General features: G+C 69.2%; 55 protein-coding genes, 5 tRNA genes and 3 pseudogenes (1 of these 63 running past the window's edge). 34 read left to right on the top strand and 29 right to left on the bottom strand.

Going from position 1 to position 55169, the window contains the following annotated elements:
• The 4 genes from AB0M47_RS18760 to AB0M47_RS18745 form a co-directional block, all read right to left on the bottom strand.
• Positions 1–1651, bottom strand: the 5' portion of a protein-coding gene (locus AB0M47_RS18760) for a hypothetical protein (protein ID WP_363414947.1). 395 nt of this gene lie to the left of the window's left edge; 1651 of the gene's 2046 nt are visible here — the first part of the coding sequence; its start codon is at positions 1649–1651; its stop codon lies beyond the left edge, outside the window.
• The gene (locus AB0M47_RS18755; protein WP_363414944.1) at positions 1651–3378 is read right to left on the bottom strand and encodes a hypothetical protein; all 1728 of its coding nucleotides are present in this window, start codon (positions 3376–3378) and stop codon (positions 1651–1653) included. The genes AB0M47_RS18760 and AB0M47_RS18755 overlap by 1 nt, the downstream gene beginning before the upstream one ends.
• Before the next feature lie 145 nt (positions 3379–3523).
• On the bottom strand, positions 3524–3943 hold the full coding sequence (locus AB0M47_RS18750) for a hypothetical protein (protein WP_363414941.1): 420 nt from the start codon (positions 3941–3943) through the stop codon (positions 3524–3526).
• Positions 3944–4153: 210 nt separating this feature from the next.
• Positions 4154–5566: a S41 family peptidase gene (locus tag AB0M47_RS18745; RefSeq protein ID WP_363414938.1), complete on the bottom strand. Its 1413-nt coding sequence runs from the start codon at positions 5564–5566 to the stop codon at positions 4154–4156.
• A gap of 87 nt (positions 5567–5653) precedes the next feature.
• On the opposite strand from AB0M47_RS18745, the gene AB0M47_RS18740 reads away from it, so the two are divergent.
• Both AB0M47_RS18740 and AB0M47_RS18735 read left to right on the top strand, forming a co-directional pair.
• On the top strand, positions 5654–6307 hold the full coding sequence (locus tag AB0M47_RS18740) for a response regulator transcription factor (RefSeq protein ID WP_363414935.1): 654 nt from the start codon (positions 5654–5656) through the stop codon (positions 6305–6307).
• Positions 6304–7461 carry an ATP-binding protein gene (locus AB0M47_RS18735; protein WP_363414932.1) on the top strand — a complete coding sequence of 386 codons (1158 nt, stop codon included), beginning with the start codon at positions 6304–6306 and terminating at the stop codon, positions 7459–7461. The genes AB0M47_RS18740 and AB0M47_RS18735 overlap by 4 nt, the downstream gene beginning before the upstream one ends.
• Positions 7462–7463: 2 nt before the next feature.
• On the opposite strand, the gene AB0M47_RS18730 is transcribed toward AB0M47_RS18735, so the two are convergent.
• Positions 7464–8378: an ion transporter gene (locus AB0M47_RS18730; RefSeq protein WP_363414929.1), complete on the bottom strand. Its 915-nt coding sequence runs from the start codon at positions 8376–8378 to the stop codon at positions 7464–7466.
• 268 nt (positions 8379–8646) lie between these two features.
• Between AB0M47_RS18730 and AB0M47_RS18725 the strand changes: the two genes are divergently transcribed.
• The gene (locus tag AB0M47_RS18725; protein WP_363414927.1) at positions 8647–10782 is read left to right on the top strand and encodes a hypothetical protein; all 2136 of its coding nucleotides are present in this window, start codon (positions 8647–8649) and stop codon (positions 10780–10782) included.
• Positions 10783–10806: 24 nt separating this feature from the next.
• Here the strand turns inward: AB0M47_RS18725 and AB0M47_RS18720 are convergent, their stop codons facing one another.
• Complete coding sequence (locus AB0M47_RS18720; protein ID WP_363414924.1) at positions 10807–11190, bottom strand: STAS domain-containing protein; 384 nt, start codon at positions 11188–11190, stop codon at positions 10807–10809.
• A 112-nt stretch (positions 11191–11302) separates the two neighbouring features.
• Positions 11303–11743, bottom strand: a complete 441-nt coding sequence (locus AB0M47_RS18715; protein WP_363414921.1) for a DUF6098 family protein — start codon at positions 11741–11743, stop codon at positions 11303–11305.
• A gap of 167 nt (positions 11744–11910) precedes the next feature.
• Between AB0M47_RS18715 and AB0M47_RS18710 the strand changes: the two genes are divergently transcribed.
• A complete protein-coding gene (locus tag AB0M47_RS18710) occupies positions 11911–12387 on the top strand; it encodes a hemerythrin domain-containing protein (RefSeq protein WP_363414918.1) in 477 nt (158 codons plus the stop codon).
• On the opposite strand, the gene AB0M47_RS18705 is transcribed toward AB0M47_RS18710, so the two are convergent.
• The 4 genes from AB0M47_RS18705 to AB0M47_RS18690 all read right to left on the bottom strand — a co-directional run bounded on the left by AB0M47_RS18705 (position 12305) and on the right by AB0M47_RS18690 (position 16655).
• Entirely contained in the window at positions 12305–13546 is a 1242-nt protein-coding gene (locus AB0M47_RS18705) for a cytochrome P450 (RefSeq protein WP_363414915.1), read from the bottom strand. The two genes, AB0M47_RS18710 and AB0M47_RS18705, sit on opposite strands and share 83 nt — an antisense overlap.
• Positions 13547–13548: 2 nt before the next feature.
• Positions 13549–13983: a hypothetical protein gene (locus tag AB0M47_RS18700; RefSeq protein ID WP_363414912.1), complete on the bottom strand. Its 435-nt coding sequence runs from the start codon at positions 13981–13983 to the stop codon at positions 13549–13551.
• Complete coding sequence (locus AB0M47_RS18695; RefSeq protein ID WP_363414909.1) at positions 13980–16343, bottom strand: nitrate reductase; 2364 nt, start codon at positions 16341–16343, stop codon at positions 13980–13982. The genes AB0M47_RS18700 and AB0M47_RS18695 overlap by 4 nt, the downstream gene beginning before the upstream one ends.
• Before the next feature lie 168 nt (positions 16344–16511).
• On the bottom strand, positions 16512–16655 hold the full coding sequence (locus AB0M47_RS18690) for a GPGG-motif small membrane protein (protein WP_253753721.1): 144 nt from the start codon (positions 16653–16655) through the stop codon (positions 16512–16514).
• A gap of 126 nt (positions 16656–16781) precedes the next feature.
• On the opposite strand from AB0M47_RS18690, the gene AB0M47_RS18685 reads away from it, so the two are divergent.
• On the top strand, positions 16782–16994 hold the full coding sequence (locus tag AB0M47_RS18685; RefSeq protein ID WP_363414906.1) for a hypothetical protein: 213 nt from the start codon (positions 16782–16784) through the stop codon (positions 16992–16994).
• 67 nt (positions 16995–17061) lie between these two features.
• Positions 17062–17505, top strand: a complete 444-nt coding sequence (locus AB0M47_RS18680) for a DUF6328 family protein (RefSeq protein WP_363414903.1) — start codon at positions 17062–17064, stop codon at positions 17503–17505.
• Between the two features lie 18 nt (positions 17506–17523).
• Here AB0M47_RS18680 and AB0M47_RS18675 read toward each other — a convergent pair whose 3' ends face one another.
• Complete coding sequence (locus AB0M47_RS18675) at positions 17524–18357, bottom strand: glucose 1-dehydrogenase (RefSeq protein WP_363414900.1); 834 nt, start codon at positions 18355–18357, stop codon at positions 17524–17526.
• Between the two features lie 112 nt (positions 18358–18469).
• On the opposite strand from AB0M47_RS18675, the gene AB0M47_RS18670 reads away from it, so the two are divergent.
• The 12 genes and pseudogenes from AB0M47_RS18670 to AB0M47_RS18615 all read left to right on the top strand — a co-directional run bounded on the left by AB0M47_RS18670 (position 18470) and on the right by AB0M47_RS18615 (position 25792).
• Positions 18470–19996: an FAD-dependent oxidoreductase gene (locus tag AB0M47_RS18670; protein WP_363414897.1), complete on the top strand. Its 1527-nt coding sequence runs from the start codon at positions 18470–18472 to the stop codon at positions 19994–19996.
• An 80-nt stretch (positions 19997–20076) separates the two neighbouring features.
• On the top strand, positions 20077–20472 hold the full coding sequence (locus AB0M47_RS18665; protein ID WP_363414896.1) for a hypothetical protein: 396 nt from the start codon (positions 20077–20079) through the stop codon (positions 20470–20472).
• Positions 20473–20786: 314 nt separating this feature from the next.
• Positions 20787–21335, top strand: a complete 549-nt coding sequence (locus AB0M47_RS18660; protein ID WP_363414893.1) for a hypothetical protein — start codon at positions 20787–20789, stop codon at positions 21333–21335.
• 6 nt (positions 21336–21341) lie between these two features.
• Positions 21342–22373, top strand: coding sequence for an SRPBCC family protein (locus AB0M47_RS18655; RefSeq protein WP_363414890.1), 1032 nt, complete (start codon positions 21342–21344; stop codon positions 22371–22373).
• Positions 22374–22375: 2 nt separating this feature from the next.
• Positions 22376–22570: pseudogene (gene gvpJ / locus AB0M47_RS18650) on the top strand (gas vesicle protein GvpJ); the annotation flags it as partial.
• A gap of 177 nt (positions 22571–22747) precedes the next feature.
• Positions 22748–23521 carry a GvpL/GvpF family gas vesicle protein gene (locus AB0M47_RS18645; RefSeq protein WP_363414887.1) on the top strand — a complete coding sequence of 258 codons (774 nt, stop codon included), beginning with the start codon at positions 22748–22750 and terminating at the stop codon, positions 23519–23521.
• Position 23522: 1 nt separating this feature from the next.
• The gene (locus tag AB0M47_RS18640; RefSeq protein WP_363414884.1) at positions 23523–23792 is read left to right on the top strand and encodes a gas vesicle protein GvpG; all 270 of its coding nucleotides are present in this window, start codon (positions 23523–23525) and stop codon (positions 23790–23792) included.
• Positions 23789–24112 (top strand): gas vesicle protein GvpO, encoded by a 324-nt coding sequence (gene gvpO, locus AB0M47_RS18635; RefSeq protein WP_363414881.1) that lies wholly within the window; start codon positions 23789–23791, stop codon positions 24110–24112. Before AB0M47_RS18640 ends, gvpO begins: the two co-directional genes overlap by 4 nt.
• A 44-nt stretch (positions 24113–24156) precedes the next feature.
• Positions 24157–24300, top strand: a pseudogene (gene gvpJ, locus AB0M47_RS18630) (gas vesicle protein GvpJ); the annotation flags it as partial.
• A 196-nt stretch (positions 24301–24496) separates the two neighbouring features.
• The gene (locus tag AB0M47_RS18625; protein WP_363414878.1) at positions 24497–25303 is read left to right on the top strand and encodes a GvpL/GvpF family gas vesicle protein; all 807 of its coding nucleotides are present in this window, start codon (positions 24497–24499) and stop codon (positions 25301–25303) included.
• Positions 25290–25490, top strand: coding sequence for a gas vesicle protein (locus tag AB0M47_RS18620; RefSeq protein WP_363414875.1), 201 nt, complete (start codon positions 25290–25292; stop codon positions 25488–25490). Before AB0M47_RS18625 ends, AB0M47_RS18620 begins: the two co-directional genes overlap by 14 nt.
• Positions 25487–25792 carry a gas vesicle protein K gene (locus AB0M47_RS18615; RefSeq protein ID WP_363414873.1) on the top strand — a complete coding sequence of 102 codons (306 nt, stop codon included), beginning with the start codon at positions 25487–25489 and terminating at the stop codon, positions 25790–25792. Before AB0M47_RS18620 ends, AB0M47_RS18615 begins: the two co-directional genes overlap by 4 nt.
• 56 nt (positions 25793–25848) lie before the next feature.
• Here the strand turns inward: AB0M47_RS18615 and AB0M47_RS18610 are convergent, their stop codons facing one another.
• Positions 25849–26358 carry a GrpB family protein gene (locus AB0M47_RS18610; RefSeq protein ID WP_363414870.1) on the bottom strand — a complete coding sequence of 170 codons (510 nt, stop codon included), beginning with the start codon at positions 26356–26358 and terminating at the stop codon, positions 25849–25851.
• A 131-nt stretch (positions 26359–26489) separates the two neighbouring features.
• Here AB0M47_RS18610 and AB0M47_RS18605 point away from each other — a divergent pair, with 131 nt between their 5' ends.
• The 7 genes and pseudogenes from AB0M47_RS18605 (at position 26490) to AB0M47_RS18575 (ending at position 28646) form a co-directional block, all read left to right on the top strand.
• A complete protein-coding gene (locus AB0M47_RS18605; RefSeq protein ID WP_363414867.1) occupies positions 26490–26624 on the top strand; it encodes a hypothetical protein in 135 nt (44 codons plus the stop codon).
• A gap of 87 nt (positions 26625–26711) precedes the next feature.
• A tRNA-Trp gene (locus tag AB0M47_RS18600) sits at positions 26712–26785 on the top strand.
• A 194-nt stretch (positions 26786–26979) separates the two neighbouring features.
• Positions 26980–27054 (top strand) — tRNA-Gly (locus AB0M47_RS18595).
• A gap of 36 nt (positions 27055–27090) precedes the next feature.
• Entirely contained in the window at positions 27091–27534 is a 444-nt protein-coding gene (locus AB0M47_RS18590; RefSeq protein WP_363414864.1) for an HNH endonuclease, read from the top strand.
• Positions 27535–27802: 268 nt separating this feature from the next.
• Positions 27803–28387, top strand: a pseudogene (locus AB0M47_RS18585) (group I intron-associated PD-(D/E)XK endonuclease); the annotation flags it as partial.
• A 23-nt stretch (positions 28388–28410) separates the two neighbouring features.
• Positions 28411–28484, top strand: a tRNA-Asp gene (locus tag AB0M47_RS18580).
• Positions 28485–28573: 89 nt separating this feature from the next.
• Positions 28574–28646 (top strand) — tRNA-Ile (locus tag AB0M47_RS18575).
• Between the two features lie 52 nt (positions 28647–28698).
• Here the strand turns inward: AB0M47_RS18575 and AB0M47_RS18570 are convergent.
• Positions 28699–29055, bottom strand: a complete 357-nt coding sequence (locus tag AB0M47_RS18570) for a DoxX family protein (RefSeq protein ID WP_363414861.1) — start codon at positions 29053–29055, stop codon at positions 28699–28701.
• Between the two features lie 240 nt (positions 29056–29295).
• Positions 29296–30903: a hypothetical protein gene (locus AB0M47_RS18565; protein WP_363414858.1), complete on the bottom strand. Its 1608-nt coding sequence runs from the start codon at positions 30901–30903 to the stop codon at positions 29296–29298.
• A 29-nt stretch (positions 30904–30932) separates the two neighbouring features.
• On the opposite strand from AB0M47_RS18565, the gene AB0M47_RS18560 reads away from it, so the two are divergent.
• A tRNA-Cys gene (locus AB0M47_RS18560) sits at positions 30933–31004 on the top strand.
• A gap of 61 nt (positions 31005–31065) precedes the next feature.
• Here AB0M47_RS18560 and AB0M47_RS18555 read toward each other — a convergent pair.
• On the bottom strand, positions 31066–31866 hold the full coding sequence (locus AB0M47_RS18555; protein ID WP_363414855.1) for a VOC family protein: 801 nt from the start codon (positions 31864–31866) through the stop codon (positions 31066–31068).
• 151 nt (positions 31867–32017) lie between these two features.
• On the opposite strand from AB0M47_RS18555, the gene AB0M47_RS18550 reads away from it, so the two are divergent.
• A complete protein-coding gene (locus AB0M47_RS18550; RefSeq protein ID WP_363414852.1) occupies positions 32018–32518 on the top strand; it encodes a hypothetical protein in 501 nt (166 codons plus the stop codon).
• Positions 32519–32525: 7 nt separating this feature from the next.
• Here the strand turns inward: AB0M47_RS18550 and AB0M47_RS18545 are convergent, their stop codons facing one another.
• Both AB0M47_RS18545 and AB0M47_RS18540 read right to left on the bottom strand, forming a co-directional pair.
• Entirely contained in the window at positions 32526–33122 is a 597-nt protein-coding gene (locus AB0M47_RS18545; protein ID WP_363414849.1) for an isochorismatase family protein, read from the bottom strand.
• A complete protein-coding gene (locus tag AB0M47_RS18540) occupies positions 33119–34453 on the bottom strand; it encodes an MFS transporter (RefSeq protein WP_363414846.1) in 1335 nt (444 codons plus the stop codon). The genes AB0M47_RS18545 and AB0M47_RS18540 overlap by 4 nt, the downstream gene beginning before the upstream one ends.
• A gap of 79 nt (positions 34454–34532) precedes the next feature.
• On the opposite strand from AB0M47_RS18540, the gene AB0M47_RS18535 reads away from it, so the two are divergent.
• Complete coding sequence (locus AB0M47_RS18535; RefSeq protein WP_363414843.1) at positions 34533–35477, top strand: LysR family transcriptional regulator; 945 nt, start codon at positions 34533–34535, stop codon at positions 35475–35477.
• A gap of 21 nt (positions 35478–35498) precedes the next feature.
• Here AB0M47_RS18535 and AB0M47_RS18530 read toward each other — a convergent pair whose 3' ends face one another.
• Together AB0M47_RS18530 and AB0M47_RS18525 are read right to left on the bottom strand one after the other, a co-directional pair.
• Entirely contained in the window at positions 35499–35966 is a 468-nt protein-coding gene (locus AB0M47_RS18530) for an SAM-dependent methyltransferase (RefSeq protein WP_363414840.1), read from the bottom strand.
• Positions 35967–36018: 52 nt separating this feature from the next.
• Positions 36019–36396 carry a DUF4267 domain-containing protein gene (locus AB0M47_RS18525; protein ID WP_363414837.1) on the bottom strand — a complete coding sequence of 126 codons (378 nt, stop codon included), beginning with the start codon at positions 36394–36396 and terminating at the stop codon, positions 36019–36021.
• Positions 36397–36519: 123 nt separating this feature from the next.
• Between AB0M47_RS18525 and AB0M47_RS18520 the strand changes: the two genes are divergently transcribed.
• On the top strand, positions 36520–36918 hold the full coding sequence (locus AB0M47_RS18520; protein WP_363414834.1) for a helix-turn-helix domain-containing protein: 399 nt from the start codon (positions 36520–36522) through the stop codon (positions 36916–36918).
• Positions 36919–36958: 40 nt separating this feature from the next.
• On the opposite strand, the gene AB0M47_RS18515 is transcribed toward AB0M47_RS18520, so the two are convergent.
• Entirely contained in the window at positions 36959–37543 is a 585-nt protein-coding gene (locus AB0M47_RS18515) for a helix-turn-helix domain-containing protein (RefSeq protein ID WP_363414831.1), read from the bottom strand.
• Between the two features lie 176 nt (positions 37544–37719).
• On the opposite strand from AB0M47_RS18515, the gene AB0M47_RS18510 reads away from it, so the two are divergent.
• Positions 37720–38706, top strand: a complete 987-nt coding sequence (locus AB0M47_RS18510) for an LLM class flavin-dependent oxidoreductase (RefSeq protein ID WP_363414828.1) — start codon at positions 37720–37722, stop codon at positions 38704–38706.
• A 52-nt stretch (positions 38707–38758) separates the two neighbouring features.
• On the opposite strand, the gene AB0M47_RS18505 is transcribed toward AB0M47_RS18510, so the two are convergent.
• Entirely contained in the window at positions 38759–40003 is a 1245-nt protein-coding gene (locus AB0M47_RS18505; RefSeq protein WP_363414825.1) for an MFS transporter, read from the bottom strand.
• A 248-nt stretch (positions 40004–40251) separates the two neighbouring features.
• Between AB0M47_RS18505 and AB0M47_RS18500 the strand changes: the two genes are divergently transcribed.
• Complete coding sequence (locus AB0M47_RS18500) at positions 40252–40890, top strand: HAD family phosphatase (protein WP_363414822.1); 639 nt, start codon at positions 40252–40254, stop codon at positions 40888–40890.
• On the opposite strand, the gene hrpB is transcribed toward AB0M47_RS18500, so the two are convergent.
• Positions 40883–43360, bottom strand: a complete 2478-nt coding sequence (gene hrpB / locus AB0M47_RS18495) for an ATP-dependent helicase HrpB (RefSeq protein ID WP_363414819.1) — start codon at positions 43358–43360, stop codon at positions 40883–40885. The genes AB0M47_RS18500 and hrpB overlap by 8 nt on opposite strands.
• A 126-nt stretch (positions 43361–43486) precedes the next feature.
• Between hrpB and AB0M47_RS18490 the strand changes: the two genes are divergently transcribed.
• Positions 43487–46231, top strand: a complete 2745-nt coding sequence (locus AB0M47_RS18490) for a TIM barrel protein (RefSeq protein WP_363414816.1) — start codon at positions 43487–43489, stop codon at positions 46229–46231.
• Between the two features lie 117 nt (positions 46232–46348).
• On the opposite strand, the gene AB0M47_RS18485 is transcribed toward AB0M47_RS18490, so the two are convergent.
• From AB0M47_RS18485 to AB0M47_RS18475, 3 genes are all read right to left on the bottom strand, one after another.
• On the bottom strand, positions 46349–47335 hold the full coding sequence (locus AB0M47_RS18485; protein WP_363414813.1) for a ThuA domain-containing protein: 987 nt from the start codon (positions 47333–47335) through the stop codon (positions 46349–46351).
• A gap of 16 nt (positions 47336–47351) precedes the next feature.
• A complete protein-coding gene (locus tag AB0M47_RS18480; protein WP_363414810.1) occupies positions 47352–49490 on the bottom strand; it encodes a PQQ-binding-like beta-propeller repeat protein in 2139 nt (712 codons plus the stop codon).
• A gap of 222 nt (positions 49491–49712) precedes the next feature.
• Positions 49713–50366 carry a TetR/AcrR family transcriptional regulator gene (locus AB0M47_RS18475; RefSeq protein ID WP_363414807.1) on the bottom strand — a complete coding sequence of 218 codons (654 nt, stop codon included), beginning with the start codon at positions 50364–50366 and terminating at the stop codon, positions 49713–49715.
• 131 nt (positions 50367–50497) lie between these two features.
• On the opposite strand from AB0M47_RS18475, the gene AB0M47_RS18470 reads away from it, so the two are divergent.
• Positions 50498–51424: a shikimate dehydrogenase gene (locus AB0M47_RS18470; RefSeq protein ID WP_363414804.1), complete on the top strand. Its 927-nt coding sequence runs from the start codon at positions 50498–50500 to the stop codon at positions 51422–51424.
• Between the two features lie 24 nt (positions 51425–51448).
• Here AB0M47_RS18470 and AB0M47_RS18465 read toward each other — a convergent pair whose 3' ends face one another.
• The 3 genes from AB0M47_RS18465 to AB0M47_RS18455 are packed head-to-tail and all read right to left on the bottom strand — an operon-like array spanning position 51449 to position 54339.
• The gene (locus AB0M47_RS18465) at positions 51449–52240 is read right to left on the bottom strand and encodes a citryl-CoA lyase (RefSeq protein ID WP_363414801.1); all 792 of its coding nucleotides are present in this window, start codon (positions 52238–52240) and stop codon (positions 51449–51451) included.
• Positions 52237–53481 carry a CoA transferase gene (locus AB0M47_RS18460; protein ID WP_363414798.1) on the bottom strand — a complete coding sequence of 415 codons (1245 nt, stop codon included), beginning with the start codon at positions 53479–53481 and terminating at the stop codon, positions 52237–52239. The genes AB0M47_RS18465 and AB0M47_RS18460 overlap by 4 nt, the downstream gene beginning before the upstream one ends.
• 42 nt (positions 53482–53523) lie before the next feature.
• On the bottom strand, positions 53524–54339 hold the full coding sequence (locus AB0M47_RS18455; protein ID WP_363414795.1) for an IclR family transcriptional regulator: 816 nt from the start codon (positions 54337–54339) through the stop codon (positions 53524–53526).
• Positions 54340–54564: 225 nt separating this feature from the next.
• Here AB0M47_RS18455 and AB0M47_RS18450 point away from each other — a divergent pair.
• A partial coding sequence (locus tag AB0M47_RS18450; RefSeq protein WP_363414792.1) for an aldehyde dehydrogenase family protein occupies positions 54565–55169 on the top strand: 605 nt, incomplete at its 3' end.

Genomic DNA, 55169 nt, shown 5'->3' with positions numbered 1-55169 from the left:
CGACCTCGAACCGCAGCAGGGCCGCCGGGTTGTCGGTGATGAGCTTCTTCGCGGCGAGCAGCGCCCCGGACGCGCCCGTGTAGTTGCTGCCGCCCATGGCGAAGTCGAAGATGACTTTGGTGATGCCGCTGTCGTTGCGCAGGACGCGCGGAGCGATCGCGCCCAGCAGGTCGAACAGCTCTTCCGGCGGGCCCTCCATCGTCCCGGGGGCGAATTCGAGGACGTCGGTCCAGTTGATCTCGCCGAACATGGGGCCGGGATACTTCGGGCTGGCGTTGGTGTGCGGCCGGTGCTCGCTGAGGAACAACAGGCCCTCCACCTGCTGCTTGGTCATCTGATCGACCGCGGTGATCATTCGCCGGATGAGCTCGTGGACGGCGTCGCCCTCGACGGTCGCCTCGACGTACTCGCGGATGTCGCGCAGGATCGTGTCCGACCCGTCGAGCGTCAGCACACGCAGGAATACGTCGTCGAGCGCGGTGTCGTAATGCAGAAGCGTGGGCTTGAACCACTGCAGCAGTTCCATGCCCTCCTGTGCCACCCGGTCGATGAGCAGTTCCGCTTCCTTCGTCGCGGGCAGGAACGGCTTGAGCCGTTCGAAGATGTCGGCCACCCGCGTCGCCTGTCGTGCTCCCTTCACCGCGAGTTCTATCGGTTCCTCGCCGATGGCGAACAGCAGGATGTCGAAGATGATCGGACCCAGGATCCGGCCCAGCTGGAACAGGAGATCGACGCCGACCGTGGCGGAGTGCAGCGTCACGAACGGCTGCGCGGCGGCGGTGGCGAGCATCGCGCCTGCTTCGTGCGCCAGTTTCTCCTGCCCGGCCTGCCACATCGAGTAGACGACGAAGCAGATGAGGGCGACGAGGATCGGTCCCGACGACAGCAACAAAACCAGTGCCACCACGCCGAGCAGGTCGCCGACCAGCCGCTCCACGAGTCCGGCGACCATGCCGGCCTGGATGACCGTGTTCGCCACGACGAGGTGTTGCTGGACGCTGGCGGTGAGGTTGTCGAAGATCTCGGTGTAGAACGACAGCTCGCACAGCCCGCTGCCGGACAAGCCTTCCTCGACCCCGGCCGCGAACTCGGTCATGTCCCGGTACGCCGCCTGCAGCACGTCGGGGTACTCCGACAGCGGGGGCAGCGACGCGGCGAAGGTGGCCATGACCGGCTTGGCGAGGTCGTAGACGGCCGGGGCGAGCAGGCCGAGCGGACCGAAGCCCAGTTGCAGCGCCCCGCTCTCGGCCCAGTCCCGGCCTCGCATCAGATCGTCGCTAGCCCGTGTCCACAAGACGGTCGACTTGTCCCAGACGAGCTGGAAGACGTCGGCGAGCGCGGCCGGATCGGGCGAGAGCCGGGTGGTGATCGCCTCGACCAGCGGCCCGATGTCGGGCTCGCCGTCCAGATAGGTCAGCAACGTCCGGTCGATCAGCTCGCTGAGGTCGTCAACCGTCGCCCGGGCGGCGGGATCCGTCGCGCCCGGCGGCAGACTGTCGGCTGGGCGTACGGCGACCGCTGCGACCACGGCGTCGCCGGTGACCTGGTCGGCGGCGGGATCGGCGCCGGCCGGCCCCGCGGTGGGCAGCCCACCGAGCAGTCCGGCCGGTGTGCGTACCGTCTGATCGAAAGCGCGAGCCGACGTGACCATCAGGCCGCCGGCGGGGCGGGAGTGTCCGTGGCCGGCGCGGGGTCCGGGACGAAGAGGCGGACGTAGGTGTCGGCGAGGTTGGTCGCGCCGCTGCTGACGATGCGCTGAGCGAGTTCCTCGCGCCGGTTGGCCAGTTCGGCCGCGGTGTTGGCCGCCCGGCGCTCCTTGAGCGCCTCCTCCTGCAAGGCCGTGTTGTACGGGTCGAGGGCGGGCGCGACGCCCATGAGCGCCTCCACGACGATGCCTTCGGTGCGCATGACGTTCTTCTGCACCGACAGGATGACGCCGGGCACGGTGAAGGCCGCGCCGGTGGCCGGGTCCTCGTACTCGGTGACGAGATCGCGGTTGAACTGCCACACTTTGGTGACCGAGCCGTCGCGTTCCGGGTACGACCGCTGCCGGATCGCGTCGCGTACGGGCTGGCCGCGCCAGTCGGCGACGGTGTTCAGCGCGTGCAGGATCTCGGCCCGGACCTCCTGGCGCTTGTCGGCGTCGTCGACCATCACCTCGTCCAGCAGCGCACCCAGCTCGGGCAGCGGACGCTCCTGTTTGGACTCGGCGAAGTTGTTGAAGAACGCGACTCGCACGTCGACCAGATGCAGGATGGTGATGAACTCCTGGTTCATCTGCCGGAACACGAAGTTGAGCGGTGCCGAGAGGTTGATGTTGGAGATCTCCCGGGTGATCGAGGTCTCCGAGCCGACCTCCGTGGACACCTCGGAGCTCGTGTTGATCTGCACGTCCCGCTTGGACGAGGCGCTCGCCGAGGTCTTCTCGGTCGCCGATGCCACGTTCTTGGCGGCCTCCTCACGGCTGGAGTTCGTCGACCCGGCGACCCCGCCGCCCACCTTGACCATGCCGAAACCCCAGGAGGCGGAGGCTTCCGCCTTGTACTCGAAGCTCTTGGCGTAGGTGGACTGGTCGGACTGCTCGCTCTCCACGGCCGACTCGAAGTCGGTCGCGCTCTGCTCCGAGAACGAGTCCAGGATGCTCGACGCCTCGGACTGCGTCGTGGTCGACTGGGTGTAGGACTTGACGCTGATGGTCGTCTTCTCACCTGGCAGCAGCGTCATCGTCTGCACGACCCGGCCCGCGCCGTAGGAGCCGAGATAGGTGGACAGGCGGTACTCCTCGACGAGGTAGAGCCTCGGTTCGGCGGTCTGGGCGGTCGGAATCCAGGTGGAGACGTCCGTTCCCCACAACGACGTGTAGACCACCGGGGTCAGGCCGGCCTGGATGTGGGACGCGATCGTGCCGGGACCCACCGGGTCGTCCTCCTGGTCACCGCCCTGCTGGCCACTGTTCTGGCCGCCGTGCTGGCCGCCGTGGTGACCGCTGTCCTCGTCGTCCGGGCCGGGCAGGTCCGTGGATTCGCCGGTGTCCGGGTTCCATTGCCGGGCCGCCGTGCCGCCTCGCGTCCGTGCCGGTCGGCTGGCGAATCCGGCCAGGCCGCGGGTCGCGTACGCGACGAGCGGGAACTCGCGCGGATCGGCGGCGCCGTCGAGCGATGCGGCGACGACGGACGTGATCTCGGTCAGGGGACGGTTGGCCAGCTTCGCCCGGTCCGGGACCACCTTGCCCGCTGCGGTGAAATAGTGATCGTCGAACGGCAGCTCGATGTAGTTGCGGCCCGCGTACGACGTCGGTTCCGGCACGTTGTAGCTGAGGATGGTCGCCTGGCCCGAGGCTTCGAGGGCGACCAATGGCGCGGCACTCGGTTCAGTCATAGGTGGCACCGTAGAAGCGAGTGCCACAGGGGACTGTCAGGTCGCCGACCCCCAGGTGGGCCATAGCTGGAGCACCAGGGTGGACCGGTGTCGGAACCTTGACGGCTGCCAAGCGACGACGCCGGCCGCAACCTCCGTAGCGCCGTTATTCGATTCGCGCTAGACGCAGCGCATTGCCAAGCTGATCGAGCTTCGGGCCTGACAATCTGCCGGCCCGCTCGAGCAAGCTTTGCCGCGTCAGGGTCACCAGCCATGTGCAGAAGATGCGACCGTCACGAGGTAGTGCCATGCGCACGACGCCATCGTGCGGAAGTCCTTCGTGGGGGCCGATCGCCACTTCGACGCCGACACCGCCGATGCCGGAGTCAGCCGAGTCGAGGACCTGCTGGACTACCCGCGGGTCGGCGGCCTGCTCTCCGGACAGCACTACGTACCCGTGCTTCTCGTCGGCGGTGGCCGGGGCCACGATATGCATCGCCCGGAGTTCAGGCTCGTCGCCGCCCGACAGCAGGACGATCGGGCACCTCTCGCCGATGAACGCCCACCAGACCTCGCCGCGTTCCACGCGCTTCCCCTCACCATGGGCGGCTGACGAGCGCTGATACGCCCAGCGGAACCGCCTGACCCCGCCGACGATATCCCAGCCGCCACCGCCCGAGGGGAGAACCCGTGCGAACGCTGAACCGCGTCGAGTGACTCAGCACCTGCAGGGTCTGCTGGCGGCGTCGGACGCTGGGACGGCCACGCCCAGCAAGCCGGGCGTGGCCGGATCCCGCTATCGCAGCAGGGCCAGCGCCTTAGTGAGGGCGGCGTCTCGTCCCGCCGACAGGTCGGCTGCCGTCGCCGGCGCCAGGTGGTCGGGTGCGACGCCGACCGTGTCGACCGTTTCCCGGTTCGCGCCGATCTCGCGGTGGCTGGGCAGGGTCAGCTCGCTGTTGTCGTCGAGCGCGTACGGCAGGGTCGGGCCGGACACCATGCCCGCGGTACGCGTGCCGACGAGCGTACCGAGGTGGAGGTCTTTGACGGTGCTGGCGAACGAGTCGCACGCCGAGGCGCAGTTGCGGTCGGTGAGCACGACCAACGGCAGGTTCACCAGCGCCACCGTGTCATCGGCGTGGTTGGCGGTGCACTTGTCGCGCACGTCGCACCAGTAACTCGTGGGCTTGCCGTGCACGAACGCCCCCAGCAGCCGCAGGAGCTCCGCGCCGACGCCGCCGCCGTTGCCACGCATATCGAGGATGAGACCGCGTACCGAGGCAGTCTTGCGTAGCTCGGCGATGGCGTTGAGCACCTGGTCGGCGACACCCGGAGTGAAGGCGGGGATGGTGACCTCGGCGATGTCGCCGGGCAGCAGGGTGGCGTCGGCCTTCGGGCTCTGTTGCGGGAAGTCGACCGGGGTCACCGTGGTGGTGAAGGTCGTGTCGGTGGCCGGCCGGTGCAGCGTGAAGGTGATCTGCTGGGCCGGCGACGCTGTGTTCAGCCACTGGACGACGCCTTCGGACACACTTCCGTTGAGGATCAGCGGCACCCCGTTGACGGCGACCACTTCATCGCCGGGCTTGATCCCGGCGCTGGCCGCGCCACTGCCCGCGGCGACCGTGGTGACGAAGACCGGTGCGGTGACGACCGGATCGGCGCCGTCGACCCGGAGTCCGGAGAACTTCATGCCGAGCAGGCTGCGCTGCTGCCCGCGGGTCCATCGGGCGTGGTTGTCGTCGAGCGCCGACACCATGCCGAGCAGGGTGGCTTCCGCGACGGCCTGCCGGACAGCGGCATCGTCGGGCAGCGCGGCGGCGATGGCGGTGTAGGTGCGGCTGAACGCGGTCCAGTCGGCGTCCTTGCGGCCGGTCAAGGCCGGCAGGGTGGCACGCGGTTGATCGATGCCTCGGCGTTGCAGCTCCTGGGTGAGCGCGGCGAAGGCGGGCACCAGCAACGTGCGGTCGTCCAGTTCCGGCCCGCTGTAGTAGTTGTCGAAGATGCAGTAGTAGGCCTGGCCGATGGTGGTGATCGTGGTCGGCTGCAGTGGGGCAGGGGTGGTCGGCTGCCCGACCTGCCCGGTGGGCGCGGTGCAGGCGGGTGGGCGGCTGGACGACTCGGCGGATCCGGCCGGGACGATCACGACCGTCAGAATGCCGCCGACGAGCGCCGTCGTCGCTACTCCGACTGCGATGCGTAGCTTGTTCCTCATGCGGCCCACCCTCGCGGCCGGACCGTTGCAGGGGTGTGAACGCAGCCGTTAACGCCGACGAAGCACGGCCCCTGGTACAGAGGCTGGATGCGAATCCTGGTAGCCGAGGACGAACGGATGCTCGCCGATCTGGTGGCCGAAGGGCTGCGTAAGCAGGCGATGGCGGTCGACGTGGCCTACGACGGGCTGGCGGCCTCGCAGCGGCTCGCGGTACACGACTACGACGTGCTCGTCCTCGACCGCGACCTGCCGCAGGTGCACGGCGACGTGATCTGCCGGGATCTGGCGAGCAGCGGTGCGCGTACGCGGATTCTGCTGTTGACCGCTGCGGCCTCGGTGCCGGACCGGGTCGCCGGGCTGAGCCTGGGCGCCGACGACTACCTGCCCAAGCCCTTCGACTTCAGCGAACTCGTCGCCCGAGTCAAGGCACTGGGACGCCGCAGCCAGCCGCCCGTCCCGCCGGTGCTGCAGCGGGCCGGGATCGTCCTGGACACCCCGCACCGGCAGGTCTTCCGCGACGGCCGCCACGTGCCGCTGTCGGTCAAGGAGTACGCGGTCCTCGAAGTGCTCATGCGAGCCGACGGGGCACTGGTCAGCGCGGAGACACTGCTGGAGTCGGCCTGGGACGAGCACGCCGACCCCTTCACGACGGTGGTCCGGGTCATCATCAGCCGCCTGCGCGCCAAGCTCGGCGAACCGGCCTGCATCCACACCGTCGCCGGCGTCGGATACCACCTGTGAAGCGGCGTACCGTGCGGGTGCGGCTCACCGCGGTCTACAGCGGGCTGTTCCTGGTCACCTCGGTCACCGTACTGGCGATCACCAACCTGCTGCTGAAGCTCAAGCTGGAGAAGCGATTCACCAACCTGCGGTTCGACCTGATCGGGGACGCAGCCGCCCCCTCGACGTCAGCGGCCCCGACGCCCGTGCCCACCAGCGGATCACTGCCGTCGGACAGCAGCGGCATCGGCTATCTGCCCGACACCGTGCTCGGCTACCAGTGGAGCATCGCGGGCGTCACGATCGCCGTCCTGACCGTCGTGTCGATCGTGGTCGGCTGGTGGCTGGCAGGACGGCTGCTGCGCCCGGTGCACCAGATCACCGCGACCGCGCGGCGCCTGTCGCTGTCCAACCTCACCGACCGCATCGCGCTGGCCGGACCGCGCGACGAGCTCTCCGAGCTCGCCGACACCTTCGACAGCATGCTGGACCGGCTCCAACGCTCCGCGGACAGTCAACGCCGGTTCATCGCCAACGCCGCGCACGAGCTGCGTACGCCGCTGGCGATCCAACGGACAGCGATCGAGATCGGTCTGGACGATCCTTCGCCCGAACGGCTTGCTCGCGTACGCGAGGAGCTGCTGGAGGTCAACCGTCGCAGCGAGCGGCTGATCGACAGTCTGCTGATCCTCGCCCAGGGCGACAATGGCCTGGAGACCAGGGAACAGGTCCGCCTCGACACCTTGGTACGCCAGGTGATCGGCGAAACCCCGGCCGGAGGCGTCCAGATCCGGCGGCAGCTGGAACCGGCCACGGTCGACGGCGACCCCGTCCTGCTGCATCGGCTGGCCGCCAACCTGCTGCAGAACGCGATCCGCTACAACCGGCCCGGCGGAGAGGTGGACATCAGCGTCGAACCCGCCGCAGGCCTGACCGTTCGCAACACCGGCCCGGACGTTCCCGGCGATCGGGTCGGCGAACTCTTCGAACCCTTCCGCAGGCTGCACCCGGAGCGAACCGGATCAGCCGACAGCACTGGCCTGGGCCTGTCGATCGTGGCCGCCATCGCACGCGCCCACGACGCCACGATCACGGCCGTGCCCAACCCTGGTGGCGGTCTGGCGGTGGCCGTGCGTTTCCCCGTCGGCGGCGCGGGAATGCGTCCGCCGCACTGAGACTATGGCCCCGGCCGCCCGTCCTTGCGGTGGATCTTCAACTCCCGTTCGAGGTCCGCTACGAGTGAGCGCAGGTCGTCGAGTCGTTGGCTCACCATGATCCGATCGATCTCGTCCGGTACGCCGTCACGGTTCTCGTCGACGGCCATCCGCTCGGTCATCTCCAGCCGGCGGGCTTCCTCCATGGAGTTCACGAGCACCGCGATCAGGATGTTCAGCAGCAGGTGAGCCGTCACGATCACATAGCTGATGTAATAGACGAGCGTCCACGGTGACAGCTCCATGCCCTGCTGGATCAGGTCCGGCAGGTTCTCCAGGGACAGCAGCACGAACAGGGTGAGCACGGCGCGGCCGATCGTGCCGTACTGCTCGGGGTACGCGTCGCCGAAGATCAGCCAGCCGGCCATGCCGTAGACATAGAGCGACACCAGAGCCAGCGCGAAGAAGCCGCCGATCCCGGGCAGGCTCCGCAGCAGGGCGACGACGATGACGCGTAGCCCGGGGGAGAAGCGGACGAGCCGAAGCACTCGGGCGATGCGGATCACCCGCAGGGCAGCCGACTCGCCGTGCAGGCCGGGAACGAACGCGGCGGCGATCACCACCAGGTCGAAGACGTTCCACCCATGGCGGAGGAAGTCCTGAGGCCGACGGCCGTACGCCAGCACCCGGATGGCGATCTCGATGACGAACACCGCGCGGAAGCACCACTCCAGCGTCCGCAGCAGCTCGCCGAGCGATCCGGCGTGCGGGTAGGTCTCCACGCCGAGGAGCAGGGCGTTGACGCCGATGACGGCGACGATCGTCAAGTCGAACCAGCGCGACTTCACGATGTGGGCGCACCATCGCGTCAGGCGCGACGGCGCGGGTGCGGTCGTGTCGGGTTCGGCTCGCTGAGACGGCGCCAGCTGCGTGTTCATCCGTTCGCCCCCACGAAGCAGGCCGGCGGCGACGGTGCATAGAGGTCGAGCGGCAGGGGTGGGTGGATCACCCGGCCAGCCTACGGGCGCTCTGTTGACTGTCCGATTTCCGTCGTCGCCGCAGTACAAGTGGGGGAGGCGCCGTCCCATCCCGCGTTCCTAGCCTCGGCGATACGCCTTGTGCCATCCACAGTCGATAAAACAGCCGAGGACACGGTTGATGACGCGGTCGATGGCACACGGTGGAGACGGCTCGGCTGGAGGACGTGTGCGTACCAAACAGGTTCTGATCGTCGTGACGGCGCTGGCCGTGGTCATCGCCGGCGGCGCGGGCGGGTGGTGGTGGACCCATCGAGACCGCGGCCAGGCGCAGACGGACCCAGCGCCGCAGGTGACCGGCAAGCCGACGAAGATCGGGCCGGACGGCGGCACCGTCGACAACGGCGAGGTCACGATCGTGATCCCGGCCGGAGCCGTGCCCAGCGGCGAGACCATCACCGTGCTATCGGCCGAGGCGATCGGTGCGCACGACGGGGAGATCTTCGGCCGGCCCATCGGCGTGGAGCACAGCCAGCCCCTCGCCAAGCCGGCGACCCTACGGTGGAAGGCGGGGACGCTGACCGCCCGCCAGCGGGCCGCGGCCGTTTTGACTCGATGGGATCCCGACAGCCGGATGTGGAAGGTCGCCGGACCGCAGTTGACGGTCGACGGCGACGTCCTGACTGCCACCGTCAGCGAGTTCTCCTTCTGGGACTGGGCCGCCAGCGCCAGCCAGTGGACCGGGCAGATCGCCGGGAAGCGGGTCGACGCCCCACACTGCAACGGCAAACCGCTGCCGGGCTGGGTCCGTGGCGTGGTCGACCCGGACGAGGACCTGTCCGCCGCCGCGCTCCGCGTGTGCTTCGAACCGGACCGCGACGACATCGTCACCGCCCGCGTGGCGAACAACCGCTCGTTCACTCAGCGGCTCACGCTCACCCCGAAGGACGCCGCGTGGGCGTGGACCTGGGCAGGACGCGAGGAGTTCGGCCCCAAAGCCGTCATCTACCGCACCGCTCATGACGTCTTCGACACCGACACCAGTTATCTGCTGCCGCCCACGCACGAGGTCGCCGTCGGCATCGGGCGACCGGCCGGCGCGGGCAGCCAGCTGCAGACCGCCACCGGCGTCGTCGACTTCCGGACGGTGCTCACCGACGCGGTCGCGTACGTGTTCGACCAGATCCCCGTCGGCGGCAGCGACAATCCACTGATCAACGCCCTGCTGCAGGCGCTGTTCGAATGCGGCGGCAAGCAGGCGCTCGACCGGCCGGAACGGAAGGTGGACGCGATCGTGCGGGCCGTCGTGCATGCCGTCACCGACTGCGCCGCCGAGATCGTGCGGCCCGACAGCGAGTTCGGGGCACGCCTGGAATCGCTGGAACAGCAGATCATCCGCGGCAACCCCGGCGCCACCGCGCAGACGATCGCGCGCGGCGACCGGATGATCCACCAGCTCGCTCAGGCCTGCAAGATCCTCGCGTACGCCGATCTGCTGTTCTATCTGTCCGATCAGCTCGCCGAGACCCTCGTCGGGCCGCTCATGTTCAGCGTACGCGGCGACGGGAAGCCGCAGAAGCTCGGCGAATGGAAGCCCTCCTGCACCGACCGGGACACCGACTCCAACCGCCTCTACCGAAACCTCGCCCTGCAGGACACCTTCGCCGACAAGAACAAAGAGCTCTGGCAGTTCTCCCAATGGCGTTCATCCGCCCGCACGGCCATCCAGCCGATGAAGACCTGCCCGGCCGAGTACCTGCTGAAGTTCGCCGACTACCTGCCCGGCGACTGGGGCGACCCGAAGGCCGCCCGCGTCGTGGCCGACGAGATCCGCCGGCTCGCCGGGTACGCCGCCGTCCCCTCCGGTGATCAACTGCGCCGACTTGGGGCATGCTCGGCCGCCTGCACGGTGACCGGTCAAGTCTGGTTCGACCATCCGGCGTGGGGGCACAGTCTGCTGTTCACCACGCTGCCGAAAGAGGTCGGCGTCGGCGAGGCGTACATCACCGTGATCGACGGAGCCGGCAAGGTCCGCTGGCAACACCGGGCCGGCTACTGGTATCGGCTGGCCCCCAACAGCCCGGCCCGCGACAACACCGGCCACATCTTCCTCAACTACGACCCCGGCCGGCTCAACGGCGTCATCATCCTCAACCCGAGCCCGGCCGGATTCGACACCTACCAGACCCTGCCGGCACCGGGCGACTACGCGCAGCGGTTCTACAGCGCGAGCGTGGTCGACACCAATCACGACGGGCGGTTCGAGATCGACTCGGCGCTCAACGACTGCGAACCGGACTGCGCCGGCGGGACCATTCACCACACGAGCTATCAGTGGAACGGAAGCGACTACATCGGACACTGAGCCGCTCGGCCCCGCCGCAGGCGGTCACTCGGGGCGGCGCCGAGCCCGGTCAGGCGCCGTCCGGGTCGAGGTCGGCACCTCGTCGCTCGCATCGCGGTCGGTCACATCGTGCATTACTCCGGTCACCGCCAGCACCCGTTCGACGATGTCATGAGCGTTGGCGACGGTCAGGGTCGTTCCGTGGCGGGCGGCGGCCGACCGGCATCTCATCAGGGCGTGGACCGCTTGGGCGTCGATGAAGGTGACGTCATCCAGGTCGACCACGACATGGTTCACCTCGGGGTGCCGGATGGCGTCGGTGATGCCGGTGGCGAACTGCGCGCAGGTGCTGATGTCCACCTCGCCGGCCATCGCGACGTGGCGCACATGTGAGCCGCGGTCATACGGATGAACGGTCAACTGGGTCATGTGTGCCCAACATCGATGTGGATGGATCTCGAGGATTCCAGCTTCGGAATTGATCTTCGTGTATTGAGCCTACCCGCAGATCCTGCGTGGCAAACCGCGTTTGGGCAAATTGTCATGTGGTGCGGTCCATCGGACCCCACTGGTCGGCGGGCTGGGCGCCCACCACCCGTAGCGCCTGCCGTAGGACCTCGTCGGCGATCCACGCGACGGGACGCTCGCAGTTCACCAGCGGCTCATTGTCGGGGCCACGCCCGACCACGGTGCCCTCCAGCACCCACGCGCGAATGCCGGGGCCGCGCTGCCTGCGCAGATGCGAATAGTCGTAAAGTCTCCGAGCTACCCACAGCACGCGCGACCGGTCGACCCACCAGGGCTCGACCGCGAGCGGATTGGCCGACAGACCAGGCAGCGGCACCCCCGTCAGCTCGTCACGACTGGCGTCGCCCAGGTCGCCCAGATCATGCTCCGGCCCCCGCGACCAGCGTACGAACAGCGACGCCTGGGTGTGCTCCACGAGCGCGGCCAACTGGTCGAGGTCGTGAACAGTCGGCATCCTCTCCACCTGCCCCGGGTTCCCAGCAAATCGCCCGTGCACACCGCGTAGGCCGGCGTCGTCGCCGGAAGGCCGGGCAAGGCTTGGGGGTTTGGGCACGCATCGCGCGGGCATCACTGTCGCAGCCCGCGTGCGCGGGATGGACGAATCGAGGCAAGGGGCCCACTGTGGATGGGATCGTACTGCTGAAAGAGGATCACAAGGCGGTCAAGCGGCTGTTTCGGGAGTACGAGCGGATCCATGAGGCCGCTTCGCCGGCGCAGAAGCGGGCGCTGGTGGACAAGATCATCCATGAGCTGACGACCCATGCGTTCATCGAGGAGACGATCTTCTATCCGGCGGCGCGCGCCGAGGTTCCCGGCAACGACGAGCACGTCCTGGAGTCGGTCGAGGAACACCACGTCGTCGCGTGGCTGCTGTCGGAGCTGGCGAAGCTCCATCCGGCCGACGAGACGTTCGACGCGAAGGTCACGGTGCTGATCGAGAACGTGGAGCATCACGTCGAGGAAGAGGAGCAGGAATGGTTCCCCGAGGTGCGCAAGACGCTCGGGCGTAATCGGCTCAACGAGCTGGGTGAGCAGATGTCGGCGGCGAAGGCGAAGGCGCCGGCCGATCCGCTAGCGCTGATGTCGGCCAAGGCCTGACCGGCGTGATCAGGACGCCGCTGGCCGGGCGGGCCGGTATCCGCCGCAGGTTGATCGTCAGATCCTGCGGTGGCATCTGGTAGGTGGACCGGGCGAGGATGGTCGCGGTCTGCTCGATGATCGCCCGGGTCACTGGTTCGCCCGGACAGCGGTGCCCGGTTTCGCGGTCGCCCGCGCCTTGTGGGATCAGATCGAACAGTCCCGGTGGCCGCTGCCGGTAGCGGTCGGGATCGAAGACATCGGGGTTCGGGAACACGCGCGGGTCGTGGTCGATCCCGTACACGTCGAGCAGGACCGTGGCGTCGGCCGGGAAGTCCAGGTCGCGCCAGCGGAAGCCGGTGCGTACTCGGGCGGCGAGGAACGGGGTGAACGGGTACATGCGGCGTACCTCGTCGGCGAAGTCGCCGGCCTCGCCGGGGTCACCGTCGGCGAGCCGGCGCCGCCACTGGGGCATGGTGTGCAAGGCATGGGCGGCGTACGCGATCATCCAGCTCACGGCGACCGTCGGGCGTACCACGTTGAGCAGCTCGACGGCAGCGGTGGCCCGATCCAACGTCGGGTCAGCGGCGATGATCGCGGTCGCCGAGCCGGACGGCGGCCGGAGGTTGCCTCGCCGGACGTCGTCGATCACGTGGCCGGCCCACAGTTCGGTACGCCGCCGGGCCAAGCGGGCCCGCACGTGGCGGGGGCCGAGGGTCGCGAAGCCGTCGACCATGGCGACCAGGTTGCGAGCCAGTTCGTCCACCCCTGCGGCGGGGATCGGCGCTCCGGCCCAGCCGCAGGCGGCAGCGGTCAGCACGCGGGCCGCCTCGTCGAAGAGCACCAACTGACGCCGATGCCGTAACGCGGCATGCCAGGCGGCCCCGGTCAGCTCGAGCAGGCGGGCGACCGACTCCGGAGTGTTGACCGACAGGAACATGCCCTTGCGTGCCTGATGCGGCCGGCCGTCGAGACCGTGGATGCCGTTCTCGCCGAACAGCGTCTTCTTGACCGGCCCGGGAAGGACTCCCTGCCGGTCGAATCGGGCCGGGTTGTAGAAGACCTCCGCGGCGTCCGGGCCGCCGATCGCGTAGAAGCCGGGAATCGGCAGGCGGACGGCGTCGGATCCGGCCCGTTCGCGCAGCCGGGTCAGGGTGAGATAGGACAGCCCCAGGCTCATGGTCATCCCATCGCGAGCACTTGGGGGCTGGCGTCCTTGATCCGGGTGCGCAGCCATTGCCAGCGGTGTTGAGCCTCGGCCTGAATCGGGCGGAGGACGTCGACGAGTTCGGTGTCGCGTATGGCCAGCGCTCCTTGGAGCAGGATCACCCAGGTGATCTCGACTTCGTGGGCGATCGGGTACAGCCGGCGCAGATCACTCAGCAGGTCCGCGTCGGCTGAGTCGCCGACGGTCACGGGCACCTCCCGAGGCGTGGCACCGTAGCGTTGCGCGTACGGTGCCAGCTCGCCTAGATGCAGGTCGCAGCGCTTCGACAGGGTGCGGCCCATCGCGTACACGTCGGGGTCGGCGACGTGCCGCGTCGAGAGAGCCAGCAACTGCCGGGCCAGGCCCGTCTCGGCCGCGTACACGTCTTCGATGGTCTGGGCCAGTTTCATGCGGTCACCTCCACCGGTGCTGAGGCGGTCGTCGACGGCGCCGGCGCCGGGACGCCGCCGGAATCCGCGAGCTTCTCCAGGCGTACCGCCGCCGTCTTGAACAGGGGCTGCTTCGAGACCGGATCCCAGGTGGGCTGGGTGACCGCGTTGGCCGCGTGGCCGGAGCCGGCCCGCGAGCCGTAGTGGAACGGAGCGAAGACCACCCCCTCGCGCACGCCGCTGACGCGCGCCCGCGCCTGCATGCGGCCGCGTCGCGACTCGACCGCGACGAGATCGCCTTCGGCCACCCCGAGCCGCGCGGCGTCCGCGGGCGAGATCTCCACCCAGGCCTCGGGCGCCGCGTGCTGGAGTTCCGGCGCGCGTGCGGTCTTCGTCCGGGTGTGGAAGTGGTACGCAGTGCGGCCGGTCGTGAACAGCAGCGGATAGTCGTCGTCCACCGGCTCGGCCGGCTCGACGTAGTCGGCGGCTTTGAAGATCGCCCGCCCTTCGGTGTGCAGCGCGGCGTAGTCCTTGCGTTCCTGGGTGGCGCCGGTGAGCAGATCGTGCCCGTAGTCCTCGCAGACGTCGACGCCGGACCAGAACGTGTGATCGGTGTAGAGCCGTTCGGTGCCGTCGGGGTGGTCGGCGTCGCACGGCCATTGGACGCCGCTGCCGCCGCGCAGCTTGTCGTAGCTGAGCCCGGTGTAGTCGCACAGCCTTCCGCGGGTCGCCTCGGCGAACGCGCCGAACACCTCCTGCGGCGTACGCCAGGGCAGCAGTGGGCTGCCGTCGGTCCGGGTCAGGCCCAGGCGTTCGGCGTAGTCGAGGAAGATCGCCAGGTCGGACCGGGCCCGACCGGGCGGTTCGACCGCCTGCTCCGACAGGTGCACGGTGCGGTCGTAGTTGGTGAACGTGCCGGTCTTCTCGCCCCACAGCGCCGCTGGGAGCACGACGTCGGCCAGCTCGGTGGTCTCGGTCGGGAAGGCGTCGGTGACGACAAGGAAAAGCTCCGGCCGTCGCAGGATGTCGCCGATGCGGGCCAGATCAGGCAGCGACACCATGGGGTTGGTGCCGGTCACCCACAGGAACCGCAGTGAGCCCTGTTCGGCGTACCGGAGGATCTGCATGATGTGCGCCGGCGGTCCCCAGCTGGGGATCTGCTGCTCGGGTACGCCCCAAAGCCGGGCGAGTTCGGCGATGTGCGCGGGGTTCTGCCAGTTGCGCGTCGCGGTCAGGTCGCCGTTGGCTCCGGTCTCGCGCGTGTTCTCGGCGGTCGGCTGGCCGTTCATCTGGAACACCGTGCAGCCTGGCTTGCCGATCATCCCGCGCAGCAGCGTGATGTTGTTGACCTGGCACGCGGCCGCGGTCGCCTGATGCGACTGATACACGCCCTGCAGACAGGTGCTCACCAGGCGCTCGGCTGAGCCGATCACTTCGGCTGCCCGCCGGATGTCGGCCGCGTCGACACCGCAGATCTGCGCGGCCCGCTCCGGTGGGTACGCCGCGACCATCTTGGACAGCCGGCCGACCTCGACGGTGTGACTGTCGACGAACTCGTGGTCGATCCAGTCGTGCTCGATCAGCTCGTGCTGGATCGCGTTGAGCAGGGCGACGTTGGTGCCGCTGCGGATCGCCAGGTGCACATCGGCCAGTTCGGCGACCTTCGTCCGACGTGGATCGACGACCACCAGCTTCGGCCGATCCGGGCCGTGCAGCCGGTCCAACATCCGCATCCACAGGACGGTCTGGGTCTCGGCCAGGTTGTGGCCGACCGCGAACAGGGTGTCGCAGGCGTCGATGTCGGTGAGCGAGCCCGGGTCGCCGTCGCAGCCGAAGGACTCTTTCAAGGCGGCTCCGGCGGTCGCCGTGCACAGGCGAGTGTTGCCGTCCAGGTGCGGCGTGCCGATGCCGCCGCGGGCCAGCACCGCCAGCGCGTAGTAGTCCTCCAGGAACAGCTGACCGCTGGTGTAGAAACCCATGGCCAGCGGCCCGGACTCGGCCAGGATCTGCCGGGACCGGTCGGCGATCACGGTCATCGCCTCGTCCCAGCTCGCGTCGACCAGCTGCCCGTCGCGGCGGATCTGGGGCGTCGTCAGCCGATCCGCCGCGGCGTTCGCCTGCCAGCCGAACAACCCCTTCGGGCCGAGCCGGCCATGGTTGACCCGATCGACGGCCCGCCCCCGCACTCCGACGATCTTCCCGTCGCGTACGCCGATGTCCATCCCGCAGCCGTTGGAACACAGCACACATGCCGACTGAACCCAGCGGACCTCGTCCGGGCGGACCCCGTCGAGGAGGTGGATGTCGACGCGGTCCGGCCACTCGCCGCCCTGTGCGTACGGTGTTCTCTCGCCCCAGATGTCCGAAATGCGATCTGTCACGCGGCGTTGATACCCGTTCTGAGCGGGGCTAGGCAGGCGCGGCGCGAGTCGCTCGGTTGTTCGCATCCAGGTAGGCGAAGCCTTTCCCATGTCCTCGCCGAGTCCGGCCCGCCCGGCCTGGATGCGAACGCCTCAGTTGCCCATCAGGGGTGTGTGCTCAGTGGGCCGTCACGTGAAGATGCTGACGCCGCCCGGTCCGACCAGCAGGCCCACGACAATGAGGACGATGCCCCACAGGAACTGGCGGCGTACCAACGCCACCACGCCGGACACCACCAGGATGACCGCCAGGAGCCACAGAATGAATTCCATAATCTCGATCCCTCCCTCTGATCGAGGTATTCCCCGCACGGCTGGGGGCAAACCTGAGCCGATCTTGAGCGGGTGGCGGTCATGATCACGGTTTGCGGCGGTGGATCATGGGGTAACGGTGATCTCATGACTGACCGCAGGCAACGACCGGATCGGGACGACCAGGAATTGGAGCAGGCGGCGACCCTCGTCGCCGGGCCGCACGACGATCCGCAACTCCAGCACCAGCAGGAGCAGACCGAACGTGATCTGGCCCGTGAGCGCGAAGACCAGGAGCCGGACTCCGATCCGCGGGAGGATCAGGACCCGCCGCAGCCGTTCTCCGGCTCCGAGCATTGACCATCCGCCAGGGTGAAGCGATCACGCGGCGGGCATGGCCGATGGTCCGGCTGGGTACACCGTCTTGATGAAGCCGGGCGACGATCGGGCTCACCGCAATTACGAGGAGTTGCTCCAGGAACTGCGCGTCGCGCAGACCGGTGTCCAGATCCTGTTCGCGTTCCTGCTGACGATCCCGTTCACGGGCATCTTTCAGAAGGCGCCGACGTTCGACCACGTCGTCTACGTGATCACCCTCATCGCGGCAGCGCTCGCGACCGCCTTGATCATCGCCCCGGCGTCGTACCACCGGATGTCGTCCCAGCGTGAAGTGCACTCCGACGTCCTGGCGATCGGCACACGCCTGGCGCGCGCCGGTCTCACCGCGTTGCTCGTCGCCATCCTGGGCTCGATGCTGCTGGTGGTCGACGTGGCGGTCGGGCGTGGGTGGGCGATCGCGGTGACCATCGGCGCCGCGATCATCTATGTCGCCCTCTGGTACGGGCTGCCCGCCCTCAAGCGCCGCCGCTGAAGGCGCGGCGGCGGGTGTTCACAAGATGGGTTTGCCGCCGGTGACCGGGATGAGGGCACCCGACATGTAGCTCGCCTCGTCGGAGGCCAGCAGCACGTACGCCGGGGCCACCTCGGCAGGCTGACCGGGCCGGCCCAGCGGAGAGTTCTCGCCGAACTGCTCGACCTGCTCCGCTGGCATCGTGGACGGGATCAGCGGCGTCCAGATCGGCCCGGGAGCCACCGCGTTGACCCGGATTCCGCGATCACCCAGCAGTTGCGCCAGCCCGGCGGTGAAGTTCGCGATCGCGCCCTTCGTCGTCGCGTACGGCAGCAGCGTCGGCCGGGGCATGTCGGAGTTGATGGAACTCGTGTTGATGATCGACCCGCCGGCGCCCATGTGCGGCATGGCTGCCTTCACCAACCGGAACATCGCGGTGATGTTGATGTCGAACGTCCGCGTCCATTCCTCGTCGGTGATCTCCTCGATCGTCTCGTGCGTCATCTGGAACGCCGCGTTGTTCACCAGCACGTCGATGTCTCCGAAGGCGTCGACGGCGGTGGCGACGACCTTCTCGCACTGCCCGCGATCGGCCAGGTCCCCGGCGACCAGGACCGCACGCCGCCCCGCCTCCTCGACCAGTCTCGCCGTGTCTCGGGCATCCTCGTCCTCACTCAAGTACGCGATCAACACGTCGGCACCCTCCCGGGCGAAGGCGATCGCTACCGCCCGGCCGATGCCGCTGTCACCGCCGGTGATGATCGCCTTCTTCCCCGCGAGGCGGCCCGAGCCACGATACGAGTCCTCGCCGTGATCGGGCTTGGTACGCATCGCGGTCAGCAGACCTGGAGGCTGTTGTTGTGGCTCGGACATGGCACACCCCTCCGTTCCGGGCGCAGCTTCGCTGCGTCTGAGGAGGCGGATACCCGGCAAGCCGCCCGGTACGCGCGGAGTAGCCCGGCCAGATCGGGGTACCGGCCGAGACATGACCGTCATGCCCGGCCGGGCCGAGTCGTATTGGATGGACTCCACCGCGGCGACCGGCTATCCGGCGCTCAGCGAGGACGTCCAGGTCGACGTCGCCGTGATCGGTGCGGGCATCGTCGGCGTCTGCACGGCATGGGAACTGGCCAGGACCGGGCGCTCGGTAGCCCTGCTGGAGGCCGACCGCATCGTCGCCAACACCACCGGCTACACCACGGGGAAACTGACCTCGCTGCATACGCTCATCTATGACCGGCTCAGCGGCGACCTGGGGGCCGACGCGGCTCGGCACTACGCGACATCTCAGCAGGACGCGCTCGGCCGCGTCCACGAGATCGTCGCCGAGCTGGGGATCGACTGCGACCTGGAGATCCGTCCGGCGTACACGTATGTGACCGAGGACGACGGCGTCGAGGCGGTGCGGGCCGAGGCCGAGGCTGCGGCCGACGCGGGACTTCCGGCGCAGTTCGTCACGACCACGACGCTGCCGTTCCCGATCGCCGGCGCGGTCCGGGTGGACGGGCAGGCCCAGTTCCATCCACGCAAATACCTGCTCGGGCTCGCCGCCGACCTCGTCGCCCGCGGCGGGATGATCTTTGAGCGTACCCGTGTGGTCGGCCTGGCGGAGGATCGTGACTGCCGGGTGACCACGGAGGCGGGCCACGCAGTGTCCGCGCGAGACGTGGTCGTGGCGACCCACTATCCGGTGTTCGACCGAGGCCAGTTGATGACCCGCCTGGTTCCGCACCGGGAGCTGGTCGTGGCCGGGACCATCGCGGACAGCGACGATCCCGCGGGCATGTTCATCACCCGCGAGGACGACACCCGCTCGGTACGCACCGCGCCGCTGGGCGACGGGCGGCGGCTGGTGATCGTCACCGGCGAGAAGTTCGCACTCGGCAGCTCCGGAGTGACCGAGCGGCTGTGGCGGCTGGTCGGCTGGACCCGCCGGATGTTCGACGTCGAGGCGATCACGTACCACTGGGCCGCGCAGGACAACGTGAGCACCGACGGCCTGCCGTTTGTGGGGCCGCTGCGGCTCGGCGCCGAGCACACCTGGGTCGCCGGCGGCTTCGGCGGCTGGGGGATGAGCAACGGAGTCATGGCGTCACGGCTGCTCACGTCGCTCATCACCGGTGCGGCGCGGCCTCCCTGGGCCGGCCTCTACACACCCAAGCGCCTGAACCTGCTCGCGGAGGCGCCCTCGTTCGTCAAGAACACGGCGTTCATCGCGAAGGAGTTCGTCGCGGGCCGGCTCCGTTCGTCCCACGTGGACAAACTGGCGGACGTGGCCCCCGGTCAGGGTGCCGTGCTGCGAGTTCACGGCCAGCGCTGCGCCGTCTATCGCGACGACGACGGCGCGATGCACGCAGTCTCGGCCACCTGCACGCACCTGGGCTGCACGGTCGGCTTCAACGACGTGGAGCGCACCTGGGACTGTCCCTGCCACGGGTCGCGCTTCGATGTGGACGGTGCTGTCCTGCACGGTCCGGCGAACCAGCCGCTGGAACCCCGCGACCTGGCCTGACCGTCGACGCCGGGTGTTTGGCCGGTCAGCCCGCGGGGTAGGCGCGAGCCACATCGATCTAGACCCCGGGCGGGGAATCAATGGGCCAGCAGGCTGACATCCCTTTCGACACACGCCGTAGGCGTGATGAAGCGACCGTTCTGTTCACGATCAGCGCCACGTCCGGTGCGGTGGCCTGCCTGAGCTGGGCGCTGTTCGCCGGGCCGCACATCGCCGGGAGAGCGGCGGCGCTCGCGGTCGTCTTGTTCCTGTTCGGCGCGGCAGCGTTCGGCTGCATGACTTCCCGTGAACGTCCGGCTGTACGCCGGCAAGATCTGGACCGGATCGAAGATCAGCTGAGAGCGGTCGAGCAGGCTGTGCGGGAGTTGCCCGATGATCGGCTTCAGGGCAGTCGATCACCAGAGCCGTCGGTGCCGGACGATCTCAACGCCTTTCTTCAAGGCTGGCACTCGGCTCGTCCTGACGACGACCGCTGACGCACGCTTTGCATGCCATGCCTGGGTTCGGCAGGGATGCGCTGTGCCGAGGGTCGGCCGGCACGCGGGCGTCGGTGGACATCGGTGGCGTGACCTCCTGATGGGGATATCCCGCTGACTTGGCCCCAGGGCCAGACCAACCAGCACATCCCCGCGAGTTCGCAGGGCCAGACCCGTTTGCTGGACAGGTGCTCGGGTACGCGTCGCCAAATCTGGCGGCTGGGCTCGCTAACCAGACTCTCACCTGCGAAAACTCAGCTCCTCTTGGTGCGTCCAGCCGTACTTCTGATGGGAGGACATCGATGAAACCGTCAGTGGCAATTCCGCTCGCCGTCGGCGTCGGCTACGTGCTCGGACGAACTCACAAGCTGAAGCTCGCCATCCTGCTGGGAGCCGCGGCGGCTGCGGGCAAGTACGCAGGCCCGGCCAACGAGATGATGCAGCGCGGGGCGCGTTCGTTGACATCGTCGACTGACTTGAAGCAGTTGACCGAACCTGGGCAACGGCTCATGGAGGCGGCCAAGGGTGCCGCCCTGACTGCGCTCACCGGGCGCCTGAACCAGCTCAGCGGTCGTCTCACCGAGGGCATGCCGAGCCTTGGTGGCGCCGGTGAGGAGTCCGACGAGCAGGAGTCCGACGAGCGTGAGCCCGAGGATCGGCGCGAACGATCGCAGTCTGGCGAGACCCGTCGCGGACGATCCGCCGCGCGCCGGCGTGAAGAGCCGGAGCCGGAGGAGGACACCGACGAATACGACGAGGACGAGGACCAGGAAGAGCCGGAGGAAGAGCCTCGCGAGCAGTCCCGCACTCGGCAACCGGTACGCCGAGGCCGGCCCGAACCGGCCGGACGGCGAGGAAGGTAGTCCGCGATGACCGGCGACAGTCAAGGAGGCGTCCTCGGCAAAGCCGTCGAGAGCCTCGTCAGCGCCATGGGCAAGAAGGCCGTCTCGTCGATCGGCGACCGGATGGGTTCGGTGACCGAGCGCCTGGGCGATTACGCGAAGAACGCGGCCGGTGGTGTCACGGAGTCCGTGCTGGAGAACAGCGGGCCGGCGGGCAAGGCCCTGGGCGCCGTCGGCAAGGTCAAGGAGAAGCTCGGCGGTGGCGGTGGTGGCGGCAAGGGTAAGGGCAAGATCACCAACATCGTGGAGAGCATCGACGTCGCGGTGCCCATCAGCGTCGCGTACAACCAGTGGACGCAGTTCACCGACTTCCCCAGCTTCATGAAGAAGGTGGAATCGGTCGAACAGGGCGATGAGCCGCAGAAGCTCTCCTGGAAGGCGCAGATCCTCTGGTCGCATCGCAGTTGGGAGTCCGACATCGTCGAGCAGGTTCCCGACGAGCGGATCGTGTGGCATTCGCAAGGGGAGAAGGGCTACCCCGACGGGGCGGTCACCTTCCACGCACTCGGGCCGAACCTGACCCGGATCATCGTGGTCCTGGAGTACCACCCGCAAGGATTCTTCGAGTACACCGGGAATCTGTGGCGGGCACAGGGCAGGCGGGTACGCCTGGAGCTCAAACACTTCGCCCGGCACGTCATGACCGACACGATTCTGCATCCGCAGGACGTCACCGGCTGGCGTGGCGAGATCCACGACGGTGAGATGACCGCTGAACCCGGCCAGGCCGAGGCCGACCAGGAGGCCGAGGCCGACGCAGGCGCGGAGCCTGACGAAGACACCGAGCCTGATGAAGACTCCGAGGCCGACGAAGACACCGAGTCCGACGAAGAAGCCGAGCCCGACGAAGACACCGAGCCGGAAGGCCGCAAGCGCCGGGAGGCGCAGGACACCCGGTCGCGCCGGCGGCCGCCCGCCGGCCGGCGTACCGATGAGCGGCCCAGCACCCGCGAACGGTCCCGCGACGATCGTGGCGGGCGAACTCGAACGGAGGCGTGATCATGACGATCGCCACCGGTGACGGCGGCGGCGGCTCGAGCTCCGGCTCGTCGCTAGCCGACGTCGTCGACACGATTCTCGACAAGGGCCTGGTGATCGACGCATACATCAGCGCGTCGGTCGTCGGCATCGAACTGCTGACCGTCAATGCCCGGGTGGTCATCGCCAGCGTCGACACCTATCTGCGCTTCGCCGAGCGAGCCGACCGGCTTCATCTGGAATCCGGCGGAACCGGCGTGCCGGAGATGGTCCAGTCGGCGACGTCCAGTCACGCGAAGGGCCGCGCGGCCAACAGCGCGATAGGCGCGGCCAGCTCGGCGCTCGACCATCTGGCCGAGTCGCTCGGCTCGCGCCAAGGAGGCTAGGAGACAGGCATGTCGCACTCTGATCGGGACACCGGCGTCGAACGCGTCTGCTACGTGTACGGCGTGGTGCCGGCCGACGTCGAACTCGACGAGGACGTGCAGGGCGTGGCGGAACCACCGGCACGCGTACAGGTGATCCGTCGCGGCCGTGTCGCCGGCCTGGTCAGCGAGATCGGCGTGGACCGGCCGCTGGGCCGGCCCGACGACCTCGTCGCGCACAAGCAGGTTCTGGACATGGTGGCAGCGGTCGCTCCGGTCCTGCCGATGCGCTTCGGCGCGGTGGCGCCCAGCGCGGAGGTCGTCGCCGACGAGTTCCTCGACGCTCATCAGGACGAACTGGCCGCCGACCTCGACGACATCGAGGGGTACGCCGAGTACGTCCTGCACGGCCGCTACGACCCCGACGCACTCCTGGCGGCAGTGCTGCAGGAGAACCCTGCGGCCGCCCGGCTGCGAGACGCGATCCACGGCGTGCCGGAGGACCAGAGCCGGGACGCGCGCATACAGCTGGGGGAGTTCATCGAGCAGGCCGTCGAGGCCAAACGTCAAGCGGACACCGAGACGATCAAGCGGGAACTGGAGCCCTACGCCCGCGAGGTGATCGTTCGCGACCCGACCCATGAGGACGACGCGATCTACCTCGCCGTCCTGGCCGAGACCGGGCGCTCCGACGAACTCGAACAGTTCGCGGAGGACCTCGCGGACCGCTGGGACGGCTGGATCACGCCCCGGCTGCTGGGCCCGATGGCTGCGTACGACTTCGTCGCCGCACCGGAGGCCTGACATGGACCTGTTCGCGGCCCTGGCCACGCTGCCGCTGGCACCCCTGCGGGGGCTGCTCGCGGTGGCCAAGGCCATCCAAAGCGAGGCGGACCGGCAGCTCTACGACCCGGGGGCCGCCCGGGGGCAACTCGAGCAGGTGGAGTCCGCCGAGCGATCCGGCGACCTGTCGGCGGAGGACCGCGAACGGGCCGAACGGGAGATCGTCGGGCGGCTGGTCGCCACGCCGCCCGGTAAAGCAGAAACCGAGAACGGTGAGGAGGGCCAAGGATGAGAACCGACCACGACACCGGCGCCACCACCGGACGCCGCAAGCAGCCGGACCAGGAAATGACCACGGGACAGGCCGCCCAGGCGGGCCTGAAGCATGTCGCGGACCTGACCGGGAACGAAACCGTGGGGATCGTCTCGGTGGAACCGTCCGACCAGGGTTGGGTGATCGGCGTGGAGACCGTCGAAGAGCGGCGTGTCCCGTCCTCGACCGACGTTCTGGCGTTGTACACGGCCGATATCGATCTCGACGGCGGGCTGCTGTCCTACCGGCGCGTCCGCCGCTACTCGCGAGGCCACGGCGACGACGGGACCACCTCATGACCGGACCGACCGCCGCAACGCCACAAACCACGGGCACCAACACGATGGGGCAGTCGGCCAACCTCGGCGACATTCTGGAGCGGGTCCTGGACAAGGGGATCGTGATCGTCGGCGACATCAAGGTCAACCTGCTCGACATCGAGTTGCTCACCATCAAGCTCCGGCTCCTCGTCGCGTCGGTCGAAACCGCCCGCCAGCTGGGCATCGATTGGTGGCAGCACGATCCATGGCTCACCTCCGACGCTCGGCCGGCCGCCGAAGGCACGACGCGTACGCCGCTCGCGGGCGCCCGCCGGGAGGCGATCGCGGACAGCGACCATGTCGCGAATGAACGGTTCCCGCAGGAGCCGATCACCCAAGAGCGGTACCCGGAGGAGCCGGACGATGCCTAGCCCATCAGGACTCTGGCTGTACGCAGTCACCCAGCCTTCCGACGAGCTGAGCGGGCTCCTCATGCCCAGCGGAATCAGGGGCATGCCGGTGACCCTCCGAGACGCCGGCGATCTCGTCGCGGTCACGACCGTACTGGACCTGGACGAGTCGCCGGCGGCGGAGCTGGAGACCGCACTGAACGACCTGCCGACCCTCGAGCCCATCGCGCTCGCCCACCACGCGGTCATCGCCACCGTCGCGCGAACCGGGGCCACGCTGCCGGCGCGGCTGGCCACGATCTTCTCCGACGACGAAAGCCTCGACAGCCTGCTGGCTGACCGGCGACCGCGGCTGCACGCCGCACTCGACCAGGTCGCCGGGCGCACCGAACTCGGGGTCAAGATCTTTCCGGGAGCCACGCCGACCGACGCCACCGACCCGGCCGGCGACGATTCCGCGACCGGAGCGGGCGCGCGATATCTACAGCGGCGACGTGCAGAGCTGGACGCCGGCCGCAGAGCCGCCGCCCGCACCGCCGCGACCGCCCAGACGATCTATCGCGTGCTGGCCCGGCACAGCCAGCAGGCCCAGCAGAATCCAGTCGGCCGGGTGCCACGAGCGGAGGTACCGCTGCTCAACGGAGCCTTCCTCATCGACGACCGCGACATCGGCGTCTTCCTGGGCGCGGTCGACGGCCTGCGCGCGGCCAATCCAGAGGTACGCGTCGACATCACCGGGCCCTGGCCGGCGTACTCGTTCGCCGAAATGAGCCTGGATGAAGCTCAAGTGAGAGGGGAGGCGGATCATGCAGCCCTATGACTCCGCCGGACAATCGATCGTGACTCCGACCGGGCAGACGTCGCTGGTCGACATCCTGGACCGCGTCCTGGCCACCGGTGTCGTCGTCACCGGAGACGTGACGATCTCCATCGCCGAAGTCGACCTGATCCACCTGTCGCTGAACGCGCTGCTCGCGTCGGCGGTCGGCGGCGGGGACCACCGATGACCGCCACCGATCAGCCGCTCAGCGGCCGCATCGAACTCGATCGCGACTCCGCCGAGCGAGGCTTCGCCGCACTCGTCCTCACGATCGTCGAACTGATCCGGCAGCTCATGGAGCGCCAGGCACTGCGACGCGTCGACCAAGGCGACCTCACCGACGACCAGATCGAACGGATCGGGTCGACGCTGATGGCACTTGACGAGCAGATGACCACACTCTGCGATCACTTCGGACTGCGGCCGGAGGACTTGAACCTGGATCTCGGTCCGCTTGGCGCACTGCTGCCGCAGGACGGGACCCACTGACGCTGGGAGATCAGCGCGCCACCGGCCTGCGGCTGCCCATTTCGACAAGCGGCTATTCAGCGCCCCTTCTCCCACACGGGGACGGAGGGCAGCCCTCGCTCGGCCCGCGCCCTGTCGGTGAGTTCCTGAATCAGTGCGGTCTTATGGCCGGAGTAGCCGGGCAGCCCGGCGATCTGCCGTTTCAGCTGGGCGTACCGTTCTGCGTCGGCGGGATGCTCGCGGAGATAGTCACGCAGGATGCGCTGGTTGCGGGTAGGCCAGCTCGCCAGAGTCACGACATGCAGAATGTGCGTACGCCGCTCGTCGTGCTCACGGACATAGAGAAGGCGATCCTCCATACCGTTGAAGTGACGCCGATAACCGAGCCGCCCCAGCGGGGCATCCTCCACAGTGTCCAATGACGTCACAGCCGCCATCAGATCGATCACCGGCTTTGCGGCAAGACCCGGAACGGCAGTGGAGCCGATGTGCTCAAGCTCCAGAATCGCGTCCGGCAAAGCCGTCCGGAGTTCGGTCATGGCCGCCTCCGCCATGACTGGCCACGCCGGGTCGTAGTCAGCGATCACAGCCTCACGGTAGCGCGATCACCCCCTCCAGCTCCCATCCAACCTGGCCGAGAAAATCAGTCGGCAGCACACCGCCGGGCCGGTATCGTCCCTCACGAACAAAGCAACATCCACTCGTAGGGAGACCGACCGTGAACACCTGGTATGCGAAGCAGACCCGGCACCTGCCGGTGTTCGCCGCTGCGCTCGCCATGGTGGATCGCAAATCGGTCCTCTGCGGAAAGCCGGAGAGCGGTAGCCCCGACTCGCGGCGAAGGCGGCCATGACGATCTGACCCCAGAACGTCAAGGAGCCGCCCGACCCGCAAGGGGACCGGGCGGTTTTTCATTGCAGGACAACAGCATCAACTTCATAGGGGCGTAGCTCAACTTGGCAGAGCAGCGGTCTCCAAAGCCGCGCGTTGCAGGTTCAACTCCTGTCGCCCCTGCGCATCACCCCGGCTACGGCCGGCGGTCGTGAGCATTGAGAACTTCACAGCGGATGGCATATCCGATCGCCGGCTGAACGCCGGCCGGCGACCGGGCACTTCGGGAACGACCGGCTCGGCGACCGGGCCTGGTTTGGGACCAGGACGTGCGGGGTTCGACTCCCCGGTTCCCGACTTAATTCGATTCTCTACTTGCGGCTGTAGCACAACGGTCAGTGCATCGCCTTGCCATGGCGAAGACCGGGGTTCGACTCCCCGCAGCCGCTCCACATCCACCGGCCAGACAGACTGAAGGAGGTGACCCGGTGAACGCTGTACTCGTCGTCAACGCCGACCTGGGGCCGCTGCACCGGGTCAGCCTGAAACACGCGATCCGAATGCTGCTCCGGCAGGTCGCGGAGATCCACGAGGCCGAGCCGGACCGGCTCATCGGTGTCTACCCGATGCCGAAGGTCGTACGGCTGGTGCATTACGTGGTGACCCGCTGGCGCTTCAGCCACGGGCCCGCCTGGTCCCGGCCGGGAGTCCTCTCCCGTGACGAGGGCCGGTGCGGCTACTGCGGCGGCCACGCCACCACCATCGACCACATCCTTCCGCGGTCGCGTGGCGGCAAGAACACCTGGAAGAACACGGTCGCCGCGTGCGGCACGTGCAATCAGCGCAAGGGCGACAGGACGCCGGCTGAGGCGCGGATGCCGCTGCGGGTGGTTCCGCAGGCTCCGTCCTGGACTGTCCTGTACGCGCGCTGATCCGGCCGGCGGGCGGGCTTCGGCTCCCCGCCGGCCGTATTCCGAGATGGTCTAACCGGTAGCGACGGCGCTCTGGACCCGGAAGTCGGGGTTCGATTCCCGGTCTCGGCGCTTCGCCCGGGTAACCCAATCGCAGAAGGCAAGGTCGTGAGGCGGCCGGCCGTGTGCGTTCGAGTCGCACCGAGGGCAGGACACGGACAACGTGCATCGAGTCGAACCCAGATACGGATAGCCCGATACTGTCGTACCCATGATCTAGCGTCTCGGTATGGCGAATCGACGTAGTTATACCGACGAGCAACTGTCTGCGGCCTTGGCTGCGGCCCGTACCTGGGCTGACGTCATGCAAAGCCTCGGCAAGTCGAGAACGCGTTCCGCCCACGACGTTCAAGCCGTCGCTCGTAGGCTTGGGTTGGACGCGTCCCATCTCGATCGAACACATCGGCCGTCGAGATCGCCATTTTCGAGCGCGCCAGCCGCAGTAAGCACCTCGGCCATCGGCAGCCGAACCGAAGGCATCGTGCTCGCCGCGCTGATGCGCGCGGGACGCGTGGTGCTAGTTCCATTCGGCAGCGGCCATCGGTACGACCTAGCCGTTGACGATGGAGGCCGGCTGCTTCGCATCCAGTGCAAGACAGCACGATACGAGCGAGGTTGCGTCATCTTCGCGTCGACCAGCAATCGACGCGACAACACGAAGCTGTCGTACCGGGGAGAGGCCGACGCGTTCGCCGTGTACTGCGAGGCACTCGACACCGTCTACATCGTGCCGATCGATGACGTGGCGGAGTCCCAGGGGCGCCTTAGGGTTGACAAAGCCCGGAATGGTCAGAACGGCGCGGTGCGATGGGCCGGGGCCTATGTACTTCGCAACGAGGTGACGCAGAGCAGTTGGAGTGCTCGTGACCCTGTCGAGGTCGAGATCGCGGGTTCGAGTCCCGGCGTCGTTATAGAAGGTTGCCAGAGAGGAACAGGGCGGATTTCTAAGCCGCTGCCCGGGTGACACCGGCGGGGGTTCGATCCCCTCACCTTCCGCGAAGCCGTCGTGGCCTGCGTGGTAAGGCACCTCGCTGATAACGAAGGGCCAGCTGGTTCGATTCCAGCTGGCGGTGCCGGTCCTCGATGCATGTGGGGACACCCCACCGCGCCCGACTTCAGACTGGCTCAGCCGGTGAAGGACTCGGGGCCGAAGCGGCCCCACGCCAGGAAGGCGGCCAGGGCGAGATAGACCAGGTCAGGCGCGATCGTCGCGCGCTCGCCACGGCGGAGCCGCATGATCGCCGCCCCGGTGAACAGCATCGCCACGCACGTCGCGGTGATGGGTACCAGGATCGGCGCGATGTCGAGTGCGGCCGGCAGGATCAGTCCCGCTGCGGCCAGGATCTCGAGGGTCCCGATGGCGCGGAGCGCGCCGGGGCTGAAGTCCAGGATCCATTGCGCGGCGGCGCCGCCCACGGCCGCGATCTTCTCCCTGGGAATGAGCATCTTGGACGTGCTGAACAGCAGGATGGCGGCCAGCAAGCCCGCGATGATCCATAGAGCCGTATTCATTGACATATCCCTTCGGGCAGTCTGCGGAGGACGAGGACCTTTCATCACTGCCTTGAGCGATGAAAATCCTCCTGGCGCCTCCGTTCGTTCGTCCTCGCAGACAAAGACGAGACGACCCGGCACCCCATGAACAGCAGTCGTCCAGGTCACATCGCGCGACGGCCGCTGCCCGAGGAATGCGGTTCGGTCAGGCCACGTCGGGTCCACCCGCTATGTGTCGGCACCGGATCGCGTACGCCATTGCGGCACGGGTGCCGTCTTCCCGATCAGGGGGATGCTGATCTGGGTTGTCTCGCCGTCCCGGGTCACCCCGATGGGGAGCAGGTCGCCGACGTTGAGGCGGACGATGTCGGGGTATCGGGGAAGGCCGATCAGCTCGCCGTCGCGGAGTCCGGCGCGTTCGGCGGCTCCGCCGGGGACCAGCTCTCGGACGCGACGCGTCACGAGTGTGGACGGGTCGAATCCGAGGTCGAGAACGGGCACGTGGACTGTCTCCGCTTCGAATCGTGGCCCGAAGCAGTTCTTTCCCGGTCGGCCTACGCCGGTGAAGACCATGCCGTCGAGGACTGGCATCTCGGCGTCAGGGAGGATTTCCTGAACCCGCGCGCACCATTGCTCGACGCCCACCCGTTCGCCGGCCCGGCGGCTTCGCACGACGTATCGGACGACGTCGTCGACAGACTGTTCGCCTGAGGTCGCGAGCCTGATGCGTGCGTCCAGGTCCGCGAGATAGAACATGCCGCGTGCGTACGGGAGGCGGTGGGCCAGGAAGTCGGAGAAGAACAGTTGGTGCGCCTGGCGGAGGTGTAGGTCGCGCCGCAGGTTGGCATAGGCTTCCCGGGCTTCGAGGTTGACTGCGCGCAGGAACGCTTCCTCGCCGAGCATTCCTTCTCGAAGTGGCAGGATGAGGGAGTAGTAGTCGGCGGCTCCTTCGGAGAACCAGGTCACTTCGTCGGCCGGTCCGTCCAGGTGGAGCCATTCGTGGACGAGTTCGTGGGCGATGGTTTCGTAGAGCGACGCCTCGTCGAGTGGGTTGGCCGGGTTCACGGCCATCACGAACGACGCCGGATGTGCAGAGGCGTTGGCGCCTTGGTGCGGGTGGGTACGCAGGAAGACCCGGTAGGGGTGTGCCGGTGCGTCGAACGCCTCGGACATGACCTGGTACGTCGCTCCGAGCTGCGCGCTGAAGGCTTCGACGTCGATGCCCGGAGGTGTCAGCCACCAGGTTGACAGCTCGCCGTCGCGGTGATGATGGTTCGCGAGGTCGCCGCACATGACGTAGGTGTCGCCGAGCAGTTCGAGCCCGGTACCCGCCAGTTCGCCGTCGTGTCCGTCGCCCTCACCCAGGCTGGTGACAGCCATCCAGCTGTCGGAGGTGGCAGGTCTGTTCCAGTGCACCGTGAAGGTGAGGTCATCCGGTCCGGGCGATGGTTCCGGCGGCAGGACCAGGAAGCACTTCAAGGCTCCGGAAAGCCCGACGCCTTCCCCGCGTAGTTCGAGCGGTGCGGTGGCGGGCAGGGGTTCTTCCGTGACCGGTTCCGCCAGATAGGACACTTCGATCGGTCCGGATGTGGAGCGTCCGACGCTCCAGCGGCGTTGAGGCCCGCCGTCGTCCTCCGACATGCTCACGATGAGCGGTACGGCTCCGAGCGCGTCTGTCGCGGTCACGGCCGCGTCGTCGAGCTGGAGTGTGGGTGCGCCGGCGATGGACAGGGGTAGTTGGCCGAGCGTCTCCTCGGCGTTCAAGGTGACACCGTCCAGCCGCCACGTCACCAGGACTCCGCGTGGCTCTACCGTCAAGGTCACCAAGAGATGCATCGAGTGACACTAACCCAGTTGGTGTCCATGGCCCTGTGCCCGAGCGGTCAGGGGCGCGCCTGCAAAGCGCGTATACGCCGGTTCGAATCCGGCCGGGGCCTCCCATTGCCATCCACTGTGGCGTCCCAGCGGCGCGGCCGCGATGCCGAATCGGCCGGCGGCCTATCCGCGCAGTGCGGCGATCAGCTCCGGCAGTGGTTCGATGACGAGGAACGTGCCTCCGGTCGGGTCGGCGATGTACGCCGCGGTGCCGATGCCGGCGTCCACCGGCCCGGCGAGCACCCGCCCGCCCAGCTCAGGCGTACGCGCCACGACTTCGGCGCAGTCGTCGACCTGGAGGATCGTGCGCCAGTGCGGCGGCGTGCCGGGAGGGTAGTGTCCGCCGTCCATCATGCTGATCCCGCCGACGACCCGTTTCGCCGAGATCCACTCGTAGTACTCGTGCTCCTCGGTGGCGGTTCCGACCTGTTGGGTCCAGCCGAACACCTTGCCGTAGAACGCGGCAGTCCCCAAGGTGTCGCGAGTGACGACCTCGCTCCAGGTCACCGCGCCGGGCTCGTCGATGACCTCGGCGCCGGCGAACGAGACGCCGAGGGTCGTTCCGTGTTGCCAGGCTCCGACGACGGCGCCGAGGGAGTCGGCGTACACGGCTGACCGGCCTCGGTCGCCCCACTCGGTGCTCGGCCCCAGCACGTCGCCGCCGGCTTCGAGCACCAGCTGCGAGGTGGTGTCGATGTCGTCGGTGGAGATGTGCGTCAGCCAGCCCGGCCGCTGGCCTCCGCCGTCGCGGATCTCGGCGAGACCGGCCACGGCCAAGCCGCGCAGGAGGAATACGGTGGCGCCGTTGCTCGTCGCCGTCGTCCAGCCGAAGAGGCCGGCGTAGAACTCCGTGGTGGCGGCGACATTGGCGCTGTAGTGCACCGCCCAGCACGGCGTTGCTGCGGCATAGCCTCGTACTCGCACGGAGTGTTCCTCTCTCAGCCGGACGTGCCTCGGTGAGTCACCATAGGACAGGCGCGCGTGGTGTTGATCAACCAAAGAGCCCATACGCCTCCGCGATGCGGAGGACTCGTTGTCGACTGTCGAGTCATCCTCGATTCGGTACCGTGCGCGCGTGGGTATCTACCTGGTCGACATCTCGGCTGACAGTTGGGCCCAGGACGAGGTCTCGTACGGCATCGGCTCGCTGCTCGACCGTGCCCTCGCCGAGCGGGGTGCCGGGCCGTACGCCGGGCCGTTGCGGGAGGTGCCAGCTGAGGAGAGCTTCGAGGAGAAGATCTCCCCAGAGTTGGACGGCTTCTCCGAGATGTGCGACCGTCACGGTGCCCGGGATGTGCTCGACGCCGCCCTGTTCGTCCCGACGGCGTTCGACGGCTTGATCACGCTTCCGGTTGGCAACGCGTACGACGAGGAGAGCACTCGGGTGGTCAGCGCCCACCGGCTGCGGGACCTGGTCGCGCCGATGGCCGCCGAGATCGGTCTGCCGGCTGACCTGCCGCGCGGCCCGCTTGCGTTGAGCACCAGCATCGAGGATCCGGTCACCTTCTACGTCGCGGTGTATCGGCAGGCAGCCGAGCACTCTCTGCGCCACGGCTGCCCGATGGGCTACGTCTGACGTCGCGTCAGGCGTACCCGTGGGTGTGGGCCTTGGCGAGCAGTTCGACGATCTCCGAGGTGGAGGCGGTCTGGCCGAGGAGCGGGAAGATCCGTTCGACGCTGTGGCGGTGTGCCTCCGGGTTCAGATCCGCCATGGCGTCCGTCGCGAGCGTGACGTGATAGCCGTGGTCGTACGCGGCGCGGGCGGTTGACTCGACGCCGATGCTGGTGGTGAGCCCGGCCAGGACGATCTGGGTGACGCCGCGGCGGCGTAGCTGCAGGTCGAGATCGGTGCCGTGGAAGGCGCCCCAGGTGCGCTTGGTGACGACGATGTCGTCGGGGTGCCCGGCAAGGTCGTCGACGATGGCATCCCAGTTCTCCGGCAGGGAGCCGGGGTGGGGTGGGAGCTCGTTGCGGCCCGGAGCGGCATCCGATCCGTCCGCGCGGGCTGTGACCCGGACCAGGACGACGGGGGCCTGGTGGTCGTGGAAGGCGCGGGCGAGTTCGACTGCGCGGGCGACCACCTCGGTGCCGCTGGCGGGCGTGACGGGGGCGTTGACCGTGGCGTTCTGCAGGTCGATGACGACCAGTGCGCTGGACGAGTCGAGAGTGGTGATTGTCATGAGTTCTGCCTTTGCGGTTGGGCGGCTCGGCCGCGGTGTCTGATGAGTAGTTCGGGGCCAGTGGTGTTGTCGTCGCGTGGATCCGGGCGGCGGGGCAGTAGGAGCGGACTGGCCAGGATCAGCAGTCCCGCGACCGCGATGGCGGTGCGTGGACTGGTGGCTTCGGCGAGCAGCCCGCCGAGCGCGCTGAGGATGGCGATGGCGGCGCTGCTGCTGATCGACCAGGCGGACAGGGTGCGGGCGGTGCGGTCTTTGGGGGTGTGTTCGAGCCGGTAGGTGGCGAGCACCGGGTTGTACAGGCTCATGCTGATGATGATCGCGAGTTCGACCGCGATGACCGTCACGAGTCCGGGGACGCCGGGCTGGACGAAGGCGAGGCCGATGAGCCAGATCGCCCGCAGCGTGCCGACGGTGCGAAGGATCCGATGCTGGCCGTACCGGGCCACGACACGCCGGGACAGACGGGAACCGATGAGCCCGCCGACGCAGGGTGCGGCGAAGGCGAGGCCGTACTGCCAGGGCGGGAAGTGCAGCTCGCCCAGCAACAGCACGGCCAGCAGCGGCTCGGTGGCCATGATCAGTCCGCCGACGAGCAGCTGGTTGAGGTAGAGCGCCCGCAGGACGGGATGGCTCAGGAGGTGCCGCCAGCCGTCGAGCAGCTCGGCGGGCTGGACCGCGCGCTTGTCGGAGCGCCGTGGATGCTCTTCGTGGCTGCGAATCGCCGTGAGGCCCAGCGCGGACAGCAGGTAGCTCAGCGCGTCGGCGAGCACGGTGGCCACCGGCCCGAACAGGCCGACCGCCGCGCCGCCGAGCGGTGGACCGACCGCGATGGAACTCCACGTCGTCGACTCGAATCGCGCGTTGGCCACGAGCAGGTCGTCCGGCTGGACCAGCGACTTGAGGTAGGAGCCGCTCGCGGCGGCGAAGGCGATCTTGGCGGCGGCGACCACGGCCGAGACGACCAGCAGCTGAACGACGCTGAGCCAGCCGAGGGCGTACGCGATGGGGATCGTCAGCATGGCCGCGAACCGGGCCAGATCCATCGCGATCATCACCGGCCGCTTGCGATGAAACTCCACCCATGGCCCGAGTGGCACCGCGATCAGCGCGCCCATCGCCGGGCCTACTGCTGACAGCGCGGACACTTGACCAGGGCTGGCGTGCAGCACCAGCACCGCGATCAGCGGCAGGGCGCCGAATCCCAGCCCCGAGCCGTACGCGCTGACCGCGTACGCGGCCCATAGCCATCCGAACTGCCGACCCAGGTACCGCTTGGCCGCCAAGGCTCGCACCTCCCCGGTGAACAACCCGCCGTTGACTGCGGTGATCAAAGCAAGGCCGGAGAGGTTGGATCAAACAACTGCATCGGCGGCGAGCCACAACCGAACGTTGTGAGGATAGGGTCTCGGCGTGGATCTCGACGCTGTGCGTACGTTCGTCGCCGCCGCTGATGCCGGCCAGTTCCAGGACGCCGCGGCCGCCCTGTCGATCACCCAGCAGGCGGTGTCCAAGCGCATCGCCGCGCTGGAGAAGGATTTAGGCGTACGGCTGTTCAATCGCACGGCTCGCGGCGCGCAGCTCACGATCGACGGTCAGGCGTTCCTGCCGCACGCTTGGGAACTGCTTCGGGTGGAGGCGCGCGCCGACGCCTCGGTGCGGCCGGGCCGGCGGGCGCTGCGGGTCGACGTCCATAGTCGACGGACCGCACCCGGGGTGCTGCTGCAAGAGTTCCACCGTACGCGTCCGCGCATCGAGCTGGATGTCGTGACGCTCGACGCCGACGTACACGGGGCGACGGCCGCCGTCGAGGCGGGGACGGTCGACGCCACCTTTCACGCCGTCACCGTCCCCGCGCGACAGTTGCCGACCGGGATCAAAACCGCGCGGGCGATCGACGAGCACCACGAGATCCTCGTCGGGCCACGTCATGCGCTCGCCAACGCCCGGTCCGTGACGCTCGCCCAACTCGCCGAACACCGCATCTGGATGCCCGGCATGGCCGACGGCACCGAGTGGGCCGCCTATTACGACGAACTGGCCGCCGCGTTCGGCCTCACCATCGACAGGGTCGGGCCGACCTTCGGCTACGAGGTGCTGCTGGCCGAGATCGCCGACTCGGCGGAACTGGCGACCTTGGCCGGTGAACGCACGCGATACCTGTGGCCCGACAGCTACGACCTGCGGCGTATTCCGGTGCTCGACCCGGCGCCGGTCTACCCGATGTCGATCATCTGGCGTGGCGACAATCCGCATCCCGCGCTCGTCGAGCTTCGCGATTTCCTCGGCTCCAGACGTGCGGGCACATCCGAGGAGAAGGTGTGGCTGCCGACGTGGGCGCAGCACGCACCGGCCTGAAGTTCGACGGTGAGACCCGCCCTACGATTGGAAGTAGTCCGACATCAGGCGGCCGACCCAGTCCGGCTGCTGGACGTCGTCCGGCAGGAACTCGGCCATCACCGGCTTCAAGTCGATGACCGGGGTGCCTGCCACCGCGTCGAGGCCCACCACGGTCAGTTCGCGGCCCTGGACGGACTCGATGCGGCAGGACGTCACCCCGATGCGGTTCGGCCTGCGCGGGCCGCGGCCGGCGAATACCCCGACGGGTGGCAGGTCCGCGCGTCCGCGGTTGGGACGGGGCTCGCGGAAGTCGCCGCCGTCCGGGAACTGGTCGAAGAGGAAGAGAACCTCCACGTGGGAGAAATCCTCCAGCCCCTGGAGACACTTGTCGCCGAAGCGCTCGTCGACGGTGATGGTGCTGCGTACGGCACCCCAATTGTCGGAGTCTTGGATGTCCGTCCGCGCGTTCTGGACGGTTCCGATCGGGGTGATCTCGAAGCTGAGCATGGTTTCTTTCCGATTCCTTGACGAGTAGTTGCAGACGAGTGGGGGCGGTTGATCAACCGGCGAGCAGCAGGGCGCTGGTCACCAGCATCACCGCAGCGGTGGCGGCATGGACTCCGTACGCGGTCGCCTTGGGTCCATTGCTGCGCAACACGATCAGCGCGTCGCCGATGGGTATGCCGGCGGCGGCCAGCATGAACCAGCCGAGGAGGTGAGGCGTCGCTCCCACCAGCAGGATGAGGATGAAGACCCCCGCGGCGATGTCGCGTACGGCCTTGACGCTCAGCCAGGCCCGGAAGGCGTGGTCCTCGGTCGGCGTCTCGGGGATGCCGAAGCCGGCGGCGGCCTGCGGCGCCAGGAAGGCGCTCACGCCCATGACGATGACGGCTACGCCGATCAGTCCGGTGAGCACGTCGGCGATGGTGGTGAGCATGGTTGTCTCCCTGAAACGAAGCGAATCGGTTGTGCGTCATGATCACCATCACGGTAGGTAGCCTGGGGCGCTGCGAGAAAGAAGGCACCTGGAAGTGCCTAGGGCACGGGCAAGGGGTGGAACATGGCGACGACGACCGCCGGTGAACGGCGTGAGCAGGCTAAACGCGACTATGACGCGTTTCTGGCGGGCTGCCCGACCCGCGAACTGCTGAGCACGCTCACCGACAAGTGGGCGGCCCTGCTGATCGCGGCCCTCGCCGACGGTCCACAGCGGCACAGCGAACTCGCCCGCCGCATCGCCGGCGTCAGCCAGAAGATGCTCACCCAGACCCTGCGGACGCTGGAACGCGATGGCCTGCTCAGCCGTACCGTGACCGCGTCGGTGCCGGCCCGCGTCGACTACGAGCTGACTCCGCTCGGCCACGACCTGTTCCCCGTCATGGTCGCGATCAAGACCTGGGCGGAGACTCACATGGATCGCGTCTTTGCGGCCCGCGCCCACTTCGACGCGCCGTCATGACGTCCATTCGGCGTGGACGTGTTCCTCGCTGACCTGACCGTCACCGGGGCGGCATGGGTGTGGCCGCGTCCGCGCGTAGGCCGTCGAGGGCGACCTGAAGCACCCTGCGCCAATCGGATTCGGGGACGACCGGTGCGATCCGGCCCAGTGCGACGAGTAGCAGCGAGATGTCCTCGGCGGTGACGTCGGGGCGCAGCTCGCCGGATTCCCGTGCGGCGTTCACCAGCTCCGCGATCAGCGGTCCCACCTGCTGGCGGCAGTGCTGGCGCGCGGTGTTGCCGGCCTGGCCGGGCAGCGCCTGGCAGTACGCGTCGAGCAGGCCGGGGGAGGCTGTCTGCCGGGTCAGCGCGTCGCCGAGGAAGTCGCTCAGGTCCAGCCAGGCCTGGCCGGTCCGGGCGGCGGTCGCCTGCTCGGCCCAGGAGGTGAACACGTGCTCCAGCGCCGCGTCGAGCAGCGCCTCCTTGGTGGGGAAGTGCCGGTAGAGGGTGCCCATGCCGACCTCGGCGCGGCGGGCGATCTCGCGTACGTCGACGTCGCTGCCGCGCTCGGCGATCAGCCCGGCCGCGGTTTCGAGCAGCCGGCCCCGATTGCGGGCGGCGTCGCTGCGCATGGCCGGTGATGTCATACACACACCCTACCGGAGCGATTGTTCCGGTTCAGTGCTACGGTCGGGAAAGGCGGAGCACGTGTTCCGCTTCACGTCGAGCGGGCCGACCAGGTCCGGCCGCCGGGACCGAGCGTGGTCACGTCGGCCCGATCCGGCACGCACGGCGGTGCTCGCTCGAGCCAGAAGGACGTCGCATGCCCACTCCGCTGTCCATCCTCGACCTAGCCCGCATCGGCCCCGGCGAGACCGCGCGCGAGAGCATCGCGGCCAGCGTCGACCTCGCGCGCACCGCAGAGGAGCACGGCTACGAGCGCGTCTGGTACGCCGAGCACCACAACATGCCGACGATCGCCTCCTCGGCGCCTGCTGTGCTGATCGCGCACATCGGCACGGCCACCCGCAAGATCCGGCTCGGCGCGGGCGGGGTGATGCTGCCCAACCACACGCCGCTGACCATCGCCGAGCAGTTCGGCACTCTCGACGCGATGTATCCGGGGCGCATCGACCTCGGCCTGGGCCGTGCTCCCGGCTCGGACCAGAACACCATGCGCGCCCTGCGCCGCGACGCGCAGTCGGCCGAGGCGTTCCCGCAAGACGTGCAGGAACTGCAGGCGTACCTCGCTGGGCGGTCGCGCATCCCGGGCGTGGACGCGGTGCCGGGCAAGGGTTCCGAGGTCCCGCTCTACATCCTGGGCTCGTCGCTGTTCGGCGCGACCCTGGCCGCCGCGCTCGGCCTGCCGTACGCGTTCGCCTCCCACTTCGCACCGCAGGCGCTGGAGGCGGCCGTGGCCGCGTACCGGCGGGATTTCCGGCCGTCCGAGCAGCTCGACCGGCCCTACGTGATCGCCGGCGTCAACGTCGTCGCCGCGGACACCGCCGCCGCGGCCCACGAGCAGTTCCAGGCCACCCGCCGGACGTTCGCCACGGGCCTGTTCGGGCGCGGGCAGAGCTTCACCGACGAGCAGGCCGACCAGCTCCTGGCGCAGGGCGCGGGCGCGCACGTCGACCAGATGCTGAAGTACTCCGCCCTCGGCACACCCGCCGAGGTGCGCGAGTACCTCGAAGGTTTCGTGAAGCAGTCGGGTGCCGACGAGCTGATCGTCGCCCACCACGCCACCGGCGAGGCACGACTGCGCTCGGTCGCACTGCTGGCCGAGGCGATGCAGCCCGCCAACGCCTGACCGAGTGGACGATCTTCCGGGTGACGGCGTGGGCCGCCACCCGGAAGCGGGCCTACCGTGCGGCGCGTACGGTGCGGCTCAGTGTCGCCGCCAACGCCAGCAGCGCAAGCCAACCAGCGAGTGCGAAGGTCAACGCCGGGGCGCCGATCACGGCGATCGAGGCTCCGGCGGCCATCGTGCCGACAGCGCCCGCCCCGGTGGTGAGGGTGTCGACGGCGCTGGTCACGCGGCCGCGCAGGTTGTCCGGGGTGACCCGCAGCCGGTAGGAGTCCAAGGCGACCGTGTAGATCGGCGTGACCACCGATTCGGCGAACGCGACGGCCAGCAGCAGCCACCAGGTGGGCACCAGGGCGTAGAACGGGAAGGCGAGCGCCTCGATCCACAGCATGGCGATCGACAGCTTGCCGAGCGGGAACCGCCGGGCCAGCCGACCGGCGAGCAGACTGCCGGCGAACGCACCCACTCCAGCGCCGGTGAACACCAGGCCGACCTGGGCCGGGTTCGCGTGCAGGCGCTGGGCCAGCATCACGATGAGCAGATATCCGGCACCGAACCGCAGGCTGTCCCCGGCGTCGAGCAGGGCCAGGGTACGGATGACCCGCCGTCGCCACAGCCAGCCCAGGCCGTCGCGGATGTCGGCGAGCAGCTGCCGTGGTGATGCCGACGCGGTTGGATTCGCCTGCTGGAAGCCGGTCCGGATCGATCGCAACGCCACCGCCGACACCAGGAACGACACGGCATTGACGCCGAATGGGACCATCCGCCCCAGCGCGTACGCGGCACCGGCGACGGAGGCGCCCCCGATGCGGACCAGATTGGCCAGGGCGCCGACCGCACCCAGGGCGCTGGGCAGCTCAGCCGGGCTGACGATGTTCGGCAGCGCCGAGCTGTTGGCCGCGCCGAACAACGTGCCGAGCAGGCCGTTGAGGATCGCGACCGCGTACAACTGCGGCAGGGCCAGCGCGTCGGCGGCCGCGGCGATCGGGACTGTCGCGGTCAGCAGACCGCGACCGAGATCGCACCAGATCATCGTGCTCTTGCGGTTCCAGCGGTCGGCCAGCGCTCCCGCGACCAGACCGAAGACGAGATAGGTGATGGTCTGCGCGCCGAGCACCAGACCGGCTTGGGTCGCCGAGCCGGTCAGCGCCACGACGACCAACGGCAGGGCGAGGAACTGGAGCTGGTCGCCTACCTGGGAGACGAGCCGGCCGCCGATCAGGAGCCGGAAATCGGGCCGGCGCCACAGGCCACGCGCGGGGGCAGCGGCGGCGGGTTCCGCCGGGATGAGGGTGTCCATGATGAGTCCTGTCCAGAAGTACCGGGCAAAGGGATCGCTGGACGCGCGGCACCGTCAGAAATGGCCCGGGAAAAGGGCAGACTCCACCTGCGCGTCGGACTCGACAGCTATTCCCTGCGCAGGCTGAACATGGTTCAACATCCTAACGTGGGGATCAGGTGATCGCTACCGGTCTTCGGCTCGGCCGCGTGCGACCGCGCGCCGTCGGCGAGAAACAATGAGGCTCGGCCGTCGGAAGGATCAAGAGCGTGAAGAAGTACCTCCTCTTCGATCATGACGGCGTCCTGGTGGACACCGAGCTCTGGTATTACCGGGCCGGCGAACGCGCCTTGGCCGACATCGGGGTGGCCCTGGACAAGGATCGATACCTGCGGGACATGAGCCAGGGAGTGGGCACCTGGGCACAAGCCAGGGCGGCCGGTGTCGACGAGCCGACCATCGACCGGCAGCGCGCGGTTCGCAATGACTACTACCAGGAATATCTCCGAACCGAGGCCATCGAGATCGAGGGCGTCGTCGAGACTCTTGCCGAGCTGTCGAAACACGCCCGCATGGCGATCGTGACGACTGCCAAGCGTGTGGACTTCGACCTCATCCATGCCGAGCGGCAGATCAAGCAGTTCATGGACTTCGTTCTCGTCCGCGAGGACTACCAGCTCGCCAAGCCGCACCCGGAGCCGTATCTGACCGGCTTGCAGCGCTTCGGAGCCGCCAAGGAGGAAGCCTTGGTGGTGGAGGATTCGTCCCGTGGGCTGAACTCCGCCGTGGCGGCCGGGATCGACTGTGCCATCGTCCACAACGAGTTCACGAAGGCGCACGACTTCGCGCAGGCGAGCTACCGCATCGAACGGCTGAGTGAATTGACGGACATCCTGCGGGCTACTTAGATTTCGTCCGCCCCGACGGCTTGGCCTTGAGGGGATTGTCCGGCCAGGGATGGTTCGGGTATCGGCCGCGCAACTCGGAGCGTACGGACAGGTAGCCGTTCTGCCAGAACGATTCGAGGTCCGCGGTGACCGCCGCTGGGCGGCGCGCCGGCGACAGCAGGTGCAGCACGAGCGGAACCCGTCCACCGGCGAGGGTGGGCGCCTGAGCCGTGCCGAACATCTCCTGAACCTTCACGGCGAGGAACGGCGCGGTGGGGTCGGTGTAGTCGACCTGGATCCGCGAACCACTCGGAACCTCGATGCGGTCGGGTGCGTACTCGTCGAACTGGGCGGCCTGCGCCCACGGCAACAATCGGCGCAGCGCCGTGGCGACGTCGATCCGCGCCAAGTCGGCGCGGTTGCGCGCTTTGGCGAGCGCCGGCCCCAGCCAGCTCAGGTCGGCGAGGAGTGCGGTGTCGTCCACGGCCGGCCACGGTTCGCCGAGCGTGTGGTTCAGGAAGGCCAAGCGTTCGCGTACGCCGGTCGCCTCGGGAGTCCAGCGCAGCAGCTTGAGCCCTTGGCGGCGTAGCCCTTCGCCGAGCGCGGCGGCGACCTGCTGCGGATCGGGTTTGGTGAGCGGCCGTTCGGTGAGCACGATCGCGCCCAGCCGGGTGCGGTGCCGGGCGAGCACGTCCCCACCGGTCCAGGTCACTTCGCCGCCGTCGGCGTACAGCGATTCGGCGGCGACCTTCGCCGTCTCGGCGTCGATCGGGGCGGCGAGCCGGATCCGGGCGGCGGCGTTGCCGGGCTGGCGGTCCGCATCGGCGATGGCCAGCCATTCCATGCCGCTGAGCGAAGTCTCGGGAGCCAGTTCCGCAGCGGTCCCGCCGGTCATCAGGTAGACCCGCCCGCCTGCTTTGCGTACCCGTCCGATCCGTTCGGGAAAGGCGAGCCCGACGAGCAGCGCGGCGGCGAGATCTGCCGACGAGCTGCCGGCCGGCCGATGGGACGCGATGCCGCCGGCCAGCCGGCGAGCTTCAGTCCGCCACGCGGCGGTGGCGCCCGGTTCAGCGTTGCCGCGCAACCGCCGCAGCGCCGCCGGCAGGTCATCGGTGCTCGTCCGCACGTCGGCCGAGAGCAGCGCGACCACTTCCGCGGCGACCGTGCTGCCGACGATCTTGGACCCGTCGAGCAGGGCCCGGGCCAGCCGCGGATGCGCGCCGACGTCGGCGATGTCACGGCCGCGCGCGGTGACCCGGCCGGCGTCATCGAGCGCGCCGATCGCGGTCAGGGTTTCTCTGGCCACCTGCGCGGCGGCCGCGGGCGGCTGATCGAGCAGGGCGAGCCCGGCTCCGTCGGTCCGGCCCCAGTAGGCCAGGTGCAGCACGAAGGCGGTGAGGTCGGCGCCCGCGATCTCCGGGTCGGCGTGCGCGGGGAGCCGCGCATGGTCGTGCTCGGACCAGCATCGGTAGACCCGTCCCGGCGCTTCCCGGCCCGCCCGGCCGGCCCGCTGGGTGGCGGCGGCCCGCGAAGCCCGCACGGTCACGAGCGCACCGAGACCACGGCCATGGTCGATACGCGGTACCCGCGCCAGTCCAGCGTCGACGACGATGCGGACACCCGGGACGGTGAGGCTGCTCTCCGCGACGGCGGTGGCGAGCACGACGCGCCGGCGTACGCCTGGCCGCAGCGCGTCGTCCTGCGTCGAGGAGTCCTGCCGGCCGTGCAGGGTCACGACGTCGACCTCACGCAGACCACCGAGCCGGTGAGCGACCCCGCTGATCTCCGCCGCCCCGGGCAGGAAAGTGAGGATGTCGCCGGAGCCTTCGGCCAGGGCGCGCCGGACGACGGCCGCGACATGATCGAGCAGCCGAGGGTCGACCCGCAGCCCGTAGGGCGCGTCGACCGGGCCGGTGGGCGGAGTCCAGAACACCTCGACGGGATGGGTGATCCCCGCCGCGCTGACGATCCGGGCACCGGCGCCCATCGCCGCCGCGAGCCGCTCCGCCTCCGCGGTCGCCGAGGTCGCGAGCAGCATCAGGTCCGGACGCAGATGCGTACGGGAGTCGAGGGTGAAAGCGAGGGCCAGGTCGGTGTCGAGATGGCGCTCGTGGCATTCGTCCAGGACGACCGCCGCGACGCCGGACAGCTCCGGATCGCGGTGCAGCCGCTGGACCAGGACGCCCGTGGTGACGACTTCCACCCTGGTGTCGGCGCTGGTCCGGCTGTCGCCCCGAACCGTGTAACCGACCAGTTCGCCGACTCGCGTACCCGTCAGCTGAGCCATCCGGGACGCGGCCGCGCGGGCGGCGATGCGCCGGGGCTCCGCGACGATCACGCGGCCGGTGACCTCCTCAGCGAGCGCGAGCGGGACCAGCGTGGTCTTGCCGGAGCCCGGCGGCGCGACGAGGACGGCGGTGCCGGTCCCACTCAGCGCGGCGAGCAGTTCCGGCAGCGCGGCACGTACGGGCAGGTCGACGTCGGGCACCATGCCGCCAGTCTGCCCGATGCGACTCTTTCCCGCTTCAGCGCTGCGGCGTATAACTAACGTACTAGTTCGTACATTAGCTGTGCCGTGCTCCTGTCGCTGCCCCACCGTGAAGGAAGGCAAGGCTCGATGATCACAGCCGAACGCCCGTCGACAGTGGAACGCGTCGCCTCCCGGGAAGCGGTGCACCCGTACTGCGTCGCGACGGTATGTCTGTCAGGGACGTTGGAAGACAAGCTCGCCGCGGCGTCCGCCGCCGGGTTCACGAGCGTGGAGATCTTCGAAAACGACCTCATCGCCTCGGCCTGGTCGCCGGAACGCGTCCGCGACGAGTGCGCCCGCCGCGGCCTGACGATCGACCTCTACCAGCCGTTTCGCGACTTCGAGGCGGTGCCGCCCGACGTGTTCCGGGTGAACCTGCGCCGGGCCGAGCGCAAGTTCGAGCTGATGAGCCGGCTCGGCGCCACCACGATGCTGGTGTGCTCGTCCGAGTCGCCCGACGCCGTCGACGACGACGACCTCGCCGCCGAGCAGCTGCACGAGCTGGCCGAACGGGCGGCCGATCGCGGGCTGCGCGTCGCGTACGAGGCGCTGGCCTGGGGACGCTTCGTCGACACGTATCCGCACGCGTGGCGGATCGTCCGGCATGCCGGGCATCCCGCACTCGGGCTGTGCCTGGACAGCTTCCACATCCTGTCGCGGGGCGACGATCCCGCCGGGATCCGGACCATCCCCGGGCACAAGATCTTCCACCTCCAACTGGCCGACGCGCCCCAGCTCAAGATGGACGTCGTGGAATGGAGCCGGCACCATCGGCTGTTCCCCGGCCTCGGCTCCTTCGACCTCGCGACCTTCACCCGCGACGTCCTGGGCACGGGCTACGCCGGCCCGCTGTCGCTGGAGGTCTTCAACGACGTGTACCGCCAAGCGGACCCCCGGCAGGCGGCGATCGACGGCATGCGGTCGCTGCTGATGTTGCAGGAGTCCGCCGAGCCCCGCGAACCCGTCCGGGCCAACGGCATACCGCGGGCGCCGTCGCTCGGCGGGATCGTGTTCACCGAACTGGCCGTCGACGAGGTGTCCGAACCGCTCGTCGCGCGTACGCTGACCGCGCTCGGCTTCGTCCACAGTGGTCAGCATCGATCCAAGCCGGTGCAGCTCTGGCAGCAGGGCAGCGCCCGCATCCTGCTGAACTCGGCGTCGCTGCGTACCGTCGCACCCGGGACGGCCGCGATCTGCGCCGTCGCGGTGGACAGCAGCGACCCAGCGGTGTCGGCCGAACGAGCACAACGGCTGCTGGCGCCGGTGCTTCCGCGCGTACGCCAACCCGACGAGGCGGACCTGGCGTCGGTCGCAGCCCCGGACGGCACCGCGGTCTTCTTCTGCCGGGCCGCCGCCGAGGACGAGGGCTGGGCACGGGACTTCGCCCTCACCGGACGGCCGCCACGCAGCGAAGGCCTCGTCACCGGCACCGACCACATCTCGCTGACCGAGTCGGTCGACGACTTCGATCAAGTGGCCCTGTTCTACCGGTCGGTGCTGGGGCTGCGCTCGGACCCGGCGACCGAGCTGGCCGCGCCGTTCGGGCTGATCCGCAGCCGGTCGGCCACCGACCCGCAGCACCAGGTACGCATCACGCTGAACACCGCGCCGTTCCGCCGGGGCGCGTGGTCACCGGCGGTGCCGAACCCGCAGCACGTCGCGTTCGCCACCGACGACGCGATCACCACCGCGCGAGCGATGCGTGAGCTGGGCGCGCCGCTGCTGAAGATCCCCGACAACTACTACGACGACCTCGACGCCCGGCTGGACCTGCCCCCGGAGCAGCTGGCCGCGCTGCGGGAGAACTCGATCCTCTACGACCGCGACGAGCACGGCGAATACCTGCACTTCTACACCGAGCTGCTCGGCACGCGGCTGTTCTTCGAGGTCGTGCAGCGCACCGGCGGCTACATCGGCTTCGGCGCGCCGGCCAGCATCCCGGTACGCATGGCGGCCCACCGCCAGCGGCGACTGACCGTGCTCCGTGACCATCCGGCCGGGCTGGACGGCGGCGCGACGCGCGACTACTCACTCGCTCATCTGACCGCGTTGAGCCTGTCGCCGCCCGAACTGGTCGACGCCGCCGCGGAGGCCGGCTACCGGTACGTCGGCCTGCGTTTGACCAAGGTCACCCCGCAGGAGCCGCACTACCCGCTGGCCACCGACCCGGCGTTGATGCGTACGACGAAGGTGCGCCTCGCGGCGACCGGCATCGAGGTGCTCGACATCGAGCTGGCCCGGATCGGGCCGAACGAACACCCGCGGGACCTGATGCGGTTCCTGGAAGCCGGCGCCGAACTCGGCGCGCGGCACGTCATCACGCAGCTGCCCGACCCCGACCGGTCCCGCAAGATCGACCGGTACGCCGAGCTGTGCCAGCTGGCGCAGCCCCTGGGGCTGACCATCGACCTGGAGTTCCCGTCCTGGACGGAGACCCCGGACCTGACCGAGGCGACCCGGGTCCTCCGCGCGGCCGCTCAGCCCAACGCCGGGATGCTGGTGGACCTGTTGCACTTCGCCCGTTCCGGCTCCAGCATCGCCGATCTGCGGGAGCTGCCGCCGGAGTGGTTCCACTTCGCCCACGTGTGCGATGCGCCCGCGCTCGTGCCCGCCACGGTCGAGGGCGTGATTCACACCGCCAGGTTCGAAAGGTTGTTCCCGGGCGAGGGCGGCATCGACGTTCACGGCATCCTCGCGGCCCTGCCGCCGACGATCCCGTACGCGCTGGAGATCCCCCGCGCGACGCTGGTCGCCCAGGTCGGCGGGAAGGAACACGCCCGGCTGGCGATCGCCGCCACCCGCCGGCACCTCGACCGGGTAGTGGCGCGCTAGGACAGGGAAAGGCGCCGCCCGGCCGAGAACCGGACGGCGCCTGAATACGCACCTACTTGCAGAACGGCGTCTTGCCCATGGTGGCGTGTGCTTGCCGGACGGCGCCGAATGCGGTGTCTACTTGCAGAACGGCGTCTTGCCCATGGTGGATTCGATGCCGCCGACCAGCAGCCGCTGGAACTCGGCCGCGCCGGCGAACGAGCCGTCGGTGACGAACTCCTTGGCGTCGTGGCCCAGGGTGGTCAGGAAGGCACGTCCGCCGTCGTAGTACTGGCACCACGCGACCGGGTGGAAGTCGCCGTGCCCGGGGTGCCCCATCGACCCGGCGACGCCGCGTACCAGGGTGTCCTCTTCGACGGTGGCGAGCACGCGGACCCGGGACGGGAACGGCACCAGGTTGTACCACTCGTCGGTGAACTGCCACTGCGCCGGCAGATCCTTGGTGGACACGTCCTTCTTGTCCACGGTACGCACGGTGCCGCTCTGCGCCGGCCCGTGATCGTAGTAGTTCGCGCCGCCGAGCAGGCCCTCGTACCACGGCCAGTTGTACTCGGTGCCGAACGCGTTGTGGACGCCGACGAAGCCGCCGCCACCCCGGATGTACTGCCGCAGCGCGGCCTGAGCCGCGTCGTCGAGGGTGTCGCGGGAGGTGCTGAAGAAGATGACGGCGTTGTAGCGGAACAACTGGTTGGGCGAGGAGACCTGGCTGAGGTCCTCGGTGTAGTCGACGCCGAATCCGTTGTCCTCGCCCAGTTTCACGACGGCGTTCTGCACGACGTTCGCGGCCGTCAACGGGGGATTGAGGCCGGTGGCCAGCGCCGGGCCGAGGTTCGCGTGCCGGGGTCCGGCGGTCCGGGTGAACAGCAGGACCTTGTACCCGTCGGCCGGGTCGAAGTTGCCCCAGTCGTGGTAGCACCGCTCGTCGGTGCCCCGGCAGACGCCATAGTCCGGGTCGCCGAGCTGCTGGGCTCCGCGGACGACGCCGTGACCGTTGTCGGCCGCCGACGGCAGACCGGTGACGGCGGCGACGGCGAGCGTGGCGACGACGCTGATCACGGCGGTGACTGCCACCGCGAGGCGGGTCTTGGTGATGGACGGACGCACGATGTCTCCTCCAGGGTTAGTAGACCTCGACCTTGCCGGTCGGCCGGGGGCTGAAGCAGTCGTTGAAGAAGTACTCGCCCTTCTTCGTGAAGGTGTAGGTGAAGGACTCGCCCGGCTGGAGGCGTACGTCGAACAGGCCCTCGAAGAACTGCGTGGCGCCGTGGACGTTGACGTTGTCGGCCGGGTTGACGAAGGTGACGGTGGTGCCGACGGGCACGCGCAGATGCGTGGGCGCCATCGCGTTGACGGCGGTGGACTCGACGGTGCCGACGGTCCCGGTCGTCGCGTTGTAGGTGCGCGCCAGGACGACCGTGTTGCCGACGACGCTGCCCTCGACCGGCCCGCCCGACACCGGGCGGCGTACCACCGGCGGGGTCGGCGTCGGCGCGGGCGCCACCGTGCCGCCGAGCTTGAACGCCCACAGGAAGTCGCCCCGGGGCGCCGAGTCGCCGTAGGGGATGCTGGTGCCACCGGCGTACACAGCGATGTACTGCTGGCCGTCGATCTCGTACGCGATCGGGCTGCTGCTGATGGCGGCGCCGCACTGGAACCGCCACACCTCGTGCCCGGTGTGCGCGTCCAGGCCGAGCAGGTTGCCGTCGGGCTGGCCGATGAACAGCAGGTTCCCCGCCGTGGTGAGGACCCCGTTGCCGTGCGCCAGCGAGTAGGGCAGGTGCCGCTTCCACTTGACCCGGTTGGTGGACGGGTCGACCGCCACGACGCCGCCGGTCTGGTATTCGCCGGGCGGGCGCAGGCCGTTGCTCGCCTCGGTGAGCGAGTGCGCGGCGGCGACGTAGCCGAACCCGGTGTAGACCAGGCCGGTGCTGTGACTGTAGGACTGCGCGGCCCAGTCCGCCCCGCCGCCGTGCCCGGGGACCGACAGGATCGGCACGTCCCAGTGCGGGTCGTAGAGCGCTCCTTGGACGTAGTTGGGCACCGCCCGGTTGGGATCGCCGGGCACGTCGGTCCCGAGCGGCTGGTCGACGACGCGGTTCTCGGTCCAGCCGCCCTGCCGGGGGAACGGCTGGGTCGGCCAGGTCTTCTGCCGCGGCTCCTGCGGCACCGCGACCTCGTCGATGCCCAGCGGCGCGGTGCCGTCCTCGCGGTCGAGGATGAAGTACATGCCGGACTTGCTGCCGTAGACGACCAGCTTGCGCATCCGGCCGTGGATCCGCGTGTCGACCAGGACCGGCGCCATCGTGTTGTCCATGTCCCAGATCCCGTGGTGGATGGACTGGAAGTGCCACCGGTAGGCGCCGGTCTTGAGGTCGATCGCGACGATCGAACTGGAGAAGAGGTTCTCGCCGCCCCGCTGCGATCCGTCCTGAGAGGAGTTGCTGCCCCGGACGTTGCCGAAAGCCCAGTAGACCAGCCCCAGGTCCGGATCGATCGCCGGGTGCATCCACGGTGCCGTCCCGCCGACCTGCCAGGAGTCGCCCTCCCAGGTCTCGTTGCCGATCTCACCCGGGCCGGGGCAGCCCCAGAAGTGCCAGACCACGTCGCCGGTGCGAGCGTCCAACGCCAGGGCTGCGTTGCGCGCCGAGTCGTGCGTACCGACGTAGAGCAGGCCGTCGTAGTAGGTGACGGCGACCTTCTCCATGCCGCCGTACCCGTTGATCTGCTTCTCCCAGACGACCGCGCCGGTCTCCTGGTCGAGGGCGATGATCCAGTTGCCGCGCCCGTGGGTGAAGACGTGGCCGTCGCCGACGGCCACGCCGCGGCGGGTCAGGCTGCCCCGGGTCTGCCGGTAGACCCACTTGATCTCGCCGGTCCGGCCGTCGACGGCGAACACGTTGCCCGGTGCGGACTCGATGTAGAGCACGCCGTCGACGACGACCGCGGTGCTCTGGTTGTTGCCGGTGGTCAGCCCGCCCTCGATGCGATTGAGCCAGGCGCCGCCGAGCCGGCGGACGTTGCCGTGGTGGACCTGCCCGAGGGAGCTGTAGTTCTGGTTGCCGTAGTTGCCGCCGACCTTGGGGAAGTCACGCCCGCCGGGGGTCGTGCATCCCGGTCGGCCGACACTCGCGGCACTCTCGGGGTCCGCGCCCACTGCGGCATCAGCAGGCGCTGGTACGCCGAGAGCCGGGGCCACGGTCGCGCCGACGGCTGTCGCCGCCGCGCTGGTGAGCAGGGTACGTCGTTGGATCTCTGCCATGTGCTGGTCACCTCGCCGTTGATCTACTGAGGACTTCGGAGGGGACGGGCCCGGCGACGCGATCGGCGGCCGGGCGGTCCTGGGTAGAGCGTGGTCCACCAGACGGACCGGTTGTACCACCTAGAGGTACGATCAATATAGGACCGCGACTATCGGCGCGCAAGAAGCAGGCCGTACGCGGACATCCGCGTACGGCCTGTGGATTCGTCCTCAGTAGACTCGTCAGGCGGTGGTGAGGTAGCCGACGACCATGTCGCCGAGCATGGCGCGGTAGTGCTCCCGCTGCGGCGGATCGAGCAGATCGCGGCCGAAGATCGCGCCGATCGTGTGGCGGTTGGCGACCCGGAAGAAGCAGTACGAGCTGATCATCACGTGGAGGTCGATCGCGTCGCAGTCGGCGCGGAACAGCCCGTCCGCACGGCCGCGCCGCAACAGGTCGTCCAGCAGCTGGATGACGGGCGTACCGAGGTCGACCTGGCCGACGAGTTCCTTGACGTGCTCCGCGCGGTGGATGTTCTCGACGCTGACGAGGCGGATGAAGTCAGGGTTGGCCTCGTGGTGGTCGAAGGTCGTCTCGGCGATGCGGCGTACCGCCATCACCGGGTCCAGGTGAGCGACGTCGACCTGCTGCTCGGCTTCGCGGATCCGGGCGTACGCCCGTTGCAGCACGGCGATGTAGAGCTGCTTCTTGTTGGCGAAGTAGTAGTAGATCATCCGCTTGGTGGTCCGGGTCAGCGCCGCGATCTCGTCGACACGGGCTCCGTCGAATCCGCGTTCGGAGAACTCGGCGGTGGCGACGTCCAGGATCTCGTTGCGCGTACGCTCCCGGTCGCGTACCGGCTCGGTCGCCGCGGGCACCGCGGCCGTCGAGGTCATCGGCGCATCTCCTCCTGCTGGTTCGACGCCGCCCGGCGGGACGTCGCCGGCGAAAGTCGCTAGAAGCCTCTCACGAGGGGTTGACATCACCAAGACAACTAACGTACTAGTTCGTACATTAGCTTCGTTCGGTGGCCTCGTTCCTTGGCCCGCGCGGTAGCGGAGGCGATCTGGTGTCCGGTGGACGGTACGTCGTGGGGCTGATCGGGTCCGGGATCACCGGCTCGTTGAGCCCGGCGCTGCACGAGCGGGAAGCCGACGAGCTGGGGCTGCGCTACGTCTACCAGATCCTCGACCTCGACGTGCTGGGCCTCGGCGTTCAAGACACGGCGATGCTGGTGGCCGAGGCGAAGCGGCTGGGCTTCGCCGGGCTGAACATCACCCATCCCTGCAAACAAGCGATCGTCAGCCACCTCGACGAGCTGTCCGAAGACGCCGCGACGCTCGCCGCCGTCAACACCGTCGTGTTCACCGGCGGGCGCAGCATCGGCTACAACACCGACTGGTCCGGCTTCGCCGCCGGGTTCTCCCGCAATCTCGGCGGCGCCCCTCGCGACGACATCGTCGTGCTCGGCGCGGGCGGGGCCGGCTCGGCCGTCGCGTACGCCCTACTGCGCCTCGGCGTGTGCCGGCTGACCGTGGTCGACGTGGATTCGGGCCGGGCAGAGCGGCTGGTCGAGGGCCTCCATCCGGTGATGACGGACGGGCAGACGATCGTCACCGGTTCGCCGCAGGATCTGAAGGCCCGGCTGGCCGACGCCGACGGCCTCGTCAACGCGACCGCGGTGGGGATGACCCCCGATCCCGGTACGCCGCTGCCGCCGGAGCTGTTGCATCCCCGGCTGTGGGTGGCCGACGTCGTCTACCGGCCGCTGGAGACGCCGCTGCTCGCGTACGCGCGCCGGATCGGCTGCCGGACGCTCGACGGCGGCGGCATGGTGACCTATCAGGCGGCGGAAGCCTTGCGCCTGATCACCGGCGTCACCCCCGACGCCGAGCGCATGTACGCCCACATGCGCCAGTTGACCAGCGGCGGCGACTCCGCCGATCACGGATGACCGGCCATGCGGCCCGCCGACGGATTACGGGGAGAGATCGGCCGGCAGGATGCCGGGCGGGATGGGGCCCTTGTTGCGGCGGCCCTGTTGCAGCTCCTCCCAGCTGTGGGCGAGGATGCCGACGCTGCGGCTCAGGACGAACAGGCCGCGGGCGAGCGGTGCGGCGAACCCGAGTTCCGCGTAGATGACGGCGGTCGCGCCGTCGATGTTCATCGGGACCGGACGACGGCCCGGCCGGACCAGCGCCGCCTCGACGGCCAGCCCGGCAGCCAGGTAGCGGCCGTCGACCACGCCGTCGGCGACCGCCTGCTCGACCAGGCCGAGCAGGGGATCGCGGCGCGGGTCGTGCGGGTGGAACCGGTGGCCGAAGCCGGGCAGGTATCGGGACCGCTGCCGCCATTCGGCGATCGTGTCGGAGGTCGCCTGGCCGAGCTCAACGCCCTGGTCCTCGCGTACGCAGATCTCGGTCAGCAGCTCGACGCACTGCTGACCGGCCCCGCCGTGCGAGTCGCCGAGCAGGTTGACGCCGGTGGCCATCGCGTTGTTCAGGCCGACGCCGCAGGTCGCGGCCATCCGCGCGGCGGCGATCGAGGGAGCGTGCGGCCCGTGATCCACTGCGGACACCAGCGCTGCCTCCAGCAACCGGGCGGCTCGTGGATCCGGCAGTTCTCCGCGCAGCATCAGCCAGACCATCTCGGCGAACCCGACCGTGCCGATGAGGTCCTGGATCGGGCGGCCGCGCAGCTCGACGACTCCGGGCTCCATGTGGGACACCGCGGTGCCCCACCAGTTCGCGACGTCCTCGACGCTGGTCATCGAACCTCCGCCCGTCCATCGCGCGACGCGGACGAGCCCGACGCCGCAGATGCCGCCTGCCAGCGGGCGGTCAGCTCGGCGATCTCCGCGTTGTGCTGGCCCAGCAGTGGCGGCGGTTCGGCCGCCCGGGACCGCCGGCCGTCGATGAGCATCCCGTTGCCACTGACCCGCAGCGACCGGGGCGTGCCCTCGGGCGCGCCCGTCGAGTCGGGGAACGGCAGGTCGATGAAGAACTCGCGGTGGCGCAGCTGGTCCAGTTCGGTCGTCTCGGGCACGGTCAGAATCCGGGCCGCGGGGACGCCCACCTCGATCAGGGCGCTCTCCCACTCCAGCGCGGTACGCCCGCCGAGCGCCTTGTTCAGCTCGCGGTTGAGGTCTTCGCGATGGCGTTTGCGGCCTTCGGGCACGGCGAACCGGGGATCGGCGACGAGGTCCGGGCGGGCGACGACATGACACAGAGCCTCGAACTGACGCTGCTGGTTGGCGGCGATGTTGAGCGGGCCGTCGGCGGCCTCGAAGGTGCCGGATGGGGCGGCGGTGGCGTTCTGGTCGCCCATCGCGGCCGGCGGCTGGCCGGCGACGAGGTAGTTGGAGACCGGCCAGCCCATCGCGGACACGGACGCCTCCAACATGGACACGTCGATGAAGCTGCCCTCGCCGGTGCGGTCGCGCCCGGCCAGCGCCGCGGCGATCGCCAGGGCCGCGCTGAGCCCGCCGATCGTGTCGCAGACCGGGAAGCCGACGCGCTGCGGCGCGGTGTCCGGCGTACCGGTGATGCTCATCATCCCGGACATGCCTTGGATGATCTGGTCGTACGCCGGCGCCTGACTCATCGGGCCGGTCTGGCCGAAGCCGCTGATCGCGCAGTAGACCAGTCTCGGATTCAGCTCGCGCAGGCGTGGCCAGCCGAACCCGAGGCGGGCCAGCACACCGGGCCGGAAGTTCTCGACGAGCACGTCGGCGGCGGTGATCAGCCCGGTGAAGGCAGCCCGGCCCGCGGCGTCCTTCAGGTCCAGCTCGACGGACTTCTTGCCGGCGTTCTGAGCCAGGAACGACGCGCCGATCCCTCGGTCGTTGAGGCCGGGATCGGCGCCGAGCATCCGGGCCAGGTCGCCCTGCCCGGGCACCTCGATCTTCACCACCTCCGCGCCCAGCAGCATCAGCTGGTAGGTGCAGTACGGCCCGGCCAGCACGTTGGTGAGGTCGAGCAGCCGGATGCCACTGAGCGGACCGTCGGGCATGCGCGTACTCCTTCGAGGGGTGCCGAGGCACCGAGGCGGCGGTTAGGTCTGGGAGCCGACCGGCTCGAAGCCGCGGTCGGACATGCGCTTGGCCATTTCCTTGAGGTCGGCGACGAACTCGACGATCCGCGGCTCGGTGAAACGCAGGGTCGGCCCGCTGAGCGACAGGGCGGCCACGATCGTGCCCGAGCGGCCGACGATCGGGACGGCCACCGCGGACAGCCCGTCCTCGCGTTCGCCGTGGCTGACGGCGAAGCCTTGCACGGCCGCCTCGTCGATCCACTCCTGCAGGCGCCGGACGTGGCTTTCGCCGTAGGGGGAGCTGCGGGCGACCCGGGCCAGCAGGGCCGGGCTCGCGTCGCGCAGCAGGACTTTGGCCGTCGCGCCGGCCCACATGGGCAGCTCGTCGCCGACGTGCACGACATGTCGCAGCGGTTGCGGGCTTTCCTGCTGGGCGATGCAGACGCGGTAGATGTCGCGCGGCACGTAGACGTTGACCGTCTCGCGCCGCCGCGCGGCCAGCTCCCGCATCATGCGCTTGGTCTCCGGCGGCAGTTCCCAGCTGCTGCGGGCCAGGTGCGCCCAGCGCCAGAGCCCGGGACCGGCCATGTAACCGCCGGCGGTCGCCCACACCAGGCCGCTCTGCTCCAGCGTGGACACCAGCCGGATGACGGTGGTCTTGGCCAGGCCGGTCGCCTCCACGATCTCGCGGACGGACACGACGGGACGTTCCTCGGTCAGCAACGCGAGGATGTCGAGCGCCCGCTGCACACTGCGGACACCCTGCTGCTCGGACTCGGTCGTCCCGCTGCGGTCGTCGCCGGGCTGCCCGCCCGACGGAGAGTTCGCCGACCTCACGGTTCCTCGCTTCCTGTGCTCCGGGCGCTTGCCTTCGAAGACACGGTCAGGCCTGTGGTTGGCCCGATTGTCCCTGACCGTGTTCCCGGATCGTCGTTTCACACGTCCGTAACGTTCTGGACTCGCCCTCTTGCCAGACCGACCGGACGACCGTACCTTACACCTAGTCCGCACAGTGGTCTAGTAGTACCGCAGAGCGGTACAGAGATCGAATGGAGCGCACCAATGCTCGACGCCATCCTCCAAGCGCGAGCCGATGACGCTGTGGTCGACGCGCCTTCGCTGGTCGCGGGTCGATGGGTGACCGAGGGCGTCTGGGCCGACCGGCTCGGGCCCTACGCGCGCCGCGTCGTCAGTCGCGCGCCGACGGCGTCCGATGAGGACATCCGCACGGCGTTGGCGTACGCGCCGCAGGCGGCCAAGGTGATGGCCCGGCTGGCTCCGGCGACGCGGGCCGACATCCTCGAAGCGGCCGCGGTCGCCGCGCAGGTCCGCCGCGACGACTTCGCCCGGCTGATCGCCCTGGAGCTGGGCAAGCCGGTCAAAGACGGGCGCGGCGAACTGGAGCGCGTCGCGGACACCTTCCTGGTGTGCGCGGCCGAGGCACGCCAGATCGGTGGCGACATGCTGCCGGTGGCCGGCTGGGCGCGCGGCGTCGGCAACACGGCGTTGACCTATCGTGCTCCGGCCGGCGTCGCGCTGGCGATCACCCCGTTCAACGCCCCGGCCAACCTGCTGGCGCACAAGCTCGGCGCGTCCTTCGCGGCGGGGAACACGACGATCGTCAAGGCTCCGCCGCAGGCGCCCGCTGTGTCGGCCGCCATCGTGGC

Origin of the sequence: Hamadaea sp. NPDC051192 (genome assembly GCF_040682475.1) — a bacterium.
Classification (GTDB): domain Bacteria; phylum Actinomycetota; class Actinomycetes; order Mycobacteriales; family Micromonosporaceae; genus Hamadaea; species Hamadaea flava.
The sequence above is the reverse complement of the archived record's forward strand: the minus strand, read 5'-3'. Positions and strand labels throughout refer to the sequence as shown.

Bases quoted from the DNA above. Each gene is read 5' to 3' on its own strand.
- AB0M47_RS18460 (WP_363414798.1), bottom strand. From the start codon at position 53,481: ATGCCCGACGGTCCGCTCAGTGGCATCCGGCTGCTCGACCTCACCAAC.
- AB0M47_RS18520 (WP_363414834.1), top strand. From the start codon at position 36,520: ATGGCGACGACGACCGCCGGTGAACGGCGTGAGCAGGCTAAACGCGAC.
- AB0M47_RS18530 (WP_363414840.1), bottom strand. From the start codon at position 35,966: ATGCTCAGCTTCGAGATCACCCCGATCGGAACCGTCCAGAACGCGCGG.
- AB0M47_RS18505 (WP_363414825.1), bottom strand. From the start codon at position 40,003: ATGGACACCCTCATCCCGGCGGAACCCGCCGCCGCTGCCCCCGCGCGT.
- AB0M47_RS18745 (WP_363414938.1), bottom strand. From the start codon at position 5,566: ATGAGGAACAAGCTACGCATCGCAGTCGGAGTAGCGACGACGGCGCTC.
- gvpO (WP_363414881.1), top strand. From the start codon at position 23,789: ATGAGAACCGACCACGACACCGGCGCCACCACCGGACGCCGCAAGCAG.
- AB0M47_RS18480 (WP_363414810.1), bottom strand. From the start codon at position 49,490: ATGGCAGAGATCCAACGACGTACCCTGCTCACCAGCGCGGCGGCGACA.
- AB0M47_RS18565 (WP_363414858.1), bottom strand. From the start codon at position 30,903: ATGCATCTCTTGGTGACCTTGACGGTAGAGCCACGCGGAGTCCTGGTG.
- AB0M47_RS18670 (WP_363414897.1), top strand. From the start codon at position 18,470: ATGACCGTCATGCCCGGCCGGGCCGAGTCGTATTGGATGGACTCCACC.
- AB0M47_RS18690 (WP_253753721.1), bottom strand. From the start codon at position 16,655: ATGGAATTCATTCTGTGGCTCCTGGCGGTCATCCTGGTGGTGTCCGGC.
- AB0M47_RS18640 (WP_363414884.1), top strand. From the start codon at position 23,523: ATGGACCTGTTCGCGGCCCTGGCCACGCTGCCGCTGGCACCCCTGCGG.
- hrpB (WP_363414819.1), bottom strand. From the start codon at position 43,360: ATGGTGCCCGACGTCGACCTGCCCGTACGTGCCGCGCTGCCGGAACTG.
- AB0M47_RS18665 (WP_363414896.1), top strand. From the start codon at position 20,077: ATGGGCCAGCAGGCTGACATCCCTTTCGACACACGCCGTAGGCGTGAT.
- AB0M47_RS18625 (WP_363414878.1), top strand. From the start codon at position 24,497: ATGCCTAGCCCATCAGGACTCTGGCTGTACGCAGTCACCCAGCCTTCC.
- AB0M47_RS18620 (WP_363414875.1), top strand. From the start codon at position 25,290: ATGCAGCCCTATGACTCCGCCGGACAATCGATCGTGACTCCGACCGGG.
- AB0M47_RS18515 (WP_363414831.1), bottom strand. From the start codon at position 37,543: ATGACATCACCGGCCATGCGCAGCGACGCCGCCCGCAATCGGGGCCGG.
- AB0M47_RS18490 (WP_363414816.1), top strand. From the start codon at position 43,487: ATGATCACAGCCGAACGCCCGTCGACAGTGGAACGCGTCGCCTCCCGG.
- AB0M47_RS18715 (WP_363414921.1), bottom strand. From the start codon at position 11,743: ATGCCGACTGTTCACGACCTCGACCAGTTGGCCGCGCTCGTGGAGCAC.
- AB0M47_RS18730 (WP_363414929.1), bottom strand. From the start codon at position 8,378: ATGAACACGCAGCTGGCGCCGTCTCAGCGAGCCGAACCCGACACGACC.
- AB0M47_RS18755 (WP_363414944.1), bottom strand. From the start codon at position 3,378: ATGACTGAACCGAGTGCCGCGCCATTGGTCGCCCTCGAAGCCTCGGGC.
- AB0M47_RS18545 (WP_363414849.1), bottom strand. From the start codon at position 33,122: ATGACAATCACCACTCTCGACTCGTCCAGCGCACTGGTCGTCATCGAC.
- AB0M47_RS18525 (WP_363414837.1), bottom strand. From the start codon at position 36,396: ATGCTCACCACCATCGCCGACGTGCTCACCGGACTGATCGGCGTAGCC.
- AB0M47_RS18675 (WP_363414900.1), bottom strand. From the start codon at position 18,357: ATGTCCGAGCCACAACAACAGCCTCCAGGTCTGCTGACCGCGATGCGT.
- AB0M47_RS18720 (WP_363414924.1), bottom strand. From the start codon at position 11,190: ATGACCCAGTTGACCGTTCATCCGTATGACCGCGGCTCACATGTGCGC.
- AB0M47_RS18510 (WP_363414828.1), top strand. From the start codon at position 37,720: ATGCCCACTCCGCTGTCCATCCTCGACCTAGCCCGCATCGGCCCCGGC.
- AB0M47_RS18465 (WP_363414801.1), bottom strand. From the start codon at position 52,240: ATGACCAGCGTCGAGGACGTCGCGAACTGGTGGGGCACCGCGGTGTCC.
- AB0M47_RS18685 (WP_363414906.1), top strand. From the start codon at position 16,782: ATGACTGACCGCAGGCAACGACCGGATCGGGACGACCAGGAATTGGAG.
- AB0M47_RS18655 (WP_363414890.1), top strand. From the start codon at position 21,342: ATGACCGGCGACAGTCAAGGAGGCGTCCTCGGCAAAGCCGTCGAGAGC.
- AB0M47_RS18680 (WP_363414903.1), top strand. From the start codon at position 17,062: ATGAAGCCGGGCGACGATCGGGCTCACCGCAATTACGAGGAGTTGCTC.
- AB0M47_RS18705 (WP_363414915.1), bottom strand. From the start codon at position 13,546: ATGAGCCTGGGGCTGTCCTATCTCACCCTGACCCGGCTGCGCGAACGG.
- AB0M47_RS18740 (WP_363414935.1), top strand. From the start codon at position 5,654: ATGCGAATCCTGGTAGCCGAGGACGAACGGATGCTCGCCGATCTGGTG.
- AB0M47_RS18615 (WP_363414873.1), top strand. From the start codon at position 25,487: ATGACCGCCACCGATCAGCCGCTCAGCGGCCGCATCGAACTCGATCGC.
- AB0M47_RS18700 (WP_363414912.1), bottom strand. From the start codon at position 13,983: ATGAAACTGGCCCAGACCATCGAAGACGTGTACGCGGCCGAGACGGGC.
- AB0M47_RS18475 (WP_363414807.1), bottom strand. From the start codon at position 50,366: ATGACCTCGACGGCCGCGGTGCCCGCGGCGACCGAGCCGGTACGCGAC.
- AB0M47_RS18645 (WP_363414887.1), top strand. From the start codon at position 22,748: ATGTCGCACTCTGATCGGGACACCGGCGTCGAACGCGTCTGCTACGTG.